47 protein-coding genes (1 of these 47 running past the window's edge) are annotated in these 57,671 nt (G+C 64.3%); 26 read left to right on the top strand and 21 right to left on the bottom strand.

Translation table 11 applies throughout. The features are described from left to right. The 3 genes in view from U1E20_RS07165 to U1E20_RS07155 are tightly spaced (at most 43 nt apart) and all read right to left on the bottom strand, a layout consistent with a single transcriptional unit that may run on beyond the window. A protein-coding gene (locus U1E20_RS07165; RefSeq protein ID WP_409979909.1) for an SDR family oxidoreductase crosses the window boundary here: on the bottom strand, positions 1–627 show its 5' portion. The gene continues 261 nt to the left of window position 1, outside the view; only the first 627 of its 888 coding nucleotides appear in the window; it begins with the start codon at positions 625–627; its stop codon lies off the left edge, out of view. A 43-nt stretch (positions 628–670) separates the two neighbouring features. Continuing rightward, positions 671–3,424: a heavy metal translocating P-type ATPase gene (locus U1E20_RS07160; RefSeq protein ID WP_409979908.1), complete on the bottom strand. Its 2,754-nt coding sequence runs from the start codon at positions 3,422–3,424 to the stop codon at positions 671–673. A gap of 37 nt (positions 3,425–3,461) precedes the next feature. After that, entirely contained in the window at positions 3,462–3,947 is a 486-nt protein-coding gene (locus U1E20_RS07155; protein WP_409979907.1) for a methyltransferase family protein, read from the bottom strand. A gap of 135 nt (positions 3,948–4,082) precedes the next feature. Between U1E20_RS07155 and U1E20_RS07150 the strand changes: the two genes are divergently transcribed. The 4 genes from U1E20_RS07150 to U1E20_RS07135 are packed head-to-tail and all read left to right on the top strand — an operon-like array spanning position 4,083 to position 7,484. Then, positions 4,083–4,427 carry a ClpX C4-type zinc finger protein gene (locus tag U1E20_RS07150; RefSeq protein WP_409979906.1) on the top strand — a complete coding sequence of 115 codons (345 nt, stop codon included), beginning with the start codon at positions 4,083–4,085 and terminating at the stop codon, positions 4,425–4,427. A 17-nt stretch (positions 4,428–4,444) separates the two neighbouring features. After that, positions 4,445–5,578: an 8-amino-7-oxononanoate synthase gene (locus tag U1E20_RS07145; RefSeq protein ID WP_409979905.1), complete on the top strand. Its 1,134-nt coding sequence runs from the start codon at positions 4,445–4,447 to the stop codon at positions 5,576–5,578. Continuing rightward, the gene (gene bioD / locus U1E20_RS07140) at positions 5,575–6,210 is read left to right on the top strand and encodes a dethiobiotin synthase (RefSeq protein WP_409979904.1); all 636 of its coding nucleotides are present in this window, start codon (positions 5,575–5,577) and stop codon (positions 6,208–6,210) included. The genes U1E20_RS07145 and bioD overlap by 4 nt, the downstream gene beginning before the upstream one ends. Further along, positions 6,207–7,484 (top strand): adenosylmethionine--8-amino-7-oxononanoate transaminase, encoded by a 1,278-nt coding sequence (locus U1E20_RS07135; protein ID WP_409979903.1) that lies wholly within the window; start codon positions 6,207–6,209, stop codon positions 7,482–7,484. Before bioD ends, U1E20_RS07135 begins: the two co-directional genes overlap by 4 nt. Positions 7,485–7,566: 82 nt before the next feature. Here the strand turns inward: U1E20_RS07135 and U1E20_RS07130 are convergent, their stop codons facing one another. The 3 genes from U1E20_RS07130 to U1E20_RS07120 all read right to left on the bottom strand — a co-directional run bounded on the left by U1E20_RS07130 (position 7,567) and on the right by U1E20_RS07120 (position 11,178). Next, on the bottom strand, positions 7,567–9,324 hold the full coding sequence (locus U1E20_RS07130) for an AMP-binding protein (protein WP_409979902.1): 1,758 nt from the start codon (positions 9,322–9,324) through the stop codon (positions 7,567–7,569). A 142-nt stretch (positions 9,325–9,466) separates the two neighbouring features. After that, positions 9,467–10,468 carry a nickel/cobalt transporter gene (locus U1E20_RS07125; RefSeq protein ID WP_409979901.1) on the bottom strand — a complete coding sequence of 334 codons (1,002 nt, stop codon included), beginning with the start codon at positions 10,466–10,468 and terminating at the stop codon, positions 9,467–9,469. Continuing rightward, positions 10,465–11,178 carry a DUF1007 family protein gene (locus tag U1E20_RS07120; RefSeq protein WP_409979900.1) on the bottom strand — a complete coding sequence of 238 codons (714 nt, stop codon included), beginning with the start codon at positions 11,176–11,178 and terminating at the stop codon, positions 10,465–10,467. Before U1E20_RS07120 ends, U1E20_RS07125 begins: the two co-directional genes overlap by 4 nt. 199 nt (positions 11,179–11,377) lie before the next feature. On the opposite strand from U1E20_RS07120, the gene U1E20_RS07115 reads away from it, so the two are divergent. The 6 genes from U1E20_RS07115 to U1E20_RS07090 all read left to right on the top strand — a co-directional run bounded on the left by U1E20_RS07115 (position 11,378) and on the right by U1E20_RS07090 (position 19,393). Beyond that, positions 11,378–14,893: an indolepyruvate ferredoxin oxidoreductase family protein gene (locus U1E20_RS07115; protein WP_409979899.1), complete on the top strand. Its 3,516-nt coding sequence runs from the start codon at positions 11,378–11,380 to the stop codon at positions 14,891–14,893. A 123-nt stretch (positions 14,894–15,016) separates the two neighbouring features. Then, positions 15,017–15,757: a cobalt-precorrin-6A reductase gene (locus tag U1E20_RS07110; protein WP_409979898.1), complete on the top strand. Its 741-nt coding sequence runs from the start codon at positions 15,017–15,019 to the stop codon at positions 15,755–15,757. Then, the gene (locus U1E20_RS07105) at positions 15,754–17,211 is read left to right on the top strand and encodes a cobyric acid synthase (protein ID WP_409979897.1); all 1,458 of its coding nucleotides are present in this window, start codon (positions 15,754–15,756) and stop codon (positions 17,209–17,211) included. The genes U1E20_RS07110 and U1E20_RS07105 overlap by 4 nt, the downstream gene beginning before the upstream one ends. Next, the gene (cobD, locus tag U1E20_RS07100; protein ID WP_409979896.1) at positions 17,193–18,236 is read left to right on the top strand and encodes a threonine-phosphate decarboxylase CobD; all 1,044 of its coding nucleotides are present in this window, start codon (positions 17,193–17,195) and stop codon (positions 18,234–18,236) included. Before U1E20_RS07105 ends, cobD begins: the two co-directional genes overlap by 19 nt. Next, positions 18,226–18,954 carry a 5,6-dimethylbenzimidazole synthase gene (gene bluB / locus U1E20_RS07095; RefSeq protein ID WP_409979895.1) on the top strand — a complete coding sequence of 243 codons (729 nt, stop codon included), beginning with the start codon at positions 18,226–18,228 and terminating at the stop codon, positions 18,952–18,954. Before cobD ends, bluB begins: the two co-directional genes overlap by 11 nt. A 151-nt stretch (positions 18,955–19,105) precedes the next feature. Next, the gene (locus U1E20_RS07090; protein WP_409979894.1) at positions 19,106–19,393 is read left to right on the top strand and encodes a hypothetical protein; all 288 of its coding nucleotides are present in this window, start codon (positions 19,106–19,108) and stop codon (positions 19,391–19,393) included. On the opposite strand, the gene U1E20_RS07085 is transcribed toward U1E20_RS07090, so the two are convergent. From U1E20_RS07085 to U1E20_RS07045, 9 genes are all read right to left on the bottom strand, one after another. Then, on the bottom strand, positions 19,390–22,506 hold the full coding sequence (locus U1E20_RS07085) for an efflux RND transporter permease subunit (protein WP_409979893.1): 3,117 nt from the start codon (positions 22,504–22,506) through the stop codon (positions 19,390–19,392). The genes U1E20_RS07090 and U1E20_RS07085 overlap by 4 nt on opposite strands. After that, positions 22,503–25,637 carry an efflux RND transporter permease subunit gene (locus U1E20_RS07080; RefSeq protein WP_409979892.1) on the bottom strand — a complete coding sequence of 1,045 codons (3,135 nt, stop codon included), beginning with the start codon at positions 25,635–25,637 and terminating at the stop codon, positions 22,503–22,505. The genes U1E20_RS07085 and U1E20_RS07080 overlap by 4 nt, the downstream gene beginning before the upstream one ends. Then, on the bottom strand, positions 25,634–26,899 hold the full coding sequence (locus U1E20_RS07075; RefSeq protein ID WP_409979891.1) for an efflux RND transporter periplasmic adaptor subunit: 1,266 nt from the start codon (positions 26,897–26,899) through the stop codon (positions 25,634–25,636). The genes U1E20_RS07080 and U1E20_RS07075 overlap by 4 nt, the downstream gene beginning before the upstream one ends. Then, positions 26,896–28,449, bottom strand: a complete 1,554-nt coding sequence (locus U1E20_RS07070) for an efflux transporter outer membrane subunit (protein ID WP_409979890.1) — start codon at positions 28,447–28,449, stop codon at positions 26,896–26,898. Before U1E20_RS07070 ends, U1E20_RS07075 begins: the two co-directional genes overlap by 4 nt. 284 nt (positions 28,450–28,733) lie before the next feature. Continuing rightward, the gene (locus U1E20_RS07065) at positions 28,734–29,300 is read right to left on the bottom strand and encodes a DUF2147 domain-containing protein (protein ID WP_409979889.1); all 567 of its coding nucleotides are present in this window, start codon (positions 29,298–29,300) and stop codon (positions 28,734–28,736) included. Positions 29,301–29,398: 98 nt separating this feature from the next. Then, positions 29,399–31,993, bottom strand: coding sequence for an MMPL family transporter (locus U1E20_RS07060; RefSeq protein WP_409979888.1), 2,595 nt, complete (start codon positions 31,991–31,993; stop codon positions 29,399–29,401). A 156-nt stretch (positions 31,994–32,149) separates the two neighbouring features. After that, entirely contained in the window at positions 32,150–33,367 is a 1,218-nt protein-coding gene (locus U1E20_RS07055; RefSeq protein WP_409979887.1) for a DUF1624 domain-containing protein, read from the bottom strand. Next, entirely contained in the window at positions 33,325–34,053 is a 729-nt protein-coding gene (locus U1E20_RS07050) for a cytochrome c biogenesis CcdA family protein (protein ID WP_409979886.1), read from the bottom strand. The genes U1E20_RS07055 and U1E20_RS07050 overlap by 43 nt, the downstream gene beginning before the upstream one ends. A gap of 116 nt (positions 34,054–34,169) precedes the next feature. Then, complete coding sequence (locus U1E20_RS07045; protein ID WP_409979885.1) at positions 34,170–34,937, bottom strand: Bax inhibitor-1/YccA family protein; 768 nt, start codon at positions 34,935–34,937, stop codon at positions 34,170–34,172. 467 nt (positions 34,938–35,404) lie between these two features. On the opposite strand from U1E20_RS07045, the gene U1E20_RS07040 reads away from it, so the two are divergent. Then, the gene (locus U1E20_RS07040; RefSeq protein WP_409979884.1) at positions 35,405–36,160 is read left to right on the top strand and encodes a hypothetical protein; all 756 of its coding nucleotides are present in this window, start codon (positions 35,405–35,407) and stop codon (positions 36,158–36,160) included. 80 nt (positions 36,161–36,240) lie between these two features. Here the strand turns inward: U1E20_RS07040 and U1E20_RS07035 are convergent, their stop codons facing one another. Then, positions 36,241–37,044 carry a lytic transglycosylase domain-containing protein gene (locus U1E20_RS07035; protein ID WP_409979883.1) on the bottom strand — a complete coding sequence of 268 codons (804 nt, stop codon included), beginning with the start codon at positions 37,042–37,044 and terminating at the stop codon, positions 36,241–36,243. 338 nt (positions 37,045–37,382) lie between these two features. On the opposite strand from U1E20_RS07035, the gene U1E20_RS07030 reads away from it, so the two are divergent. Together U1E20_RS07030 and U1E20_RS07025 are read left to right on the top strand one after the other, a co-directional pair. Then, a complete protein-coding gene (locus tag U1E20_RS07030) occupies positions 37,383–38,669 on the top strand; it encodes a hypothetical protein (RefSeq protein ID WP_409979882.1) in 1,287 nt (428 codons plus the stop codon). A 143-nt stretch (positions 38,670–38,812) separates the two neighbouring features. Further along, positions 38,813–40,189, top strand: a complete 1,377-nt coding sequence (locus U1E20_RS07025) for a tryptophanase (RefSeq protein WP_409979881.1) — start codon at positions 38,813–38,815, stop codon at positions 40,187–40,189. A 10-nt stretch (positions 40,190–40,199) separates the two neighbouring features. Here the strand turns inward: U1E20_RS07025 and U1E20_RS07020 are convergent, their stop codons facing one another. Beyond that, positions 40,200–40,469 (bottom strand): hypothetical protein, encoded by a 270-nt coding sequence (locus tag U1E20_RS07020; RefSeq protein ID WP_409979880.1) that lies wholly within the window; start codon positions 40,467–40,469, stop codon positions 40,200–40,202. A gap of 300 nt (positions 40,470–40,769) precedes the next feature. On the opposite strand from U1E20_RS07020, the gene murB reads away from it, so the two are divergent. The 7 genes from murB to U1E20_RS06985 all read left to right on the top strand — a co-directional run bounded on the left by murB (position 40,770) and on the right by U1E20_RS06985 (position 49,156). Then, positions 40,770–41,690 carry a UDP-N-acetylmuramate dehydrogenase gene (gene murB / locus U1E20_RS07015; protein WP_409979879.1) on the top strand — a complete coding sequence of 307 codons (921 nt, stop codon included), beginning with the start codon at positions 40,770–40,772 and terminating at the stop codon, positions 41,688–41,690. Positions 41,691–42,000: 310 nt separating this feature from the next. Next, the gene (locus tag U1E20_RS07010) at positions 42,001–42,924 is read left to right on the top strand and encodes a D-alanine--D-alanine ligase (protein ID WP_409979878.1); all 924 of its coding nucleotides are present in this window, start codon (positions 42,001–42,003) and stop codon (positions 42,922–42,924) included. Continuing rightward, positions 42,891–43,910 carry a cell division protein FtsQ/DivIB gene (locus U1E20_RS07005; RefSeq protein ID WP_409979877.1) on the top strand — a complete coding sequence of 340 codons (1,020 nt, stop codon included), beginning with the start codon at positions 42,891–42,893 and terminating at the stop codon, positions 43,908–43,910. Before U1E20_RS07010 ends, U1E20_RS07005 begins: the two co-directional genes overlap by 34 nt. A 4-nt stretch (positions 43,911–43,914) precedes the next feature. Next, positions 43,915–45,225, top strand: a complete 1,311-nt coding sequence (ftsA, locus tag U1E20_RS07000; protein WP_409979876.1) for a cell division protein FtsA — start codon at positions 43,915–43,917, stop codon at positions 45,223–45,225. Positions 45,226–45,376: 151 nt separating this feature from the next. Then, on the top strand, positions 45,377–47,008 hold the full coding sequence (gene ftsZ / locus U1E20_RS06995; RefSeq protein WP_409979875.1) for a cell division protein FtsZ: 1,632 nt from the start codon (positions 45,377–45,379) through the stop codon (positions 47,006–47,008). Between the two features lie 232 nt (positions 47,009–47,240). Then, positions 47,241–48,110, top strand: coding sequence for a UDP-3-O-acyl-N-acetylglucosamine deacetylase (lpxC, locus tag U1E20_RS06990; RefSeq protein WP_409980365.1), 870 nt, complete (start codon positions 47,241–47,243; stop codon positions 48,108–48,110). A gap of 161 nt (positions 48,111–48,271) precedes the next feature. Next, complete coding sequence (locus U1E20_RS06985; RefSeq protein WP_409979874.1) at positions 48,272–49,156, top strand: outer membrane protein assembly factor BamD; 885 nt, start codon at positions 48,272–48,274, stop codon at positions 49,154–49,156. On the opposite strand, the gene U1E20_RS06980 is transcribed toward U1E20_RS06985, so the two are convergent. Next, on the bottom strand, positions 49,153–50,064 hold the full coding sequence (locus tag U1E20_RS06980) for an alpha/beta hydrolase (RefSeq protein WP_409979873.1): 912 nt from the start codon (positions 50,062–50,064) through the stop codon (positions 49,153–49,155). The genes U1E20_RS06985 and U1E20_RS06980 overlap by 4 nt on opposite strands. A gap of 95 nt (positions 50,065–50,159) precedes the next feature. Here U1E20_RS06980 and recN point away from each other — a divergent pair, with 95 nt between their 5' ends. The 3 genes from recN (at position 50,160) to U1E20_RS06965 (ending at position 53,991) form a co-directional block, all read left to right on the top strand. After that, positions 50,160–51,839 (top strand): DNA repair protein RecN, encoded by a 1,680-nt coding sequence (gene recN, locus U1E20_RS06975; protein WP_409979872.1) that lies wholly within the window; start codon positions 50,160–50,162, stop codon positions 51,837–51,839. A gap of 570 nt (positions 51,840–52,409) precedes the next feature. Then, on the top strand, positions 52,410–53,177 hold the full coding sequence (locus U1E20_RS06970; protein WP_409979871.1) for an esterase/lipase family protein: 768 nt from the start codon (positions 52,410–52,412) through the stop codon (positions 53,175–53,177). Next, positions 53,161–53,991, top strand: coding sequence for a hypothetical protein (locus U1E20_RS06965; RefSeq protein ID WP_409979870.1), 831 nt, complete (start codon positions 53,161–53,163; stop codon positions 53,989–53,991). The genes U1E20_RS06970 and U1E20_RS06965 overlap by 17 nt, the downstream gene beginning before the upstream one ends. A 264-nt stretch (positions 53,992–54,255) precedes the next feature. Here the strand turns inward: U1E20_RS06965 and U1E20_RS06960 are convergent, their stop codons facing one another. Continuing rightward, positions 54,256–54,960 carry a L,D-transpeptidase gene (locus U1E20_RS06960; RefSeq protein WP_409979869.1) on the bottom strand — a complete coding sequence of 235 codons (705 nt, stop codon included), beginning with the start codon at positions 54,958–54,960 and terminating at the stop codon, positions 54,256–54,258. 257 nt (positions 54,961–55,217) lie between these two features. On the opposite strand from U1E20_RS06960, the gene U1E20_RS06955 reads away from it, so the two are divergent. Genes U1E20_RS06955 through U1E20_RS06945 form a run of 3 tightly spaced genes read left to right on the top strand, consistent with a single transcriptional unit; the run spans position 55,218 to position 56,723 of the window. Then, positions 55,218–55,472 (top strand): antitoxin MazE family protein, encoded by a 255-nt coding sequence (locus tag U1E20_RS06955; RefSeq protein WP_409979868.1) that lies wholly within the window; start codon positions 55,218–55,220, stop codon positions 55,470–55,472. After that, positions 55,457–55,798 carry a type II toxin-antitoxin system PemK/MazF family toxin gene (locus U1E20_RS06950; protein ID WP_409979867.1) on the top strand — a complete coding sequence of 114 codons (342 nt, stop codon included), beginning with the start codon at positions 55,457–55,459 and terminating at the stop codon, positions 55,796–55,798. The genes U1E20_RS06955 and U1E20_RS06950 overlap by 16 nt, the downstream gene beginning before the upstream one ends. A 52-nt stretch (positions 55,799–55,850) precedes the next feature. Further along, positions 55,851–56,723 carry a chorismate mutase gene (locus U1E20_RS06945; RefSeq protein ID WP_409979866.1) on the top strand — a complete coding sequence of 291 codons (873 nt, stop codon included), beginning with the start codon at positions 55,851–55,853 and terminating at the stop codon, positions 56,721–56,723. 4 nt (positions 56,724–56,727) lie between these two features. Here U1E20_RS06945 and U1E20_RS06940 read toward each other — a convergent pair whose 3' ends face one another. Continuing rightward, positions 56,728–57,153, bottom strand: coding sequence for a type II toxin-antitoxin system VapC family toxin (locus U1E20_RS06940; RefSeq protein WP_409979865.1), 426 nt, complete (start codon positions 57,151–57,153; stop codon positions 56,728–56,730). Continuing rightward, a complete protein-coding gene (locus U1E20_RS06935) occupies positions 57,150–57,659 on the bottom strand; it encodes a hypothetical protein (RefSeq protein WP_409979864.1) in 510 nt (169 codons plus the stop codon). The genes U1E20_RS06940 and U1E20_RS06935 overlap by 4 nt, the downstream gene beginning before the upstream one ends. Positions 57,660–57,671: the final 12 nt, after the last annotated feature.

The following is a 57,671-nucleotide window of genomic DNA, read 5'->3' as shown; positions in this document are numbered from 1 at the left end:
GCCGACCGCGGCGGTCGCGATCGCCGTTTCGGGCCACAGGGAATTGACGGCGACGCCGTCGCTTTCGACATCCCTCGCGAGCCCGAGCGTCACCAGGCTCATCCCATATTTCGACATTGTGTAGGCGAGATTGGGGGAGAACCATTTGGGGTTCAGATCGAGCGGCGGGGACAGGGTGAGAATATGGGGATTGGCGGATTTGCGCAGATGCGGCAGCGCCGCCTTGCAGCATAGATAGGTTCCGCGCGCATTGATCTGATGCATCAGATCGAAGCGCTTCATCTCGAGCGCGTCGATGCCGCGCAGATCGATGGCGCTCGCGTTGTTGACGAGGATGTCGATCCCGCCAAAGCAGGATGCGGCCTGACTGACCGCCGCCTCGACCTGATCTTCGAAGCGAATGTCGCAGGTCACGGCGAGCGCCTGTCCGCCCGCCGCTTCGATCTCCGCCGCGGCGGTATAGATCGTGCCCGGAATTCTCGGATTTTCCGTCACGCTCTTGGCCGCGACGACGACATTGGCGCCGCCGCGCGCGGCGCGCAGGGCGATGGCGAGGCCAATGCCTCGGCTGGCGCCGGTGATGAAGAGCGTCTTGCCGGCGAGCGAACGCGTGATCGAACTTGTCATCGCGCGCTCGCACGCTCGGCTATTGCGGAGAAAGCGCCGCGCCTCACGCGGCGACCCGCGCCGGATAGCCAGCTTCGGTGATGGCGTCGGCGAGCGCCTGCGCGTCCTTGGGCGCCGGGGTCACGTCAACCTTTCCGGTCGCGAGATCGACTTTGACGTCGGCGTTCGGCTCCACCGCCTGCACCGCCTTGGTGACATGTTTCACGCACATGTTGCAGGTCATGTCCTTGACGTTGAATGTCGTCATCGCTTCCTCCCTGATTGGTTCCTCAGCCGCCTGCCTCTCGATCGACGCCGGCGCCGCCGCGACTTCGGCGCTTGCGACCGGCGGCGGCTTGAATCGGCGCAGGCGCAGCGCATTGGTGAGCACGAAGACGCTGGACAGAGCCATCGCCGCCGCGCCGAACATCGGCGAGAGCAACATGCCGTTGATCGGATAGAGCGCGCCCGCCGCGACGGGGATCAGCAGCACATTATAACCGAAGGCCCAGAACAGATTCTGCTTGATGTTGCGCATCGTCGCGCGCGAGATCGCCAGCGCCGCCGGCACCTTGGCGAGATCGCCCGACATCAGCACGACATCGGCGGCTTCGATCGCAATGTCGGTCCCGGTGCCGATGGCGATGCCGGCGTCGGCGGCGGCAAGCGCCGGCGCGTCGTTCACGCCATCGCCGACGAAGGCGATTTTGTTTGTCTCGCGTAGACGTTCGAGCGTCGCGACCTTGCCATCTGGAAGAACGCCGGCGACGACTTCGTCGATGCCGAGCCTTCGGGCGATGGCGTTCGCCGTGCGCGCGTCATCGCCGGTGATCATCGCGGTGTTCACCCCGATCGAATGGATCGCGTCGATCGCCGCCCGGCTTGTCGGCTTCAGATCGTCGGCGACCGAGAGTATGGCGCCGAGCTTGCCCTCGACCGCGAGATATAGCGGCGTCTTGCCGTCTTCGGCGAGCCTCTGGGCGTCCTGCGCGAAGGGCGCGGCGTCGACGCCAAGCGACGCCATGAAGCGTTCGGCGCCGATGGCGACGGTCTTCCCGTCGATGTTTCCAGTAACGCCCATGCCGGCGACGGATTTGAAGTCGGCGCAGGGCGAAAGAGTGAGGTCCGCGGCCTTGGCGGCGGCGACCAGAGCGGCGCCGACGGGATGTTCCGACTGCGCCTCGACGCTGGCGGCAAGACGCAGAAGCTCCGTCTCCTTCTTGCCGCCCATGGCGACGAGATCGGTGAGGCGCGGCTTGCCATGGGTGAGCGTGCCGGTCTTGTCGAAGGCGATAACGGTCACGTCGCGCAGCGTCTGCAGCGCCTCGCCCTTGCGGAAGAGCACGCCGAGCTCCGCCGCGCGGCCGGTGCCGGTCATGATCGCCGCCGGCGTCGCCAGCCCCATGGCGCAGGGGCAGGCGATAATCAGCACGGCGACCGCATTGACCAGCGCATAAGTGAGGCGCGGCTCCGGCCCGATCAGCATCCAGATGACGAAGGTCAGCGCCGCGACGGCGAAGACAGCGGGGACGAACACGGCGGTGACGCGATCGACCATCGCCTGGATCGGCAGTTTGGCGCCCTGCGCCTGCTCGACCATGCGGATGATGCCGGCGAGCGTCGTATCCGCGCCGACGCGGGTCGCGCGAAACGAGAAGGCGCCGGAGCCGTTGACGGTCGCCCCGGTGACCGCGGCGCCAGGCCGTTTGGCGACGGGCGTCGGTTCGCCGGTCACCATCGACTCGTCGACATGCGACGCGCCTTGAGTGACCACGCCGTCGGTCGGAATGCGCTCGCCAGGCCGTACCAGAACAATATCGCCGACGCGCACGTCGTCGATATCGACGTCGACGCTCGTCCCGTCACGTTCAACGCGGGCGGTCTTTGGTTGAAGCTTCGCCAGCGCCCGGATCGCTTCCGACGTGCGGCCCTTGGCGCGCGCTTCGAGATAGCGGCCGAACAGGATCAGCGTGACGATGACGACCGCCGCTTCATAATAGACATGCGCCGAGCCCGCCGGCAGGACATCGGGCGCGAATGTCGCGACGACGGAATAGAGATAGGCGCTGAGCGTGCCCGTCGCGACGAGCGCATTCATGTCAGGCTGGCGCCGCAACAGGGACGGTATTCCCTTCAGGAAGAACACCAGGCCCGGTCCGAACAGCACCACGCTGGCGAGCAGGAAGGAAATCTCGCGAATCCGGGTCTCGCCGATCGTGGTCATGGCCCAATGGTGGAGGGCGGGGATGAGATGGCCGCCCATTTCGACGACGAAGATCGGCGCCGTGAGGATGGCGGCGACGGTCAGACGAAAACGCAGCGCGCGCATCTCCTCCTCGCGCCGCATCCGCTCGCGATCGGCGCCGCCGGAATCGGTCTCGATGGCGCGCGGTTCATAGCCGGCCTGCGAAATGGCGCGGCGCAAGCGATCGGCAAGGCCGGGGCCGGCGAGCGCGCGCACGGTCGCGCGTTCCGTCGCGAGATTGACTTTCGCCTCGATCACGCCCGGAACGGCGCTCAGCGCCTTTTCGACATGCGCGACGCAGGAGGCGCAGGTCATGCCGCCGACGCCGATCTCAATCGTCTCGACGACCGGCTCGTAGCCCGCGTCCGTGACCGACTTGACGAGCTGCGTGAGACTCGTCCCCGGCGCCAGCGAAACCTCGGCCCGTTCAGTGGCGAGATTGACGCTGGCGGCCTTGACGCCCGGCGTGCGCGCAAGCGCCTTTTCGACATGCGACACGCAAGAGGCGCAAGTCATGCCGCGCACGGTGAAGTCGACGCGTTCGCCGCCCGGCAAAGGAGTTTGAGCGTTCATATTTGCCGCCTCGTTTATAACGCCCTCGGGCGGTAGTTTAAAGCCACCGCCGCGTGCGCGCCATATAGGACCGATAGTCGTCGCCAAATTTCTCAAGAAGATGCCGTTCTTCAGGCTGGATCGCGAGCTTAGTCAGTCCGAAGGCGAGAACTGGCGTCAGCAGCAGCGTGAAGGGCGAGCCGAGGCACAGGCCCAGTCCAAAGATCAAAGCGACATGAGACACATAGATCGGATTGCGCGAAAAGCGAAACGGCCCCTCGGTGACGAGAAAAGACGCGGCGCGATGCGGCATGACAGTCGTTTCATGGCGCGAAAGAATGCGAAAGCACCAGACGTCATTCGCCAGCGCGAGAACGACAATGGCTGCGCCGGCGATTTGCGACACGGAAGAGGAAGCGCGATCGATGAGCGACGCCCGAGTCGCCGCGTCGAGCGCAAGCCCGGCGGCGAGAGTCATCGCCATCAGGATCGGCGGCCAGGGAGTGTGCGACGGCGGCGCTTCGGCGCGCATGGGCGCGTTCATTGCGGCTGCTCCGGATGAAACGACACTCTGTAGATCGCGTTTTAGCCTGTCATATTCAAGCGCCACGATGTCAAGGAAGGCTTGACAATGGTATTTTCTGCTGTCAAGTAATGCTTGACAATCGGAGGATTTGCGATGCTGGCGCCGCCAAAACGCAAACTGCGCTGTTCGTTCTGCCGAAAGCCGGAGACCCAGGTTGCCCGGCTCATCGGCGGCGCCGCCGGCGGCTACATCTGCGAAGATTGCGTCGGCGTGTGCAATAAGATCCTTGACGCCGCGCCGTCGCCGTTCAAAAGCTGGGAGGATCTTACCGAGGAGCAGTTGCTCACGTCGATCAAGGCGAGCGAGGCCAGCGTCGCGGCGCTGCATTCCCTCATCCACAAGCAGGTCGAGACGCTTCGCAAACGCGAAGTCAGCTGGACGGCGATCGGCAAGGCTCTCGGCGTTTCCCGACAAGCGGCCTGGGAGCGGTTCTCCTGATCCAGGATTGATCCTTGATGCTTGATCGCTATGCGCAGGATATCGCCGGTCTCGCCGCGCGTGGCAGATTGCGCGCGCTGGCGCCGCGCGCCGGACTGGATTTCGCGTCGAACGATTATCTGGCGCTCGCTGAATCGGCGGAACTCGCCGCGGCGGCGCGCGCCGCGTTGGCGCGCGGCGTTCCCGTCGGCGCCGGCGGCTCCAGGCTTCTGCGCGGCAATCATCCCGAGCATGAGGCGCTCGAGAAAGAGGCCGCGCGTTTCTTTGGGGCCGAAGGTGCGCTCTATTTCAGCGCCGGCTTCACCGCCAATGAGGCGCTGCTGTCCACCGCGCCGCAGCGCGAGGATTTCATTCTCTATGATGCGCTCGCCCATGCGAGCGCTCATGAGGGCATGCGGCTGGCGCGCGCGCCGAATGCGCGCTTTGCGCATAATGACGTCGGCGCCGTTGAGGATGCGATCCGCGCTTGGCGTGACAGCGGCGGACGCGGCCGGCTGTGGATCGTGGTCGAAAGCCTTTACAGCATGGATGGCGACAAGGCGCCGCTCGACGATTTCTACGCGCTCGCCGCGCGAAGCGACGCATTTCTCGTCATCGACGAGGCGCATGCGACCGGCGTCTATGGCCCGGGCGGCCGTGGCCTCGCCGCGCGTCTTGAGGGCAAGGACAATGTCATCACCCTGCATACCTGCGGCAAGGCATTGGGCGTGGCGGGCGGTCTCCTCTGTTTGCCGCGCGTCTTGCGCGACTTCATGATCAACCGCTGCCGGCCGTTCATTTTCGCGACGGCGCCTTCGCCGATCGTCGCCGCTTGCGTGCGCGCGGCGCTCAAGATCATCGAGGCGGCCGACGACCGGCGCGCCGAATTGGTGTCGCGCATCGATTTCGCCGGCGCCGAGCTGCGGCGGCTTTGCGCGATCGAACCTTCGGGAAGCCAAATCCAGCCCATCATCGTCGGCGCCGATGTTCGCGCCACCACTCTCGCGTCGCGCCTGCAAACGCGTGGCTATGATATTCGCGCCATTCGTCCGCCGACGGTGCCGGAGGGCGCCGCTCGGCTGCGCATCGCCCTGACGCTCAATACGCGTAAGGAAGACGTCGCCCGGATGATCGCGCATCTGGGCGAAGAGCTGGCGAGGCTCGAACCATGAATCGCCGCTTCGTCATCGTCGGAACCGATACGGGCGTCGGCAAGACAATCGTCTCCGCCGGGATCGTTCACGCGCTCAACGCTACTTATTGGAAGCCGGTGCAGGCGGGACTCGACGGCGAGACGGATTCGCAGACAGTCGCCCGACTTTCGGGCGCGCCGGCCGAACGGATTTTGCCCGAAGCATGGCGGTTGCGTCGGGCCGCATCGCCGCATCTCGCCGCCCGCGACGAAGGCGTCGAGATCGACGCCGCCGCGCTGCACCCGCCGCAATGCCCTGGGCCTCTTGTGATAGAGACAGCCGGCGGCGTGATGACGCCGCTCAGCGACCGCGCGTTGACGATCGATGTGCTGGAGCGCTGGCGTCTTCCGGTCATTCTCGTCGCGCGAACGAGTCTCGGCACGATCAATCACAGCCTGCTCACGCTCGAAGCCTTGCGCCGATGCGGCGTGTCGATCACTGGAATCATTTTCTCCGGCGACGCCGAATCCGATGCGCAGCGCTCGATCGAAACGATCGGCGGCGTGCGTATTCTCGGCCGTTTGCCGAAGCTCGATCCTTTGAACCAAAAGACGCTTGGCGCCGCGTTCAACGCCGCCATCGCCCGCGACGCTTTCGGGAGCGGCGCGTGAGCTTCATTACCGACTCGCCGATCTGGCGGCCATACACCCAGCATTCGCTGCAGCCCGGCGCCTTCAAGATCGCGCGCGCCGAAGGCGCCTGGCTCGAGACCGAAGACGGCAAGCGCTTTCTCGACGCCATCTCATCCTGGTGGGTGATCACCCACGGCCATCGCCATCCGGCGATCATGCGCGCCATTCGCGAAGAAACCGAACGGCTGGATCAGATCATCTTCGCCGGCTTCACCCATGAGCCGGCGGAGGCGCTTGCGCGGCGTCTCGTGGCGCTGACGCCGCCGGGGCTCGACTATGTGTTTTATTCCGACAGCGGCTCGACCTGCGTCGAAGCAGCGATCAAAATGGCGCTCGGCTTCTGGCGCAATCGCGGTGAACCGCGCGCGCGCATCGTTGCGCTCGAACATGGCTATCACGGCGACACGGTCGGAACCATGTCCGTTGGCGCCCGCTCGCCGTTCAACGAACCCTATGAGCCGTTGCTTTATGAGGTGACGCGCATTCCCTTCCCAGCGAGCGGGCGGGAACAGCAGACGCTCGACGCGCTGGAGCGCGCCTGTCGCGACAGACCCGCAGCCTTGCTCGCGGAGCCGCTCATTCTCGGCGCCGGCGGCATGCTGATCTACGGCGCCGATACGCTCAAGGAAATGAGGCGCATCTGCGCGCAATATGGCGTGCTGTTTATCGCCGACGAAGTGATGACCGGCTTCGGCCGCAGTGGAACGCTCTTCGCTTGCGAACAGGCGGACGTCGTTCCGGACATCGCCTGCTACGCCAAGGGCCTCACCGGCGGCGCATTGCCGCTCGCGGTCACCATGTGCCGGCGCGAAATTTTCGAGGCGCATCTGTCGCCCGAACGCGCGCGCGCGTTTTTTCACTCGAGTTCCTATACCGCCAATCCGATCGCCTGCGCCGCCGCGCTCGCCAATCTCGACCTATGGGCGACAGGCGAACCTTTGTCGCGCATCGCGGCGCTCCGCGACATGCAGGCGACGCGTATCGCGCGCTTTGCCGATGACGCGCGCTTCTCCAACGCCCGTCGGCTTGGAACGATCACGGCGCTCGATCTCAATGTCGCGCAGGGGGGCTATCTGGCGACGATCGCGCTCGATCTGATGCGCTTCTTCAATGCGCGCGGACTGCTGCTGCGACCGCTCGGCCCGACGATCTATGTCTTGCCGCCCTATTGCATCGAAGAGGCCGAACTCGATCTCGTTTACGACGCGATCGCCGAGGCGGCCGATCGCTTCGGCGGCGGTCAGGCGCCGTGAAATAAAAATCGGTCGCAGGCGCCTCCAGGCTCGCATGGTCGCGAACAAGCCGGCGTTGGCGCATTGAATTCGGCGCGCCGCGTTAGCGCTCCAGTTCGGGGCGCAGGCTCTGGCCGCCTCCCTCATCGGCGACGGATTTCCTGCGCGCGAGATATTCCTCCTTCAGCGCGCGGCGCAAGATTTTGCCGACATTGGTCTTGGGCAGGCTCTCGCGAAATTCGAAATGGCGCGGAATTTTGTAGCTGGTCAGCTGCTCATGCGCGAAGGCGCGCAATTCTTCGCGCGTGAGGCTCGGATCGCGCGCAACGATAAAGGCCATCGGCGCCTCGCCGGAATGTTCATGCGGCACGCCGATGACCGCCGCTTCCTTCACTTTGGGGTGTTGGACGAGCACGGATTCGACTTCATTGGGATAGACGTTGAACCCCGAGACGAGGATCATGTCCTTCAGCCGATCGACGATTTTGATTAGACCGTCCGCCGCCATCACGGCGATATCGCCGGTTTTGAGAAATCCGTCGGCGGTCATCGCCGTCGCGGTTTCATCCGGTCTGCGCCAATAGCCGCCCATCAATTGCGGCCCCTTGACGCAAAGTTCGCCGCGCTCGCCGATCGGAACCGGTTCGCCTTCGGGCGAGCGCAACGAGATTTCCGTCGACGGCACGGGATAGCCGATGCCGCCAGTGAATTCTGAAATCGTCGGCTTGTTGATGGTGACGATCGGCGAGGTCTCGGTCAGGCCGTAGCCTTCGACGATCGGCTTGCCGGTCAAAGCCTTCCATTTCTGCGCGACGACTTCCTGGGTCGACATGCCGCCCGAAATGGTGAGCAGAAGTTGGGAATAGTCGACCGTCTTGGCGGTCGAATGGTCGGCGATCGCCGCATAAAGCGTGTTGACGCCGGAGAACAGCGTGAACGGCGATTTGCGCAGCGTCGCGATGAGCCCTTTGATGTCACGCGGATTGGCGATGAGCAGGCAGCAGCCGCCGGTCTTGACCACGAGCAGCAGGCAGGCGGTCAGACCGAAAATATGATAGAGCGGCAGCGCCGTCACCATGATCAACGGCTTGTCAGCGAGATAGGGCTTTAACCAAACCCATGATTGTTCGACATTCGCGGCGACATTGCGATGCAGCAGCATCGCGCCTTTGGCGACGCCGGTGGTGCCGCCGGTATACTGCAGAAAGGCGATGTCGTCCGGTCCGATCGGCGGCGGTTTGAACGGCTCTTCGGCGCCAGCCTGCAGCACTTGCGCGAAGCCGACGCATCCCGTCAGGCGATAGGCGGGGACCATGCGCTTGACCCAGCGTGAAACGAAATTTACGAGCGCGCCGCGCAGACCCATCAGATCGCCGGGCTTCACGACGATCGCCCGCTCAAGCTTCATTTGCGGCCACGCGGCGGCGGCGGTATGCGCGAAATTTTCGAAGACGAACAGAAAGCGCGCGCCGGAGTCGTTCATCTGATGTTCGAGTTCATGCGGCGTATAGAGCGGATTGACGTTCACAACGACGCCGCCCGCGAGCAGGACGCCATAGAGGATCGCCGGATAGGCAAGCACGTTCGGCGACATGATCGCGACCCGGTCGCCTTTTCTCAGCCCTCGGGTCTGCAGCCATGCGGCGACCGCGACGGCGGCGCGGCCGAGTTCCTCGTAGCTCAGCGACGCGCCGAAGCTCTCCATCGCGGTTCGATCGGCGAATCTCGCAACGCTCGCATTGAATACGTCGACCAGAGTCGAATAGGACGATTCATCGAGCTCCGCCGGAACGCCAGCGGGATAGGACGACAGCCACGGTCGCTTCGCGTAGGGGTCCTCTTGGTGTTCCGCGTTCGTCATCGTCGTCCTGGACCTCCGCGCGCCGGCAATGGAGCGGATCGCGAATCGTCCGATCCGCCAATCTGCTTTCTTTCAAGATAGCGCATCCGGGGCCGGATGAGGCCATGCGCGCCGCAATGATTATGTTGCGTCGCGAGCGGCGTCAGGCCGCGCCCGCCGACGTCGACGCGAGGCCGAGAAGCAGCGTCACGCCGAGCGCCAGAACCAGGATCGCGGCGATCAACTCGCCGCCGCGCGCGATGATGATCGCTCGGCGCGAATCCTTCGCGCCGAGCCGCGCCGCCGCGCCCTTGGCGTAAACCGCCGTCGCGGCGAGCGCGCCCGTCGTCAACGCGGTTCCAGCCGACATCGCGATGACCGCCCCGGCGCCGGCGGCAAAGAGTCCTTGCGACAGGGTGAACGCCAGGATGAGAATCGCGCCCGAACAGGGACGCAGACCGGCGGCGACGACGGTCGCCGCGGCGTCCGCGACGCGGAACGTCGGACCCGCCAGAGTCGAAGGGTCCGGCGCATGGCGGCAGGTCTCGTCATGCACATGAGTCGGATCGTCGATCGCCTCGCAGACGAAGCCGCGCGTCGTGGACACGATTGCTGGCGCGCTGAGGGCCGCCGATAGCGCGCGGCCCTTGACCCAGGCGAGACGCGCGCCGACTGCGGCCACCGCGGCATAGCTCGCAATTTCGATCAGGCGCGTCGCATCGCTCATCTCGCTCGCCGTCGCGCGGAAAATCGCCGCGGCGACGCCGACGATCGCGATCGCGACCAGCCCTTGCAAAAGCGCGGCGAGCGCCGCGAGCAGCAGCCCGCGCCGCAGCGCGGTTTCATTGGCGATCATGTAAGACGCCAGCACCGCCTTGCCATGGCCGGGCCCGGCGGCGTGAAAAGCGCCATAGGCGAAGCTCGCCGCAGCGAGCGCGAAGAAAGCGGAAGAATCGGTCTTGAGCGCCCGAACGGCGGCCTGCAGCTCCGCCTGGAACTTGCTCTGCCAAGCGAGAATGAGTCCCGCAAAGCCCGTCGCCGACCCGACGGACTCCTGCGCGCCGACGGCGAAAGGATGACGCGGCGCCCCCCAGGCCGATGACGCCGCGATCGCTACTGCAGCAACCGTTACGCCGATCCAGAAGACCCTTCGTTCAATCGTCACGGACAGGCCACGATGGCGCGCGTCGCCAGTTTCACGCCGAAATCGGCGCCGGGCGACATGTTCTGAAAGAACGCCTCGCTCAATTTCTGGTTGTCGGTCGCCACGAGCGGCGCGGGCTCGACGAGGCTGAGCGAACAGCCCGCCGGCGCGCCGGCGAGCGTGACGGCGTTTTGCTTCTCGAGCCCGAAAGATACGAAATATGTCGGGTCATAGACCTGGAAGGAAAACGGCTTTTTCGCCGCGACAGGCGTTTCCAGCGGCAAGAAAAAACGCATCGTGACGATTTTCTTGTCATTGGCTTCAAGCTTGACATTTTCCGGCGGCTTGAACGCGAGCTTGGCGCCGTTTTGCTTGGCGAAAGTGAAAAAGTCGAATTCGGCCAGCGATTCGACATTGGTCTTGGCGAGCGGGGCGAGTTCTTCGCTGGTGGGCGGCTTGCCGTCCTTGCCGAGCCCTTGCACGGCATAGGCCGAATACATTTCATCAAATTCCCAGGCGTGCCGAACGCCGGTAATCCTGCCGTCCGGCGCGAACACCACCTCGCTGCGCACCGCGACCCATACATGAGGGTGCGCCAAGGCCGTCCCAATTCCCATCACTGTCGTGATAAGGATAAGAATCGAGTTGATTTTCAGCTTCATGCGAGTCTCGCGCTTAGGCGGCGAAGGCGGCAAAAACGCGGCGCGGACTCCCGCATCGAGCCTGTGCATGCCGGGAGATACGTCCTTGAAAAGGCGCTTTCCTGTGGCATAAGGTGGCGGGTGCAGAGTCGGCGCCGGCGGGGCGCTGTGCGTCGGGATGCGGCTGGGTCGTTAAACCGGATTCGTTCACGGGTTGATCCTTGTTATTTAGCGTGTGAGCGCAAGAGTCCCAAGCGCGCTTCGCAGAATACGCGCAGGAGAGCAGTAGATGGCGGAAATTGCCGCCGGCGACGCACTGACCGGCTCCGCCTTCGCCGAGGCGTCGCTCTCGGACCGATTTGACCTCCATAAATCGCGCGTGCTGATCACCGGCACTCAGGCGATCGTGCGTCTGCTGCTCATGCAGAAGGAGGCGGATCGCCGCGCCGGGTTGAACACCGCCGGCTTCGTGACCGGCTATCGCGGCTCGCCGCTCGGCGGCGTCGACGCGCAAATGCATAAGTCCAAGGCGCTGTTCGACGCCAATGATATTCTATACATGCCCGGACTCAACGAGGATCTCGCCGCGACCGCGATCTGGGGCGCGCAGCAGGCCGAGATGCGCGGCGAAGGCAAATATGACGGCGTCTTCTCGCTTTGGTACGGCAAAGGTCCCGGCGTCGACCGCAGCGGCGACGCCTTCAGGCACGTCAACCTCGCCGGCACGTCGCGCTATGGCGGCGCGCTGGCGCTCATGGGCGACGATCACACGGCGGAATCTTCGACCACCGCGCATCAGTCGGACTATCATTTCGTCGATGTGATGATTCCGATCCTGTCGCCGGCCGGCGTGCAGGAAATTCTCGACTACGGGCTTTATGGTTTCGCGCTGTCGCGCTACGCGGGCGTCTGGGTCGGCCTGAAGCTGCTCAAGGATACGGTCGAGTCGACGGCGTCGATCGACAGTTCGCCCGATCGCGTGCGCCCGATCGCGCCGATCGATTTCATCATGCCGCCCGGCGGGCTCAACATCCGCGCCGGCGATCCGGTTCTTGCTCAAGAAGAGCGGCTGCAGGAGAGCAAGCGCGATGCGATGCTCGCCTTCATTCGCGCCAACCGGTTGAATCGATTCATCACCTCCGGCGGCGCCAATCCGAAAATCGGCGTCATCACTGTCGGCAAATCCTATCTCGATGTGCGTCAGGCGATGGACGATCTCGGCCTCGACGAAGTCAAGGCGAACGATCTCGGTCTGCGCCTCTATAAGATCGCGGCGCCCTGGCCGATCGAGCCGCAAGGTCTGCGCGAATTCGCGCGCGGCCTCGATCTCATCATCGTCGTCGAAGAGAAGCGCTCGCTCATCGAAGTGCAGCTGCGCGAGGAATTATACGCTGCCCCGCATCAGCCGCTCTGCATCGGCAAGAAGGACGAGCGCGGCGACTGGCTGTTTCCGGTCAAGGGCGCGCTCGACGCCAATGACGTCGCCATCGCCATCGGCCGTCGTCTGTTGAAATATCATCCGCTCGAAGATCTCGAGGCGCGCGTGCGCCGACTGGAGCGCCTGCAGGACCGCCGCCGGACGATGACCGACGTCACCGTTCGCGTGCCGCATTTCTGCGCCGGCTGTCCGCATTCGACCTCTACCCATGTGCCCGAAGGTTCGCGCGCCTATACGGGCATCGGCTGCCATTACATGGCGCAATGGATGGGCCGCTCGACCGAAGGCTACACCCATATGGGCGGCGAGGGCGCGAACTGGATCGGCGAGGCGCCGTTCTCGACGCGCCAGCACATGTTCCAAAATCTCGGCGACGGCACCTATAATCATTCAGGTTCGCTCGCCATCCGCTTCGCGGTCGCGACCAACACCAACATCACCTTCAAAATTCTCTTCAACGGCGTCGTCGCCATGACCGGCGGCCAGAAGCACGAAGGCGAGTTAACGGTCGAAGCGGTCGCGCGGCAGGTCGCGGCCGAAGGCGTGAAAAAAATCGCGCTCGTCTCCGACGAGCCCGGCCGATATGCGCCGACGATCGGCTGGCCGCCGGGCCTGACCATTCATCATCGCAACGTCCTGAACGAAGTGCAGCGCGAATTGGCGCAGACGGAAGGCGTCACGGTGCTGATCTACGATCAGACCTGCGCCACCGAAAAGCGCCGCCTGCGCAAGCGCGGGCTGATGCCCGATCCCGACTCGCGCGTCATCATCAACGAACTCGTCTGCGAAGGCTGCGGCGACTGCGGCACCGCGTCGAACTGCGTCGCGGTGCAGCCGGTCGAAACCGAGTTCGGCCGCAAGCGGCGCATCGATCAGTCCGCCTGTAACAAGGATTTTTCCTGCCTCGAAGGCTTCTGCCCGAGCTTCGTCACCGTCCATGGCGGACGCATGAAAAAGGCGCCGCTGCCCTCGAAGGCAGACGCCAGCGGACAGCCCGCGCTGCCGGAGCCGCGTATCGCCGAGATCGGGGCCTTGCCATATGGCGTTCTGGTTGCGGGACTTGGCGGGACCGGCGTCGTGACCGTTTCCGCGATTCTCGGCATGGCCGCGCATCTCGAGGGCAAGGGCGTCGGCGTCATCGACATGGCCGGCCTCGCACAGAAGGGCGGGGCGGTCTATTGCCATGTGAAGATTGGCCGCACGCCGGCGGACGTGCATGCCATCCGCATCGCCGCGGGCGAAGCGGATCTGATGCTGGGCTGCGACCTCGTCGTCGCCGGCGCCAAGCAAGTGCTCGCCGCCGTCGAGCAGGGCAAGACGGCGGTGCTGGTCAATTGCGCCGAAGTGTTTCCCGGCGACATCGAGCGCAATCCCGACTTCGTCCTGCCGTCGGAGGAGATCAAGCAGGCGATCCGACGCGCCGGCGGCCCGGAGTCGACCTTCATCGATACGACGGCGCTCGCCCAGGCGTTGCTCGGCGATTCGATCGCCGCGAATATTTTCATCCTCGGCTACGCCTGGCAGAAGGGCTATCTGCCGCTGTCGGACGCCGCGATCCTGCGCGCCATCGAATTGAACGGCGAATCGGTGCCGATGAATCACTCGGCCTTTCTGTGGGGACGACGCGCCGCGCATGATCTCAACAGCGTGCTCGCTGTCGTCAAATCGCTGCGCCAGCCCAATGGCATTCGCGAGAAATCGAAGACGCTCGAAGACATCATCGAGCAGCGTGCGGCGTTCCTTGCCGATTACCAGGATAAGGCCTACGCCGCCCGCTATCGCGCCCGCGTCGAGGACATCGCCAAGCTCGAAGCGCAGCGCGCGCCGGGTTCGCATGAATTGACCGAAGCGGTGGCGCGCTATCTCTTCAAGCTGATGGCGGCGAAAGACTATTACGAAGTCGCGCGGCTATACACCGACGGGGCCTTCCAGCGCCAGCTCGACGAAACCTTTGACGGCGACCTGCGCCTCGAACTGCATCTTGCGCCCAATTTCCCGTCGCTTCAGCGCAAGACCGACTTCGGCGGTTCGCGCAAATTCACTTTTGGACCATGGATGTTCAAACTGCTGCGCGTGCTGGCCAAGATGAAAGGCTTGCGCAATACATGGCTCGATGTCTTCCGCTTCGACCACGACCGTGTGGTCGAGCGAAATTTGCTCGCGGATTATGAAGCGCTGCTCGACGAGTTTTCGATTTCGCTGGCGCGGGAAAATCATGCTGGCGCCGTCGCGCTGGCGCGTCTTCCGGAGCACATTCGCGGTTTCGGCCATGTCAAGGCGCGCCACATCGCTGCCGTCGACGCCGAGCGCGAGCGGCTGATCGCCGAATACCGTCACCCCGCGGCTGTAAAACTCGCCGCAGAGTGAACCGTTCAAGAGTTGCGTGTCGTCATGGGACCGTCGTCATTGCGAGGAGGCAAAGCCGACGAAGCAATCCAGAGTTCGAGCCGTGAATCTGGATTGCTTCGCTCCGCTCGCAGTGACGAGACCATGCTCCTGCGCCGTGCGCTCGTGCTCGGCGGCTCCACCGAGGCGCGTCTTCTTGCGACGCGCATCGCCGCGGATCGGCGGCTGTGGGGCGTCATTTCGCTCGCCGGGCGCACCAGCGCGCCGCTCGCGCATGATTTGCCGACGCGCGTCGGCGGCTTCGGCGGTGTTGAAGGATTGACGCGCTATCTCATTGAAGAGCGCATCTCCCATGTCGTCGACGCGACGCATCCCTTCGCGGCGCGCATTACCGCCAATGCGCGCGCCGCCTGCGCCGCCGCCGGCGCGCCGCTGCTCGTTCTGACACGCCCGCCATGGGTCGCGGCGCCGGGCGATCGCTGGATCGAGGTCGCGGGCAACGCCGCCGCGGCGCGCGCGCTCGGCGACAGTCCCCGCCGCGTCTTTCTTGCGATCGGCCGTCAGGGCGTCGCCGATTTTCGCGTCGCGCCGCAGCATCAATATTTTTTGCGGGTGATCGAAGCGCCGAACGCCGGCGATCTGCCGCCCTCCTGCGAAGTGATTTTCGGCCGTGGTCCCTTCGCGCTTGAAGACGAGATCGCGTTGATGCGCGACAGGCGCATCGAGATCATCGTGACGAAGAATAGCGGCGGCGCGCTCGCCTACGCCAAGATCGAGGCGGCGCGCGCGCTCGGGCTTGACGTCGTCATGATTGCGCGTCCGGCGCGCGGCGACGCCGCGATGACGCATGACATCGACGCGGCGATGGCATTCCTTTTTTCATGAGCCGCACGCTGATGATCCAGGGCACGGGCTCCGATGTCGGCAAATCGCTCCTCGTCGCGGGCCTCGCGCGCGCCTTCGTCAATCGCGGCGTCAAGGTCGCGCCCTTCAAGCCGCAGAACATGTCGAATAACGCCGCGGTGACCGTCGACGGCGGCGAGATCGGCCGTGCCCAGGCCTTGCAGGCGCGAGCCGCGCGGCTTACGCCTCGCATCGATATGAATCCGGTGCTGCTCAAACCGCAAGGCGCCTCGGGCGCGCAGATCATCGTGCAGGGACGCGTGGTCGGCCAGGCGAAGGCGCGCGACTATCAGGAATTGAAGCCGCGCCTGATGCGGAATGTGCTCGACAGCTATGCGCGGCTGCAGGCGGAAGCCGACATGGTCATCGTCGAAGGCGCCGGCAGCGCCGCCGAGGTCAATCTGCGCCGAAACGACATCGCCAATATGGGCTTCGCCCGCGAAGTCGACGCCCCGGTCGCGCTTGTCGGCGACATCGACCGCGGCGGAATCATCGCGCAGCTTCTCGGCTGCAAGGCGGCGCTCGACGAAGACGATGCGGCGATGATCGAAGGCTTCATCGTCAACAAGTTTCGCGGCGACGCCACGCTCTTCGACGACGGCTCGCGTTTTGTCGAACAGCGCACCGGCTGGCGGTCGCTCGGCCTCGTGCCGTTCTTCGACGCCGCCGCGCGGCTGCCGGCCGAAGACGCGTTTGGATTGCGCGCAAGAACGCATGATGAGGGCGACGGCGTCGTGATCGCGGTTCCGCTTCTGCCGCATATCGCCAATTTCGACGACCTCGATCCGCTGAAGGCGGAACCGGGCGCGCGCGTCATCTTCCTCAAGGACGGAGAGCCGCTGCCGCCTAAGACGCAACTCGTCATCCTGCCGGGATCGAAGGCGACCATCGCCGATCTTGCGGCGCTGCGCGCTTATGGCTGGGACATCGACATTCTCGCCCATGCGCGCCGCGGCGGCCGCGTGTTCGGCGTCTGCGGCGGCTATCAGATGCTCGGCCGATTCATTCGCGATCCGCTCGGCGTCGAGGGGCCCGCGGGCGAAGCGCCGGGACTGGGTCTCCTCGACGTCGAGACGACGTTGACCGGCGAAAAGACGCTGACGCCCGTCAGCGGCCATGCGCCGATGTTCGATGCTACTTTTAGCGGCTATGAAATGCATGTCGGCGAAACTGCCGGTCCTGATTGCGAGCGGCCTGCGCTGCGGCTCGCGGATGGACGCATCGACGGCGCGGTCTCGCGCGACGGCCTTGTCGCGGGCGCCTATGCGCATGGGCTGTTCGCTGACGATTCCCTGCGTGCGTCGCTGCTGCGCGTGCTCGGCGCGCCGCCGTCGCCGCTGCGCTATGAGGAGTCGATCGAAGAAACGCTCGATGCGCTTGCTGCGCATTGCGCGCGCCATATCGATCTCGACGCGCTATGGGAGATGGCGCGGTGACGGCGCATTCAACAATCGGCGCGCCGCCGACCGTCGCGCATGGCGGGCGGCTGGACGCGGCGCGGCGGCTATATCCCGACGCGCCGCAGCCCTGGATAGATCTGTCGACAGGCGTCAATCCGCGCGCCTATCCATTGCCGCCGGTTGCCGACGAGGTTTTTACCAGGCTTCCCGACGATGACGCATTCGCGGCGCTCGAGCGCGCGGCGCGCCGCTCCTATGGCGCTCCGGCCGGCGCCGACATCGTCGCGGGCGGCGGGACGCAAGCATTCATTCAATTGTTGCCGCGCGTCTTTCCGGCGAAGCGGGTCGCGGTGCTCGGCTTCACCTATGCGGAGCACGCCGCCTGTTGGGCGACCTCGGGCGCCGAAGTCGATGTCGTTGAGACGATGGATGCGCTGGCCGAAGCCGAAGCGGCGGTGATCGTCAACCCCAATAATCCCGACGGACGCTTCCTCGAACCACAGGAAATCTTGTCCGCGGCAAGTCGGATGTCGCAACGCGGCGGTCTGCTGATCGTCGATGAATCATTCATGGACTTCACGCCGGAGCGCAGCGTGGCGCGTTTCGCCAATGACGCAGCCCTTATCGTGCTGCGATCGTTCGGAAAGACCTATGGCCTCCCGGGCGCGCGGCTGGGCTTCGCGCTCGCTTCGCGTTCGCGCGCGGCGACGCTTCGCGCCGCGCTTGGGCCATGGGCCGTATCCGGTCCGGCGCTCGCCATCGGCGCAAGCGCGCTTGCCGATGACGCTTGGCGCGCGGGCGCCGCGCAGCTTGCCGCGCGAGACGCGGCGCGCCTCGACGCGCTTCTGGCGCAGGCAGGCTTTCACATCGCGGGCGGCACGACGCTGTTTCGTCTGGCGGCGCATCCGAACGCCGCACGCTGGTTCGCCCGTCTTGCCGCGCGTGGCGTGCTGACGCGCGCCTTCGTCGAAAAGCCGGACTGGCTGCGGTTTGGTCTGCCGGGAAATGACGACGCCTGGTCGCGGCTCGCGGAAGCGCTGGAGAGCGTCGATGGCGGCTGACGCGCCTGAAACGAGGGACGAGCCGCAAGCGGCGCAACTCGCGCCGGCCGAGGCGTTCAGCGAGGCCGAGCGCGCTGCGATCTATCGCGTCATCCATTCGCGCCGCGACGTGCGCGATGAATTCCTTCCCGACGACGTGCCGCGCGAAGTGCTGCTCCGAATCCTCGACGCCGCGCATCACGCGCCGTCGGTCGGCTTCATGCAGCCTTGGAACTTCATTATCGTCAAAGACGTCGAGAAGCGCCATGCCGTCTACGAGGCCTTTTTGCGCGCCTGCGAGGCCGAGGAACAGACCTTGGCGCCGGAGCAGCGTTCGCTCTACCGCAGCCTCAAACTGCAAGGCATCATGAAGGCGCCGCTCAATATTTGCGTCACCTGCGACCGCGCCCGCTTTGGCGCGACGGGGCTCGGGCGCAGTCAGCAGCCCGACACGGACATTCTCAGTACCGCCTGCGCGGTACAAAATCTATGGCTCGCGGCGCGCGCCGAAGGCGTCGGGGTCGGCTGGGTAAGCATCCTGAAGGACGCCGACCTGCGAGAGATATTCTATATTCCCAACGAGATAGCGATTGTCGCCTATCTCTGCGTCGGCTATGTCGCGCGGGCCTATACGTCGCCGGAACTCGAAGTGAAGCGTTGGGCGTCGCGCCTTCCTTTGGAGAATCTGATTTTCGAGGACAGCTGGGGACGGCTGGCCGCTTCCACAAACCCGCCTTAAATAGCTGAAAGGTTAACGCCAGCTTTCCTGTGGACGACTGGAATCAACCTGTTAGCGATGCTGGCTTTTTCAGCGTGACGCGTGAATGGTTGGAGCATCGGAATCCGCCGGATAGTCGAAGCTCCAATTCGGGGGCGTCGGAGACGCGAACATGGCGCCGATTAACTTGGAACAGCTGTTCGAAAAGACCTTCCCCCTCGCCAACAATACAATCCTCACCGTCACGGAAGTGCCTGACTGCGAGGAGAAGCTTCTGAAATTATTTGAACGCGCCATGCTGCGCGGCTTCGATACTCACGCGCCGCTGACGCAGATTCAATTGCCGATGGAGCGCTTCCCAGATCTCGGGTCGAAGTTCTGGCATGTGCCGATCGAGGATTGCGGCGCCGCCCAGGTGCTGCGCTTCTTCTTCGAGCCCCCGCAAACGCCGGCGCATTAACCTCCAGCGCCATGCGCTTTGAGCGGCGTCATCCGCTCATGCGCCTGTCCAGCCGGCTTCTTGCGTCTCAGCTTGCTCATCAAGAGATAGATCACCGGCGTGGTGTAGAGCGTCAGCGCCTGGCTGAGCAGCAAGCCGCCGACGATGGTGATGCCGAGCGGACGCCGAAGTTCGGCTCCGATCCCGGTCGCGAAGGCGAGCGGCAGCGCGCCGAACGTCGCGGCAAGCGTCGTCATCAGAATCGGACGGAATCTTTCGCGCGCCGCTTCGAGCGCGGCGTCATGCACGGACATGCCGCCGTCGCGCTCCGCCTGCAAGGCGAAGTCGACCAGCATGATGCCGTTCTTCTTGACGATGCCGATGAGCAGCAAAATGCCGATGAAGGCGATGATGGTGAATTCGACGCCGAACAATTCGAGCGACAGCAGCGCGCCGAGGCCGGCCGACGGCAGCGTCGAGATGATCGTGATCGGATGGATGAGGCTTTCGTAGAGAATGCCGAGAATGATGTAGACCGAGAGCAGCGCGGCGAGGATCAGTCCCGCCATGCCGGCCGCCACCTTGCGAAAATCCGCGACATCGCCGGCGAATTCGGCGCGAAGCGCGCCCGGCGGATTGAGCTCGGCGATCGCCTTTTCGATCGCTGCAACGGTCGCGTCGAGACTGTAGCCGGGCGCGACATTGTAGGAAATTGTCGTCGCCGGCACGACGCCCTGATGATTGACGACGAGCGGCGACGAGCTGCGCTCGATATGGGCGAGCGCGGTCAACGGAATCTGGTCGCCGGTCGCTGAAGAGACGTAAATTCCCGCGAGATCGCGAATATCGCGTTGCCGTTCGAGCGGCGTTTCATAGATCACGCGATATTGGTTGCGCTGCGTATAGATGATGGCGTCCTGGCGCTGGCCGAAGGCGCTGTTCAGCGCCGCATCGATAGCGGATATCGGCACATTCATGCGCGAGGCGGCCCTGCGATCGATGACGACCTTGGCGCGCAGCCCGCCGCGCTCCTGGTCGCTGGTCACATCGACGAGTTCCGGCGCCTGCTTGAGACGCTCCAGCACCTTGTCGCGCCATGCTTCGAGCATCTCGACCGACGGACTCGACAGCGTGAACTGATATTGCGCCTTGCTGAGCCGCCCGCCCGATCGCAAATCCTGAGAGGGCACCATATACACGTTAAGGCCGGCGATTTTCGCGAATTCTCGCCGCAGGCGCGCGATCACCTCCTTGCTTGACGCCTGCCGCTCATCGGCCGGCTTCAAGGCGACGAACAGCCGGCCCTGGTTCATGGAGGCGGTCAAGTTCGCGGCGCCGATAAACGAGCCGACATTGACCACATCCGGATCAGCGAGCAGCGTTTCAGACGCGAGTCGCTGCAGTCGCGCCATCTCGGTGAACGATACGTCCCCCGACGCCTCGGTCGTTCCATTGATCAGCCCGATATCGTCCTGGGGCAGCGTGCCCTTGGGGATCGTCTCATAGAGCCGCACCGTCCAGGCGATCGAGACGACCACCACGATCAGCGTGGCCCAAGGATGATCGATCACCGGCCGCAGGCTGCGCGCGTAAAAATCCACGACCCTGTCGAGACCGCCTTCGACAATCCGATCGAAGCGGGATGGCGGCTTCGCTCGGGGCGCGGGCAGACGCGCGCAGATCATCGGCGTCACCGTCAGCGAGATGACCGTCGAGATCGCGATGGCGAAGGTCAGCGTCCAGGCGAATTCGCGCAGCAGCCGGCCCATCACGCCTTCCATGAAGAGCAGCGGAATAAAAACGGCGACAAGCGACAGGCTGATCGACAGAACGGTGAAGCCGATCTGCTTCGCGCCGACCAGCGCCGCCTCCATCCGATCCAATCCACGCTCGGTGTTGCTTTGAATATTCTCGATCATCACGATCGCGTCGTCGACGACGAAGCCGACCGAGACCGTCAGGGCCATCAGCGAGAGATTATCGAGTGAGAATCCGGCGGCCCACATCGCCGCGCAAGTGCCGACGAGCGAGAGGGGGACGGTGATCCCCGCCGCGATGACCGGCGTGGCGCGGCGCAGGAACACATAGACGACGATCATCACCAGCACGATGGAGATCGCCAGCGTGCGCTGAATGTCGTGAATGCTGGCGCGGATCGTCTGGGTGCGGTCGGCGAGCACATGGATCTTGACGCCGCTTGGAATCCATTCCTGCAGCCGCGGCAGCAGCGCCTTAATCTGATCGACCGTTTCGATCACATTGGCGTCCGGCTGTTTGGCGACAATGAGGAGCACGGCGGGCTTGCCGTTGAACCATCCGGCGGCGTTGCGGTTTCTTACGCCGAGTTCGACCTTGGCGACGTCGCCGAGCTTGACCACTGCGCCATTGCGCGAGGCGACAACAATGTTGCGATAATCGTCGGGCGTCGACAGCTGATCGGTGGTCGCGAGCGTGATCTCGCGCGAACCGCCGCCGAGCGCGCCAACGGCGGAATGGGCGTTGGCGGCGTTGAGCGCATTGGCGACCACATCGACGCCAAGTCCCATGGCGGCGAGCCGCGCGCTGTCGACCTGGACGCGGATCGCTGGCTGTTCGGCGCCGGCGATCCGCGCCTCGGCGACGCCAGGAACCTGCGAAACGCGCTGCGCGATGACCGAGTCGACAGCGTCAAAAATCGCGCTGGTCGGCAAGGTGTCGGAAGTCATCGCCAGCACGATCACCGGCATGCCCGACTGGCTCGCTTTGCGATAGTGTGGCAGCATCGGCAGATCGGCGGGCAGGTCGGTCAGCGCCGCGTTCAGCGCCGCCTGCACGTCGCGCGCCGCGGCGTCAATGTCCCGCGTAATGTCGAACTGGGCGATGATCTGCGTCGAACCGAGCGAATTCGTCGAGGTCAGTTCGTTCAGGCCGGAGATGGTGGAGAGGCGACGTTCGAGCGGCGCTGCGACCGACGCCGCCATCGTCTGAGGATCGGCGCCGGGCCGCGAAGCGGAAATGCCAATAACCGGAAAATCGACGGCGGGGAGGCTCGCCACCGGCAGGAAAAAATAAGCGACGGCCCCTACGAGGAACAGCGCGCTCGCCAATAGCGTCGTTGCGACCGGCCGCTTGATAAACGGCGCGGAGATGTTCATTCGGCAGCCTCGCGCCTTGGCGGCTTGGGCAGCTCGACCACCCCGTCTTCGCCGGCGAAGCGCGGCGCGGCCGGCGGCGACAGCCGAACGCGCAGACGCTCCACGGCGAGATAGATGACAGGCGTCGTGTAGAGCGTCAGCGCCTGCGACAGCAGCAGGCCGCCGATGATCGCGACGCCGAGCGGGATGCGCAGCTCGCTGCCCGGCCCATGCGAGAGCGCGAGCGGCAGAGCGCCGAAAAGCGCCGCAAGCGTCGTCATCATGATCGGGCGGAATCGCAGATGGCAGGCGCGCACGATCGCGTCGCGCGCCGAGAGCCCGTCGTCGCGCTCGGCGTCCAACGCGAAGTCGATCATCATGATCGCGTTCTTCTTGACGATGCCCATCAGCAGAACGACGCCGATCAGCGCGACGATCGACATTTCAATGTGCAAGGCGAGCAGCGCCAGCAGCGCGCCGACGCCCGCCGACGGCAGAGTCGTCAGGACGGTAAAGGGATGGGCGAAGCTCTCGTAGAGAACGCCGAGCACGACATAGATCGACACGATCGCCGCGAGAATGAGCCAGGGTTCGCTCGCCAGCGACTTGTTGAATTCGGCGGCGTCGGCGCTGAAAACGCCGAGGATTGACGACGGCATGCCGATCGCGGCTTCGGCGTCGGCGATCATTTTCACCGCGTCGCCCAGCGAATAGCCTTGCGCAAGATCGAAACTGATGGTCGAGGCGGGAAACTGATCCTGATGCGCGACGGAGAGCGGCGCGGAAAGATCCTCCATATGCACGAAAGTTGCGAGCGGCGTCTGCGGTCCGCCGCCAGGCGGCGCGACATAAAGCTTCTGCAAGGCCGAAGGATCGCGCAGATATTGGGGCGCGGCTTCGAGAATGACGCGATATTGGTTCGATTGCGTGTAGATCGTCGAAATCTGCCGCTGCCCAAAAGCGTCGTTGAGCACGTCGTCGACATTTTGCGCGGTTATGCCAAGCCGACCCATTTTCTCGCGGTCGATCCGCATGAGCGTGCGCAGGCCGCCCTCCTGCGTTTCGGCGGCGACGTTGCGTAAGCCGGGCGTCTTGCGCAGACGGTCGAGCAGTCGGTTGGACCAGGTCAGCAATTCGCCGCCGTCGGCGGAGGTCAGCGTATATTGATATTGCGACCGGCTCGGCCGTGTTGTGATCTGGATGTCTTGCACCGGCTGAACGTAAAGCGTGACGCCGGGGATTTTTTCGCCCGCCGCCTTCAGACGGTCGGCGATTTTGTCGGCGCTCGCCCAGCGTTCGTCGTGCGGACGCAGCATCACCGTGAGCCGCGCGACATTGGTCGTCGCATTGAGGGTTCCGACGCCCAGCACCGATGTCACGCCGCTGACGTCGGGGTCGCGGCGAAAGGCTTCGGCGACCTTGGCCTGCAGCGCCGTCATCTTGTCGAAGGAGGCGTCCGGCGCCGCCTCCATCACCGCCGACAGCACGCCGGTGTCCTGCCGCGGCAGGAAACCCTTGGGAATGATTGCGTAGAGCACGATGGTGAGCGCCAGCGTCGCGACGGTCAGCCCGAGCATGAATGTCTCGCGCTTGAGCGCCCAGTCGAGCGATTTTTCATAAGCGCGGTCAAGCGCCAGCGAAATCGTTTCCCATCGCGATCGACCAGGCGGCGGCGCAAAGCGCAGCAGCGCCGCGCACAGCATTGGCGTCAGCGTCAGCGAGATCGCCGCCGAGACGACGACCGCCATTGTCAGCGTCAGGGCGAATTCGCGGAACATCCGTCCGACGATGCCGGTCATGAACAGGAGCGGTATGAACACCGCGATGAGCGAGACGGTAAGCGATACGACCGTGAAGCCGATCTGGCGCGCGCCGTCGAGCGCCGCCTGACGCGGCGCTTTGCCTTCTTCGATGTTGCGGACGATGTTTTCGATCATCACGATCGCATCGTCGACGATAAAGCCCGTGCCGATCGTCAGCGCCATCAACGACAGATTGTCGAGCGAGAATCCCGCGGCCCACATGGTGGAGAATGTCGCGATGATCGAGAGCGGCAGGCTGACGCCGGCGATGACGGTCGCGCGCCAGCTTCGCAAAAACATCAGCACGACAAGAACGACGAGAGCCGCGGCGATGACAAGCGTCAGCTGCACTTCGAAAATCGAGGCGCGGATCGTGACGGTTCGGTCATTGACGATTTCGAGCGACATGCCGGCGGGAAGCGCCCGCTGAATCTGCGGCAGCTCGTGCTTCACCAATTCGACGGTGTTGATGATATTGGCGCCGGGCTGGCGCAGCACGTCGAGAACCACCGTCTGCACGCCATTGTGCCAGCCGCCGACGCGGGCGTTCTCCAGCCCGTCGAGGACCTGCGCCACGTCGCGCAGCATCACCGGCGCATTGTTGCGCCAGGCGACGATGATGTCGTTATATTGACGGGCCTGCAGAATCTGGTCGTTGGCGTCCAGCACATAGGACTGCCGCCTGCCGTCGAGCGAGCCCTTGGCGCCGGCGACATTCGCTGAAGCGATGGCGAGGCGCAGATCCTCCATGCTGATGCGATTGGCCGCGAGGCGCGCGAGATCGGCCTGAATGCGCACGGCCGGCCGGACGCCGCCCTGCACCGAGACGCGGCCGACGCCCGAGACCTGCGAGAGCTGCGGCGCGATCAGCGTGTCGGCGCGATCGCTTAGATCGCGCAGCGTGGCGGTCTTCGAGTGCAGCGTCAGCGTCAGGATCGGCGTGTCGGCGGGGTTTACCTTGGCGTAGACCGGCGGATAGGGGAGGTTGCGCGGCAGCGTCGAGGCGGCGGCGTTGATCGCCGCCTGAATGTCTTGCGCCGCCGCGTCGATGTTGCGGTCGAGATCGAATTGCAGCGTGATCTGCGACAGCCCGAACGAGCTTTGCGACGACATGCTGGTCAGCGACGGAATCTGTCCGAACTGGCGTTCGAGCGACGCCGTCACCAGCGACGCGATCGTATCGGGATTGGCGCCGGGAAGCTGCGTCGTTACCTGGATGGTCGGAAAATCGACCTGCGGCAACGGCGAGACCGGAAGCCGCAAATAGCCCATCACGCCAAACAGCAGCACGGCGAACGCCAAGAGCGACGTCGCCACCGGCCGGCGGATGAAGGGCGCAGATACGTTCATTTCTTCATTCGACCGCCTGGCGCGCGCGGCGCCGCTCCACGCCCCGGCTTTGCGCGCTCTTCTTCGCCGCTGGCGTCGGCGCTGTCGGCGTCCGCAGCCGAAGGCGCGCTCACGACCTGAATTTTTGCGCCGTCCGACAGTTTGGAGAAGCCGCTCGTCAGAACGACATCGCCGGGCTGTATCCCAGAAGCGATGACCGCGATTTTCTCATCCTGTCGGCCCGTCGTCACCTCGCGCATGGTCGCGACGTCATTGGCGCCGAGCACATAGACGAAGGCGCCGCTCGGCCCGCGCTGCACCGCGTGGCTCGGGGCCACGAGCACGTTCTTCAGCGTGTCGAGCATCAGACGAACATTGACGAATTGGCCGGGCCAGAGCGACAGCGTTTGATTCGCAAAGGTCGCTTTGAGGCGCACCGTTCCGGTCATCTGGTCGATCTGATTATCGATGACGCTCAGTTCTCCCGTTTCGATCGGCGTCGCGTTGTCCGGACCAAGCGCCACGACTTTGGCCGCTCCTTTGGCCTGCGCCTTCTGCACCGCGGGCAGCGCCTGCTGAGGCAGAGTGAACACAACATAAATCGGCTTCAGTTGCGTGATGACGACAATGCCGGTCGAATCCGAGGCGTGCAGAATATTGCCGACGTCGACGAGACGGATGCCGGCGCGCCCGTCGATCGGCGAGCGGATCGTCGCATAGTCGAGCGTTGTCTTGGCGTTGTCGATCGCCGCCTTGTCGGCCCGCACCAGCGCTTCAAGCTGAGCCACCGTCGCCTTCTGGGTGGCGTGTTTCTGCTTCGAGGCGAAATTGCCGACGACGAGCCTCTCGTAGCGGGCGAGATCGACGCGAGCGTTGGCGAGATTGGCTTCGTCCTGCGCCTTCTTGGCGACCGCCTGATCATATTGCGCTTGATAAAGCGCCGGATCGATTTCGGCCAATATGTCGCCCTTGTGGACGTCCTGACCTTCGGTGAAGGCGAGACGCAGCAAACGTCCGTCGACCTGGGTGCGGATCGTCACCGTATTGAGCGCCTGCACGGTGCCGACCGCGTCGATGGTCACCGGCACGTCTTCGAGACGGGTCTTCGAAACAGTCACCGTAACGATACGCTCGCCCCGCGCGCCGCCGGAAGGCCCTGCGCCGGCGCCCTGGTCCCCCGAGCGGAAGCCAGGAAGCTTTCCAGCCTGATACGCTAAGGCCAAGGCGACAGCGAGCGTTAGCGCGCCGATCGCGAGCAGGACCCTTCGGCTGACGCGGGTCATGGCCATGGTCCCCTGTCAGCTTCATAGGCCGCGTTGGAGCGGGCGATCTCGATTTCGCGGGTCGTCGGCCCCCAGCCGCCGCCAAGCGCCTGATAGAGGCTCGTCGCCGCCTGGAAATGGGAGAGACGCGCGACGGCAAGCTGGTCCTGCGTCTGGAAATAGCTTGTTTGCGTCTGCGCCAGCGTCACTATGTCGATTGTTCCTTCCCGCAGAGTCATCTCCGCAGCGCCCAAGGCGGTTCGAGCGGCGGACACCGCGACGCTCAGGAACTTCATCTGGCGGTCCGTCTCGCGTATTGCAATCAGCGCATTCTCAGTATCCGACAGCGCGGTTAGAATTTGTTTGCGGTAAAGCGCCGCCAGTTCCGAATAGCGGCCTTTTTGCTGGTCATATTGGCCCTGCAGATTCCATCCATCGAACACCGGCTGGGTCAGCGTGCCGGCGAGCTGTATGGCGATGGCGTCCGGCCGCAGCAGCAGCGTCGAGAGCAGCGCGCTCTGGAAGCCATAGAGGCTCGTCAGGCTTATCGACGGGAAAAACGCGGCCCGCGCCTGCAACACTGAAAACTCCTGCGAGGCGAGCCGCGCTTCCGCCTCGGCCACGTCGGGTCGGCGCAAGAGCACTTCCGACGGCAGTCCCGGCGCAATGCGCGGAAAGTTCAGCTTGATCAGCGAGCCGCCCTTGATGGTCATGCTCTCGGGCGTCTGTCCCAGCAGCACCGCAAGATTGTTCCGGGTCTGGCGCAGGGTCTGTTCGAGCGGCGGAATGGACGCCTGCTGCTGCGCAAGGATGGTTTGCTGTTGTGACGTGTCGAGCACTGTCGCCACGCCGACTTCGAGCCTAGCGTTGATCGCGTCCATCACCTGCTGCGCGATCGCGACGTTCTGGCGGGCGATGACCAGACGGTCCTGGGCGGTGAGCACCTGGAAATAGGCGTTCAGCACTGCGGCGACGGTCGAGATTTCGACGACGTTGCGATCGAAGCGCGACACATTGGCGAGGATGCGCGCGGCCATCGACGCGTCCTCGTTCTTGCCCCAGAAATCCAGTTCATAGCTCGCGGTCAGGCCGAGCTGGAAAAAGCCGAAGTTGCGCGCGCGGAACCCGGAGCTGGTCAGGCTGGAGGTCGAACTCGACGACGTAGCCGGATTAAATCCGGAGCTCGCTGAGCCGACATTGATCGTCGTGCCGGGAGTCCGCGTCGTGCGGGCGATATCCGTCAACGAGACCGCAGGCCATTGCGCGGCGCTTGAAACGCGCGCCTGCGCGTCGGCCTGGGTGATGCGGGCGATCGCCGCGGCGAGGTCGAGATTGTCGTCGAGCGCGCGCTCGACGAGCTGAGTCAATTCCTTGGAGCCGAATTTGACGGCGAAATCCCGTCCCCCGGAGATCGGCGGCGCCGGATGCGGCTTCGCTTCCACGAAACGCGCCGGCGGCGGCGCCGACAGACTGGGCTTGTCCCACTCCAGATCGCAGCCGGAGAGCGCCGCCGCGACCATCGCAGCCGCCAGCGCCGGGCGAGTAGAGTGAGACAGAGCGGGCGCGGTCAAGGAGCAGACGTCTCCGGAAGGGACGGCGGGAACGGCCTGAGCGTCCCCTTCCTTAAGCGCCAGTGGAGGCTTGGGGAAGGCCCGCGCCCTCGGGCCCTGCGGCTCCGTTTCGCTCGCCCCAAGCGGGCGAGCGGCGGATCGCAAGCCATCCCAAGCGGCGGCGAGGAGGCGCGCGCTGGCCGTCAACGCGCGAAAAGCTGTGAATCACAAGCTCGCGCGCGGCGGCGCTATGGTCAAGTTACGTATCGGTAAGGACGGCGCGGCTTCGGGGCCGGGCGCCGTCGCTATTCCGAGTCGGGCGCGGGCGCAGCGGGCTTGGCCTTCGCCGGCTTTGCCGGTTTCGCCGCCGGCTTTGCAGTCTCCTTGGCGGCCGGCTTTGGCGTTTCCTTCGCAGACGGCTCATGCGCGACTGGCTCTTTCGCCGCCGGCTCCTTGGCCTCGGGCGCAGCTGCTTTCGGGGCAGGCTCCTGGGCGGCGGGCTTGGCGTCTGCCGCCGGCTTGGTGGGGCCGGAAACCTTGGTCCAGGTCTCGCTCTGGCACAGGAAGGCGACGAGGCAGCCCGTCATCGTCAGCGCGGTCGGCGAATCGAGCGCGATCTTGCCGATATAGGTCTTGCCGCTTTCGGGATCATTGATATCGCCCTCCCAATGGTTGGGCGTCGTCTTCGCGGCGTTCTTCAAAACGACCGGCGGCGGCGAGCCGTCGGGCATCGGCTCGATGCCCTTGGCGCAAAGCTTGCCCGAGCAGTCGTAGAATTCCAGCTTGTCGTTGGGGTGCCCTTCGCGAACCCAAACTCCGTAAATGGCGTCGACGGCGTTCGCCGCTGATGGGGCGCAGAGGGCTGCCGCCATAGCGACGCGTAGAATCATTTTTTTCATGACGCCGGACCTCTGTTGGTTGCGGTGAAGGCGATTCGCTCAATCTAGCGAACGCCGGAACGCCGACTCGGTCAAGCCGCGTCGGCCGTGTCCCTTTTCGGTTCGCGCGGCGGACCAAGAAACGCGGGCACGATTATAAACGCGGCGAGCAATGTGAAGAACAATGAGATGGCAAGAAGTTGACCCATGCTCGCCGTTCCGGGATGGCTCGATAAAATCAGGCTGCCGAAAGCGGTGCCGGTCGTTAGCGAACTGAAGAAAATGGCGCGGGTGAGGCTTGAGGCCAACATGTCGACGACGCCCTTTCGCCAGGCGATGACGTAATAGATGTGAAAGGCGACGCCCACTCCGAACATCAGCGGCAGCGCGATGATGTTGGCGAAATTTAGCGACATGCCGAGCAAATCGGCGGCCTGAAGACTCATGATTCCCGCGAGCACCAGCGGGCCGAGCGTCAAGGCGACGTCGATCGGATTGCGCAGCGCCACCGCCAGGATGATAAAGATGGCGATGAAGGCGTAGAGTCCGGCTTCAAGAAAAGCGCGGGTGATGGTCTTTTGCGCTTCCGACACGATCACCGGCGGGCCGCTCGCGTCCGGCACGATCGCCTGGATCGCCTCGGCGAATTTGGTCATCACGACGCGGTCATTGCTGTCGCCTTTCGGCGTCGCTTCGACTCGCACGACGCCAGCGTCGGAAATCCACTCGTGACGCAAATCGGCGGGCATGGTGTCGATCGTCACGCGTTGCGCCTGCAGCGCCTGACGAATTTCGCCTAGCATCTTTTCGAAGCCGACAAATACCGCATCTCGCGCCGTGGCGCGCGTCGCCGGGCTTGCTTTCGCAAGAGCGTCGAGGTCGTCGGCAAAGCGCGTCACGGCGGGCAGGGGCTTCTTCGCGGTCGCCTTGCGCAACGCCTTGGCGGCGCTGATCAACGTCTTGACAGTCTCGGCGTCGCTGGCCGGCGACTTCATTTTGGGATTCAGCGCGCCGCGCAGTTGCGACACCGCCATGTCGACGAGCGCCAGCTTGTCGTCCTGTTCCTTGGGGATCAGGGAATCGATCGTATCGACGTGATCGACTTCGGGCAGCGCCGCGATTTTCTTTTCCAATTCGCGCGCGACTTCAAGCGACGGCGCCAGCACCTCGATCTTGTTGGGCGCGGTTTTCGGGTCCTTCGAAAGATCGAGGAAGGTCGCGACCGATTCGACCCTTTGATCGCGCAGATTCATTGGATTGGAGTCGAACACCAGATTCATCAGAGCGGGCATGCCAGCCAGCACGACGATCGCCGTGGCGATCAGCACGAAGAGGCGGTGGTGCGCGATCCAATGGTCGACGGCGGCGAGCGATGTCGTCGCGATCGGCACATGTTCCGCCCGCGGACGCAGCAGTTTGATCGCCGCCGGTAGAAATGTGAGCGTCGCGATATAGGCGACGATCATACCGACGCCGGCGATCAGCCCGAGTTCGGACACGCCGCTGAACGAGGTCGGCAGAAAGCAGAAGAATCCGGCAAGCAGCGACACGGCGGCGAGGGTGAGCGAGCCGCCGATGCCGCGGGTCGCCGAGAGCAGCGCGCGTTCGAGATCGTTGTCATTATGCCGTTCTTCGCGATAGCGCGTCGCAAACTGGATGCCGAAGTCGACGCCCAACCCGATGAATAGCGCTGCGAAGGCCACCGAGATGAGATTGAAGCGGCCGATCATCAAAATGCCGAGCCCCGAGGTCATCGCGAGACCGGCGATCAGGGTGATGAGCACCGCGAGGATGAGCTTTGGCGAGCGCAGCGCCGCGAAGAGAATGAGCGTCACCACGGCGAGCGTGCCGGTGGTGTTCAAGGCCATGTTTTCCGAAATGGTGGAGAATTCGTCGTCGGCGAGCGGGATTTGGCCTGTCAGGCGAAGCCTGATTCCGTGCTCTTCATCGAGATGCAGATCGTCGGCCGTCTTGCGCACGAATTTGATCGCGTCGCCTCCCGGCTCCAGGTCGGTATAGTCGACGATCGGCTTGGCGATGACGATGCGGCGCTTTTCCAATTCAGGCGGAGCCGGCGCGGTTCCGCCGGAGGCGAACAGCTTGCCCCAGTCGACCTCCGCCGGTTTTCCCGCGAGCGCCGCTTCAATGGCGGCGGAAAATTCTTCGACGCCGCCGACATACATTTTCAAGGCGCGTTCGCTGCCGGAAGCTGACTTGAAATTGCCGACCAGCACGTCAGACAGGCCGCGCAGACTCGGGTCCTCGGCAAGCGGCTGTAGAACGTCGCGCTGGCCGATCATCACGCCGACATGCTTTTCGATGTCGGAGACCGGCAGAAACAGCAGGCCGTTCTTGCGGAAATATTCATGCTCATCGGGACGCCACACCCGAGAGAAGAGCGAATTTCCCTGCAGGGCGTCATTGAGGCGCTTTGCGGCGTCGTCAGCCTCTTCGCCGGTCTTGGCGTCGATGACGACGACGATTAAGTCGAGAAGATCAGGAAAGGCTTTGTAGAGCGCCGCTTCGTTCTTGCGCCAGGCGACGTCGGGAGAAAAAAGATTGGCGGTCTCGGTGTCGATCGCGAATCGTTCGACGGTGACGTAAACGCCGCCCGCCGTCAGACCGAGAGTAAGCAGAACCACTGTCCACGGCCAGCGGAGGCAAAAGGCGACCAGCTTTTCGAGCATTCCGTATTTCCCGCCTTTTTGGCGCAAGACCTCATAGGCGCGGGGAGTCGGCGCTCTTGGGTCGGGTTTCTCTATACAAGCGCCCGGTGCGACCACCAAGGCGACTTGCGTCGAATCCTTAATCGCAACTCCATGCGGCAATATGACGCGATCATGTCACAGATAGGTCAGCCACCAGAGATCGCGGCGTCGGCGCTTCACCTCGGCAAACCAGCGACAGAACGGGTAGAGCGCCAAAATCACGAGTATCCAGGCGAGGTAAGCGCCCGCGAGGCCCGCGCCAGCTTCCAGCGGCGGGGCTCCGGCTTTCGCCCAGCCGGCGATATCCGACAGCGAATAGCCTTGCGCAAGCACGAAGGCCAGGGCCGCGCCCACGCCGACGTAAAGATGCAACACGTAAAAGAAGAGCGGCGTGCGGCCGAAGACGGTCAGCGCCGCGCCGATTGGTCCGCCAGCGCGCGCCAGCGCGGGCAGCGCCAGCGCCGCGCCGCCAAGCGTCGCCAGAAGATAGAGAAGCGAGGGTGGATATTTCGTTACCTTGAGAAACGAGAGCAGGGTGAACAGAGAGTCGCGCTGCGCGCTCCAGGGATGCGGATCGCCGTAGAGATTCGAAAAGCGCAGCACGACGAACAGCGCCAGCGCTGCGCCGCCCGCGAGATAGAGTGCGCGGTCCCGCAGATCTGCCGGCTTGAGGAACAGCGGACCGATTCCATATCCGAGCGCGGCGACGCCGATCCAGGGCAGCGCGGGATAGACAACGTCGCCGGGCATATCGAACGGCAACTTGCCAGTTTCGTGCAGCAGGCTCCACCACGGTCCGAAAGCGCCGAGGTCGGCTGCGTGAATGCCGTCGAGCAAATTATGGCCGAAGATGATCGAGACGCCCGTGAGAAGCACGGTGCGCGGCGACAGTCGCGACAGCGCGGCGAGCGCCACGAGGCCGCAACCGATCGCCCAGAGCGTCCCGAGTTCGATGCGTCCGGAACCCATGCTCCAGATCGGACTGATGACGGCGGCGTCAAGAAAAATCAGCCACAGGCCGCGCGCCGCGAGAAATCTCGACAGCGCCTCGGAGTCCTTGACCTTCGCGCCATAAAGATAAGCGCTGACGCCGGCGAGCGCGGTGAAGGTCGGCGCGCAGAAATGGGTGATGAAGCGGGTGAAGAATAGAAAGGCGTTGGTGCGATCCAAATCCGTCGGCGAGAAACGGATCGCGTCGGCGTCGAAGAAATCGCGCATATGGTCGAGCGCCATCAGCACCATGACGAGGCCGCGCAGCCGGTCGATCTCCGGCAGCCGATGCTCGTCGTAAAGCGGGTCTTGCGCTTCGCTTATCCGAGCTTGGCGAGGCCCGGAAACAGCTCCAGTAGCCAATAGGACATCTCCTGCACGCCGCCCGTAAGAAAGGCGACGCCGGTGAAGACGAGCAGGGCGCCGACGACTTTCTCGACCTTGCCGAAATGGCGTCGGAAACGCGCGACGAATGCCAGGAAGCGGCCGAGCGCCAGGCCGGCGCCGATGAAGGGCAGGCCCAGTCCAAGCGAATAGGTCGCCAGCAGAGCGGCGCCGAGCGCCACCGTCTCCTGGGTTCCGGCGACCGCGAGGATGGCGGCGAGGATCGGACCGATGCAGGGCGTCCAGCCGAAGGCGAAGGCGAGGCCCATGACATAGGAGCCGAACAGTCCCATCGGCTTGGTGATCTCGGCGCGCTTCTCGCGATAGAGCAGGCTGACTTTGAGCAGGCCGATGAAGTGCAGGCCCATCAGGATGATGATCGCGCCCGCCAGCCATGACAGGATATGCAGATTGGCGCGCAGCAGGCCGCCAAAGGCGCTCGCCGTCGCGCCGAGCGCGACAAACACCGTGCTGAAGCCGAGCACGAACAGGATCGAGGAGAAAAGAATGTCGCGCCGCGCCGCGGAGCGCGTTTCGATTTCGAGGTCCTCCATGCTGACGCCGGCGAGATAGGTCAGATAGGGCGGCACGAGCGGCAGCACGCAGGGGGAGAGGAAAGACAATAGTCCCGCCGCCGCAGCCGCCGGGAATGTGACATTCGCCATTCAGTGTCCTCAGCTCGATCGCCCATAGACTTCTGCCACAGGCGCGCCGGCGCGCAAAGGTTCGCCGACAAGAAAAAACCCCGCCGAAGCGGGGCTTTTATCCGAAGTTTCGGCAATTAGTCGTTGCGCTGGCCGAACAGGAACAGCAGCGACTGGAACATGTTGATGAAGTCGAGATAGAGCGAGAGCGCGCCAAAAACGCTCTTCTTCTGGGCGACTTCATAGCTGTCGCTCTCGTAATACATGTCCTTGATGTTCTGCGTGTCCCAGGCGGTCAGCCCGGCGAACACCAGAACCGCGATGATCGACAGGGCGAACTGCAGGCCGGTCGATTGCAGGAACAGGTTGACGAGGCCGGCGATCACGAGGCCCCAGACGCCCATCACCAGGAAGGAGCCGAAGGCGGAAAGATCGCGCTGGGTCATGTAGCCATAGAGGCTCAGACCGCCGAACGCCGCCGCGGTGATAAAGAAGATGCGCGCGACCGACGCTCCGGTGAAGATCAGCAGAAGCGACGACATCGACAATCCCATCACCGCCGCGAAGGCGAGGAAGAGATTGCGGGCGGTCGCGGCGGAAATGCTGTTCGCGCGTGCGCCGATGAAAAAGACGAAGGCGAGCGGCGCCAGAATCACCACCCAGCGCAGCGGCGTCGTGTAGAGCATCTGGCCGAAGGGCGTCAGCGCGAGGGCGCCCGGCGCCGACTTGGCCACTGCCAGCATGTAGGTGCCGAGCGCGACAAGCCCCGTCACGCCCAGGCCGAGCGTCATATAGTTGTAGACGCCGAGCATATAGGCGCGCAGGCCCTGGTCGATCTCAGCCGTGGTCGGCCGCGCGACCCCGCGCCCATAGCCGAAGCTGGTGTTGCGGTCGAAGTTGGACATGTGATCCTCTTGAGTCTGTTTGGCCAGTCGGCGCCTCACGAGAGCGCCTCCCGCCTCGCGCTGAATATGGCTCCGCCTTAATTATGTGGCAAGCTGGCGACGAATGAACTCTTGTTAAGGTGGTTGCGAATTAAGGCGCCTTCACGAAAGTTGGCGCCGGCATGGAGCTTTTTCGGGTTACCGTCAATTAATGTTGCGCCGCACCCGTTGTTGCGCCGCGGAGCGCTCCTTCTGGCGTCTGGCGGTTCGAGGACAGGCTTGCGCCCGAAAGGGCAAGCGCATTGCGCAGCGCAGGATGGCGGCCGATCGTCGCACACTTGCTGATAGCCGGGAATCCGCTAACATCAAGCCTCAGGCGTCCTTGAGACGTTTTCTCGAGCGTAAGCTTGACGGAACTGCTTTGTGCGGCGCAAAGCAGTATTTCTGAGTGTCGCGTGTTCTTGCACACGAAGACCCAGGAGGTCATCATGCGTGAAGGTGGAAATCCGGACGCGCATCCCGCGCCGCAGGGGAGCGACAATCGCCCCGCTCGCCTGGGCGTTTGCCGTTTCGCCAGGGGCGTTCGCCTCGCACTTCTCCCGGTCGCCGCCGTCCTGGCGGTCGCCGTCGCGGGGGCGCCCGATCCGGCCGAAGCGCATGGCCGCCTGGGCGCGGCCGAAGGCCGATGCCGATTGTTCATCGGTCCCGACATCATGAATTTCACCGGCTATCTGCCGGAGGCGTCGAAGAACGAGTTCTGCGAGGACATTCCCGCGACCGGCCCGATGATCATGGTGCTGGACGCCGAGCAGGACGAATTGCGCGACATGAAAGTCGAGTTGCGCATCGTCAAGGACGTCGGCGGCGAGGACAAGGAGAATGAAAATCTCCCGGCTGTCACAGTCGCCTACCGGGAGCCGAAAACTTATCCGACCGGCACGATCAATTTTGAGCATAATTTCGACGAGCCGGGCTATTTCGTCGGAATTGTCACGGTCACCGGCGATCACGGCGAGCGTTGGGTGTCGCGCTTCCCCTTCTCGGTCGGGAAGACCTTCATGCGCACGCTTCCCGTCTATCTGACCCTCGGGATTGGCACGCTCGCCGCGTTCTTCATCTATCTCATCCATCGCCGTCGCGAGACCGCCGCAACCAAGGCCCACAAGCCGCCGCCGGCGCCGCCCGCGCCGCCGCCCACGACGCCGGATGAGAATCACGGCCCCGAGGCCACTCCAGCCGAGTGACGGGGCCTTCGGTTCGGCGTTCGATGCTTCGCCGGCGCGGGTGCGCGCCGGCGCTTCTCGGCTTTGCGCGCGACGCGATATTACTGTTCGGGCGACGCTCCGCCGCCATCGATCTGGCGGCCGATCTGCGCGATCGCGCGCTGATAGACGGTGGCGGCGTTCCACGCCTGAATCGCCCCGAAATTGCTTTCGCCCGGCTGATAGCCGCCGCCGGCGCGCCAGCCGTGGGCGTGAAGGAAGTTCGCCGTGGCGTTCAGCGCCGCCGCGGCGTTGTCGAGATTGCCGCCGCCGCCATAGTTCAGAATGTTTTTCGGCAGGAATTGCGTATGTCCGATCTCGCCATGCATCGAGCCGCGCGCATTCGGCGACAGCGCGCCGCGATCGACCAGGGTCAGCGCGGCGTAAAGCTGATCGGTGAAATAGTCTGAGCGGCGACAGTCATAGGCGAGCGTCGCCACCGCCGAGAGCGCATGCTGATTGCCGTGCACTGCGCCAAACCCAGTCTCCATTCCCCAAATGGCGAGCAGAGGCCCCGGCGGCACGCCATAGCTTTGCTCGATTTGCGAGAAGAGCCCGCCGTAGGACCGCTTGAGCGCGCGTCCGCGCGCCACAATGGCCGGGCCGCCGCGTTTGGCGAGGAACTGGTCGAGCGACAGGCGGAAGCTTTTCTGGCCGCGATCGGCCGAAATCGTCGCCGTATTGTAATGCGTCCCCATCAGAGCGCTGATGCCGGCCTGGCCGATGCCCTGAGCGCGCGCCTCCTGGGCGAATTCCTGCTTCCAGTTCTCGAAGCCCGCCGCCGAATGTCCGCATTGGGCCGCCATCGCCGGATGAATCATCGCACTAAACGCGAGCGCGGTCGCAATTGTGAGGGCAGTCCGCATAGCTGTTCTTCCCCTTTGTCCCATACTTTTGAACGAGCTTTTCTCTGGCTTCAACGTCGGGCGTTCGCGTCCGCTCCGTTCGGCCCAGCCTATCCACTTCTCCAAATTGTTTCATCCCGCTTTCAGCCGGAGCTTACCCTGAATCAACAATTTCGCGCCACCGTCACGTGAGCGATCGTAAGCTTGACGCTGCTGCGCGCCGCCGCTTGGCGGGACAAGCATCATTGACGAACCGCGTCAGTCGGCTAGCATCTTCCCAAATGTATGCCTCATGCGTTCCCGGATGACGTTGCTGCAGCCATGCGCGCAGGACGGGAGCCGGCAAGTGGGGATGAGTTTTGCAAGACATTCTCGAAAGCGAATGGACGCTCAGCGCGGTCAAACGTCGTGAAGAGGAGCGCCGAAAGAGCGAGCGCGCCGCGCGTGGAGGCGAGCCCGAAACCAACCAAACGCCTCACGCTCCCTATGTGTCAGGCGATAATTGGGTCGCCGAGGCCTTCAGGCGCCGGCAAGAGCAAGAGCGTGCAAGAGCGGAAAGCCATCAACGCTCGGGCGACGATCGTGCGGCGGTCGCAAGCGCTGAAGTTCCTGTCGACAATTGGCTGATTGAAGGGTTCAAGCGTCATCAGGAGGAAGAGCGACGCGTCGAATTCATCTCCAGATCGGATGACGCCGGCGCCCCGGCCATCGGAAACGACGATGCGAATTCCTCGCCCAAGCAGGCCCTTGTTGTCGTGGAGGAACTCAGCCCATTGGCGCCGGCGGAACCCGCGGGCCGCGAGACGCGCGCCGATGATCAAGCTTCGTCGGGAGCCGTCGGCGCTCTCGTAGCGGTCGGCGGCGAAAGGGCTCTCGTCAGGCGACGGCCGAGCGGCGTTGGTCGACTGATCGCCATCGCCGGCGTCGTCGTCATTGGTCTGGTTTCCCTCTTCGGCCTCAAGACGGCGCTCTGGAATTCCGGCGATTCGCCGCGCGGCTTCAATCGAGGAGCGCCAGGCGCTGCTCCGCCGCCCGCCAAAAAAGCAAAAACGCGCCCGGCTCCCGCACGTCCGTCGCATGGCGAAGGAACGCCGAACGTCCAGCCGACTCGCCCCGCGGGCAATGGCGGCGCGCCAAAGGGCGATTCAACCGCTCGTCCGGCCGACGCCGCGCCGGCAAAGCCCGGCGAGGCCGCCACAATTCCTGCGCCGGCCGTCGAAGCGCCGAAAACTCCGACGCAGAATCCTGCGGCGCCGGGTCCTCAGCCGGAATCCAAAGCGGCGTCTCCCCCTGCGGCGCAGGGCGACAAATCCCCCCAAGTCAAGGAGGCTGCGCCGGCCCCGACTCCGGCCGCTCCCAAGGAAGCGGCGACGCCCGCGCAGCCCGACAAGGGTTCAGCGCCGAAGCCCGAGTCCGTCGGCGCTGAAAAATCGCACGAGGGCGGCGGATCAGAGCAGGATCAAAATGCTTCTGAGCCCAAGCGCGAGACGCCAAACGCCAATGCCGACTCGAAACCGAAACAGCAGGCGCAGCAAAAAAGCGGCGCCCGTCGCTCTTCCCGGAAGAGCGACGGCTTTTCCGCCTTTCTGAAACGCACCGCGAATTCGGTTCGTCGATTTTTCGGGCGGCTCGGCGCACAGCAGTAATTTCGCCTCTCAACGGCGCGGCGCGAGCCGCGTGAACGGGTTTATTGGACCCGGCGCGCGATGATGCCCATTTGAAGATCACGCGACACGCTGATCGAAGCAACCGTGTCGGTCTCTCATTTCCATGAGACGCGAGCATTGCCGTGAGAACGATTATCGAGCCGTTTCGCATCAAGATGACCGAAGCGCTGCCGATCACGACGCGCGGCGCGCGTGAAGACTGTCTGGCCGCGGCCTTCAACAATGTCTTCCTCCTCGACGCCGACTGCGTCACCATCGACCTGCTGACCGACAGCGGCACGGGCGCGATGTCCGACCGGCAATGGTCGGCGCTGATGCTCGGCGACGAAAGCTATGCGGGCAGCCGCTCCTGGCGGCGGTTCGAGCAAACCGTGCGGGAGATCACCGGCTTCAGACATATCTTCCCGACGCATCAGGGACGCGCAGCGGAGCGCATTCTCGCCGCGACTCGTCTGAAAAAAGGGAACGTCGTTCCCAACAACGGCCATTTCGACACGACGCGGGCGAATATCGAATATGTCGGCGCCGTCGCGACAGATGCGCCAACGACCGAAGCGCGCGATCTCTATTCCGAGAAACAGTTCAAGGGGAATATGGACCTCGACGCGCTGGCGCGATTGATCGAGATCGAAGGCGCCGCCAACATTCCCTTTTGCATGATCACCGTGACCAACAACACCGGCGGCGGCCAGCCGGTGTCGATGGAAAATATCCGGCGCGTCAAGGAACTGCTGGAGAGGCGCAACATCCCGCTGATCATCGACGCCTGCCGCTTCGCTGAAAATGCATTCTTCATCAAGCAGCGCGAGCAAGGCTTCGCCGATCGAAGCCTGCTCGACATTGCAAGGGAGATGTTTTCATTCGCCGACGGCGCGACGATGAGCGCTAAGAAGGACGGGCTCGCGAATATCGGCGGGTTTCTCGCCTGCAACAATGATGATTGGGCAAACGACTTCCGCAACCTGCTGATCCTGACCGAAGGATTTCCGACTTATGGCGGACTCGCCGGCCGCGATCTCGAGGCGATTTCCGTCGGCCTGATGGAAGCGCTGGAATATGACTATCAGCGCTATCGTCATGCGACCGTCGACTATGTCGCGTCGGCGCTGATCGCGCGCGGCGTGCCGATCGTCCGTCCGGCCGGCGGCCACGCCATCTTCATCGACGCCGCCGCCTTCTGCCCGCACTTGGCGCCGAGCGACTATCCCGGCATCGGACTGGTCAATGCGCTTTATCTCGAAGGCGGGATTCGCGCCGTCGAGCTCGGCAGCGTGATGTTTGGAAAGCCCGCGCCGGACGGCGGGGAAATCGCCGCGCCGCATGAATTGGTGCGGCTGGCGTTCCCTCGCCGGGTCTACACCCAAAGCCACTTCGATTATCTCATCGAAACGCTCGACGCCGTTTGGCGCCGGCGCGCTTCGATCAAGCCCTACCGGATCACGCAACAAGCGCCGTTTCTCAGACATTTCACCGCGCATTACGAGCCGGCAGAGCGTTGAGGCGCGCCAATCAAGCGGTTGACGACGGACCTCCCTGGGCGGCTTGAAACTGAACGAGTTCGGTCGCCGAATAGTCGCCGCTCGCATCGCAGTTCGGGCAGGTCGCGCTGAATGACGCCGTCCCCGATATGTCGAGCGCGCCCGTGCCGGTCGGTTCGTTGAGAATGGCGAAGTGCTGGCGGCACTTTTTGCAGGCGAAGCCGATATACCAGTTCCCCGGGATAAGCGCCGGCAAAGCGGAAACGTCATAAGCGCCGGTGAATCGAATGCCTTGGGACATGAAGCGTCTCCCGACCTCTGCCTTTAACATTCATGTAGCGCCCGGCGCCTGCGTGACGATCCTTGTCGTGTTGCGCGCGCATTTCGGATCGCGCCTGACGAGGCTATGGCGTCTTTGACGGCGCAGAGCGATTGATCGTAAGGGCGCGAGTCGCGATGGCGCGCAAATTCTTAAGGCTTTCAGGTCTAAGCAACGCGTCGGCGACATTTCCATTCTCCCCCGCTTATGGGAGAAGGGCACGCGCGAGGAGACGCCAAACGGCGGACGCCGCGCGCAACTTCAACCTGTTTCTGGACGCTTATGACCTTCCCCGATATTTCCGCCGATATCGCCGCCGCCATGCCGCAATTGCGCGGACGCGTCGCCGCCAACGAGCCGCTCGCGCCTCTCACCTGGTTTCGCGTCGGCGGGCCGGCGCAGATTCTCTTCATGCCGGCCGACGAAGCTGATCTCGCCTATTTTCTTGCCCATCTGCCGAGTAAGATTCCAGCGACCGTCGTCGGGCTCGGCTCCAATCTCATCGTGCGCGACGGCGGCGTCGAAGGCGTCGTCATCCGGCTTTCGGCCAAAGGTTTTGGCGAGATCGTCGTTGAGGACGGCTGCCGACTGCGGGTCGGCGCCGCGGTTCCCGACGTGAAGGCGGCGCGCGCCGCCGCCGAAGCGGGGATCGACGGCCTCGCCTTCTATCGTGGCATCCCCGGCGCGATCGGCGGCGCGTTGCGGATGAACGCCGGCGCGCATGGCGGCGAAACCAGGGATGCGCTGATCGAAGCGCGCGGCGTCTACCGCAGCGGCGACATCAACGTTTTTTCCAACGCGGATCTCGGCTATTCCTATCGCCACTGCTCGGCGCCGGACGATGTGATTTTCACTCAGGCGCTCTATCAGGGCCGTCCCGGCGATCCGGCGACGATTCTCGCCGAGATGGAGCGCATCACCGCCGCGCGCGAAGCCTCGCAGCCAATCAGGGAAAAAACCGGTGGCTCGACCTTCAAGAATCCTGAAGGCCACAAGGCGTGGCAGTTGATCGACGCCGCCGGCTGCCGCGGCCTCGTCGTCGGCGACGCACAGGTCAGCGAAATGCACTGCAATTTCCTCATTAACCGCGGGCGCGCGACCGCCGCCGACATCGAGGCGCTCGGAGAGGAAGTGCGCCGGCGCGTGCTTCAGGCGAGCGGCGTCGAACTGCATTGGGAGATCAAGCGGATCGGCGTCGCTTGAGAAGAAGGAAACGGCGAAATTGCATGGTCGGCGCCGAGACCTTAGCCTGGACGCTTAGGGAGACCGAAGTCATGAAGCGTCGCCAAAAATCGCCGACCGGGCTGGACGCCCAAGAAATGGCGGCGAGATCGAAGCGCGGCGACGATCAACGAGTCAAGGAACGTCCTTCGACCAAAGATCGAGGCCTCGCGAAGACCGACGCTCAAAGCGATGACGCCTGCCCTTTCGCCACATTCACCGAATGGGCTTTTGACGCTGACGAAGCCGCCTACCGCGATCTTTAGCTCTTTCTTCTCAATCCGAGACCAACATGACCAAACATGTCGCCGTTCTGATGGGCGGGCTCTCCGCCGAGCGTGAAATCTCTCTGCGCTCGGGCGAAGCCTGCGCGAAGGCCCTCGAAGACCAAGGGTTCAAGGTGACGCGTGTCGACGCCGGACATGACGTGGCGAATGTCCTCGCGGCGCTTAAGCCCGACGTCGCCTTCAATGCGCTTCACGGCAGGTTCGGCGAGGACGGCTGCATTCAGGGCGTATTGGAGCTGCTGCGCATCCCCTATACGCATTCCGGCGTGCTCGCGTCTTCGGTGGCGATGAAAAAGGACGTGGCCAAGACGGTCATGGCGGCCGCGGGCGTTCCGGTTCCGAAAGGGCGCGTCCTGCACCGGCTGGAGGCCGCCAAGGCGCATGCGCTGCCGCTTCCCTATGTGCTCAAGCCCATATCAGAAGGCTCATCCTTCGGCGTGTTCATCGTCAATGAGGGGCAGGAGCATCCGCCGCAGGAATTGTGGCGCGAGGATTGGACGCATGGCGACATGATGCTGGCCGAGCAGTTCATCGCCGGCCGCGAACTCACCTGCGCCGTCATGAACGACAGGGCGCTGGACGTGATCGAAATTCTCGCCGCCGACGGCGGCTGGTACGACTATCACGCCAAATACGCTAAAGGCGGTTCGAAACACGTTCTTCCGGCGAATCTTAAACAGAATATTTACCAAGAGGTCCAACATTTGGCCCTTGAGGCTCATCGAGCTCTCGGCTGTCGCGGCGTGAGCCGCGCGGACTTCCGATACGACGACCGCCCCGGAGGTACGGGCGAGCTCGTCGTATTGGAGGTGAACACCCAGCCGGGAATGACGGAGACCTCGCTCGTGCCAGAAATGGCGGCATACGCAGGTTTTTCGTTCGGCGAGCTGGTCAAATGGATGGTGGAAGACGCTTCCTGCGATCGATAAAGGAGTCGTTTACGGCTCGGGATTCGCTCGTCCCGATCGTTTCCGCGGGAGCTCCTTACGCCTTCGCGACTGCGGCCGCCGTCGCGCCCGCCCCGCCGGCGACCGCCGCCGCTCCCGCTGCGGCGGTCCCGCCGCGCGCGCCGGCGCGCAAGGGTCGCGGCAAGAGCCTTGCCTCGCGCTTCGCCTTCCTCGGCCGTCCCGGCGTCGGCACGCTGGCGGTGCTGGCGCTGTTCGGCCTTGTCGGCGCGGCCGGCTTCGTCGAGAACGGCGGCTATGCCGCGCTCGTCGCGAGCGACGGCGAACTCTATGACATCGCGGCCCGCGCCGCCGGCTTTCCGATTTCCGCCGTCACCATCACCGGCCAGTCGCGTTTGCGCGAGCGCGAACTGCTCGACGCGGCGGGCGTCGGTCCGCGAAACTCCTTGCCCTTCCTCGATGCGACGGCGGTGCGCGAGCGGCTGATGCAGGTTCCGCTCGTCAAATCCGTGCGGGTCATGAAGCTCTACCCGGATCGTCTGGTGATCGCGATCGAAGAGCGGCAGCCGAGCGCGCTCTGGCAGCGCGACGGACGCGTCGCGGTCATTTCCGAAGACGGCGTGCCGATCGATGAATTGCGCGACGAGCGCTATCTCGGCCTGCCCTTTGTCGTCGGCGAGGGCGCGCAGAAGCGCTTGCTCGAATTTCACATGCTGCTGGGGAGGGCGGGCGATCTCGCGCATCGGATCAAGGCCGGCGTGCTCGTCGCCGGCCGCCGCTGGAACCTCGATATGACCAATGGCGTCACTGTGAAGCTGCCGGAGCTGGATCCGTTCGGCGCGCTGGACACGCTTGCGCGCCTGCAGCGAGAGGCGCGGATTCTCGACAAGGACGTGATGTCGATCGACTTGCGCCTTCCCGATCGGATCGGCGTCCGGCTCACGGAAGAAGCGGCCGCGGCGCGCGAAGCGCAGCTCGCGCCGCACAAGTCGTCAAAGAGTGGTGGTTAGCAGCATGATCTCGCCCATCGTCCCGCCGCGCATGAAGCCGCTGTCGCCGCGTCGCTCGGCGACTTTCGTCGCGCTCGACGTCGGCACATCGAAGATCGCCTGCCTCATCGCGCGGCTGACGCCGCTTGGCGCGGTCGCGCCTGGCGACTGGCGCACCCATCGCATTCGCGTCGTCGGCATCGGCCACCAGCGCTCGCTCGGCGTGAAGAACGGCCTTGTCGTCGACATGGACGCCGCCGACGCCGCCATTCGACAGACTGTCGACGCCGCCGAGCGCATGGCCGGCATTCAGGCGGATCGCGTGATCGTCACCGCCGCCGGCGGACGATTGTCGTCGCAGCATTTTCAGGCGAAACGCGTCATCGGCGGCCGCGAGGTCGCCGAACACGACATCCATCGCGTTCTCGAAGCCTCGGCGGCGCATCACCTCAATCGGGGCCGCATCGCCGTGCACTCGCTGCCGATGGGCTTCTCGCTCGATGGCGTTTCGGGGATCCGCGAACCCAAGAACATGATCGGCGAGGAACTGGGAGTCGATCTGCATGTCGCGACCTGCGATCAGGCGGCGGCGCGCAATCTGATCCTCGCGGTGGAGCGCACGCATCTCGGCGTCGAGGCGATGGCCGCCGCGCCCTATGTCGCCGGCCTCTCGACGCTCGAACCCGACGAGGCCGAGATGGGCGTCGTCGTCATCGACATGGGCGCCGGCTCCACGTCCGTCGCCGTCTTCGAAAGAGGCGAGATGATTCATCTCGACGCTGTCGCTCTTGGCGGCGGCCACGTCACGATGGACATCGCGCGCGGCCTCGACGCGCGCCTTTCCGACGCCGAGCGGCTGAAGACCTTTCACGGCTCTGCGATCGCTTCCACCTCCGACGAGCGCGAAACCATCTCCTTCGATCACGTCGGCGAGAACGATCACAAGGCGCATGCGCCAAAATCCCATCTCGTGCGCATCATCCGCCCGCGGGTCGAGGAAACGCTCGAATTCCTGCGCGACCGCCTGGCGAAAGCCGGCCATCCAAGCGGCCCAGGCCGGCGCATCGTGCTGACCGGCGGCGCGAGCCAGCTTACCGGCGTCGCCGAGGCGGCGCGCCGCATTCTCGGCGGACAGGTTCGGGTCGGTCGTCCGATCGGCGTCGAAGGGCTGCCGGAGTCGGCCAGGAGCCCCGCCTTCGCGGCCGCCGCCGGACTGCTCATCTATCCGCAGGTCGCCGGCCATGAATATTTCGAGCCGCGGCGGATCGAGCGCGCGGCGACGGGAACCGACGGATACATCTCGCGCGTAGGGAGATGGTTAAGAGAAAGCTTCTAGTATCGCGTGTGAGTGATTCTTTCGATCCGGCGCCGTTCGACAGCGACGCGCCGAGAATGATTGCCGAGGACGACGCGTTCGGCGACCGGGCGTCCAATGGCTAAGGACAACGGTCGCCGAGTCGCGAATGCAATGGTGAGAGGCCTGGCAGATGACGATCAACCTTAAAGCCCCCGAACTTCGGGAATTGAAGCCCCGCATCATGGTTTGCGGCGTCGGCGGCGGCGGCTGCAACGCCGTCAACAACATGATCTCTTCCGGCCTCTCTGGCGTCGATTTTCTTGTCGCCAACACCGACGCCCAGGCGCTTGCCTCGTCGGCGGCAGAGCGAATCATTCAGATGGGCCTGCAGGTGACCGAAGGGCTCGGCGCCGGCGCTCAGCCCGAGGTCGGCCGCGCCGCCGCCGAAGAAGCGCGCGAGGAAATCCGCGAGCATCTGACCGGCGCGCATATGTGCTTCGTCACCGCCGGCATGGGCGGCGGCACCGGCACCGGCGCCGCGCCGGTGATCGCGCAGATCGCGCGCGAGATGGGCATTCTCACCGTCGGCGTCGTGACCAAGCCGTTTCATTTCGAAGGCCAGCGCCGTCTGCGCATCGCGGAATCGGGCATTTCCGAACTGCAGAAATGCGTCGATACGCTGATTGTCATCCCCAATCAGAATCTTTTCCGCATCGCGACGGAAAAGACGACCTTCGCCGACGCCTTCGCCATGGCCGATCAGGTTCTCTATTCGGGCGTGGCGTCGGTCACCGATCTGATGGTCAAGGAAGGCCTCATCAACCTCGACTTCGCCGATGTGCGCTCGATCATGCGCGGCATGGGCAAGGCGATGATGGGCACCGGCGAGGCGACGGGCGAGAATCGCGCCAATCTCGCGGCCGAGGCGGCGATCGCCAATCCGCTGCTTGACGAAGTGTCGATGAAGGGCGCCCGCGGCCTGCTGATCTCGATCACCGGCGGCCATGATCTGACGCTTTACGAGGTCGATGAAGCGGCGAGCCGCATTCGCCAGGAGGTCGATGAGGACGCCAACATCATTCTCGGCGCGACATTCGACTCGACGCTCGAGGGCGTGGTCCGCGTCTCGGTCGTCGCGACGGGCATCGATCTCGCCGCGATCACGGTCGACGATCCGATGAGCGAATCGCGTCTCGCCGAGGCCGCCGAGCGTTTGCGCGCGCAATTGCAGCAGGCGCGCGCCCAGCAGGCCGCGCCGGCGGTCCAGCCGGCGCCGCTCGTGCGGCATTCCGAGGAGCCGACGGCCGCGGCCGGCTATTACGCCGAGCAGGCGCCCGCTCATGGCGTCTATCTCGAGCCGGCGCCGCCTCGCCTCGCCTATGGCGAGCCGCAATACGACGCCGTCGGCCACGACGCGCCGGTCGGCGCCTATGTGCCGCCGGCGCCGGAGCAGCCGCGCGCGCCTCGCATGCCGCAGATCGAGGATTTTCCCCAGCCGATCCAGGACCAGCTGCGCCAGCAGATGGGCGGCGGCGACCATCGTCGCAAGTCGCTCTTCGAGCGTCTCGCTTCTTTCGGCGCCAGCCGTCAGGAAGATTCGCTCTATGGCGCCCCTGCGGCGCCTGCGCCGCGCCAGCACATGGCGCCGGGCGGCCAGCCGTCGTCGACGCACGCCGAATATGGCAAGCGTCCGGCCGCCCCGGCGCCGCAAGGCGGACATGCGGCGCTGGATCCGCACGGCCGTCGCGCCCTGCAGCAGCGTTCGGCCGAGGAGGATCATTTGGAAATCCCGGCCTTCCTGCGCCGGCAGGCCAATCACTGAGCCGCGCAACGCTATGAAAAGGCCCGCCTCGCGGGGGCCTTTTCTTTTGGGCGTCCTGCTTTGTAACAAACTGTAGGAAACCGTGACTGGAGCGTCGGCGCTCGGATTTGCTATCTTTTGTCCGGGCTTTAGGGAGGGTTGCGCCATTCGCTCCGATTTACGCCGACATGCGCCGCGCGCGAGGCGCGACGCGTTTGCTTTCAGCGCCGCCGCGCCAGCGAATCAGCAAACCATCGGCCGCAGCGTGACGCTTGTCGGCGAGGGCGCGCACGGCGGTCGCCGCGCCAGCCTGACGATCGCCCCCGCCGGCGCCGGCGCCGGCGTCGTGTTCAATGTCGGCGGCGCCGAAATCGAGGCGCATTGGTCGCGCGTCGACGCATCGAAACTGCGCACCCGACTGGCGGGTAGCGGCGTCAGCGTCTCGACGGTGGAACATCTCATGGCGGCGCTGGCGGCGCTTGGCGTCGACAATGCGCTCGTGCTGCTCGACGGCGACGAAGTTCCGGCGATGGACGGCTCGGCCCGGGACTTCGTCTCGGCGATCGACGAGGCGGGATTCGCCCCGCTCGCCGCGCCGCGCCGACGCTGGCGCGTGGCGAAATCCGTACGGGTCTCGGACGGCGCCGGCTGGGCGGAGCTGCGTCCCGCGCCGGCCGGCCTTCGGCTCGATGTCGAAATCGCTTTTGCGAGCCCAGTCGGCCGGCAGCGGCTGTCGCTCGATCTCACGCCGGAAAATTTCCGGCGCGAACTGGCCGGCGCCCGCAGTTTCGGCTTTCTCCATGATGCGGAGCGGCTATGGCGCGAAGGTCTCGCGCTCGGCGCCAATCTCGACAATACGCTGGTCTTCGACGCGCGCGGCGCCGTCAATCAGCAGGGATTGCGATTCGCCGATGAATGCGTCCGCCACAAGATGCTCGACGTGATCGGCGATCTGGCGCTGGCGGGGGCGCCGATCATTGGCGCCTTCCGCTCCTATCGCGGCGGACATGCGCTTAACATCGCGCTGCTCGAAGCCGCGGCGCGCGCGGGCGCCCTGACGCCGGAATTCGAGCGCGCGCGCGGCGAAATCCCGGTGGAAGCGGCCCATCGCCCGTCGCCATAATCTCGCCAGATGAAGGTTCTTTTTTCAGGCGACCGCGAAGGCGTCGCGCGCCGCCGCGCTTTTGGCGCAGGGCAGGGGCGTCCTGCGGCGCGATTTAGTTGATCGGGCTTGGAAGGCGTCGGGACGCGCGGGCGTCCGACGGCGTCGCAACGGGGCAACAAATGGCGATTTTCGCTCGTTCATTCAGTGTGTTGGCTTTGGCGTCGGCCTTGTCGATCGGCGCCGCGCCGGCGCGCGCCGATCTCATGGATTCGATTACCAGCGGCTTCGGCCTCTTCGGCGGCGGCGGGTCCAAATATACCACGGAGATCACGCCCGACATTCCCCCCGACGATCTCTATAACGCCGGCCTGGCGCGGCTGAAGGCGAGGGATTACGAAGGCGCGGCCAAGAAATTCGGCGAGCTGGAGAAGCAGCATCCGTCATCGGATTGGGCCCGCAAGGGTCTGCTAATGATCACCTTCGCTCAGTTCGAACAGCCCAAATATGACGACGCGGTGCAGTCGGCGCAGCGCTATATCGGCCTTTATCCGAATTCGCCCGACACGCCCTATGTCTATTATCTCGCCGGCATGTCCTTTTATAATCAGGTGCCGGACGTGATGCGCGACCAGCAGTCGGCCGAGAAGGCGCTGGACGTTTTCAATCAGCTTATCCAGAAATTCCCGAAATCCGAATATGTGAACGACGCCCGATACAAGATTCAGGTGACGCGCGACCAGCTCGCCGCCAAGGAGATGAATGTCGGGCGCTTCTATCTCATCCGCAAGAATTACCCTGCGGCGATCAATCGCTTCCACGACGTTCTCGGCAAATATCAGACGACGCGCCACACCGAGGAGGCGCTCTACCGCCTCACCGAGGCCTATCTCGCGATGGGCGTCACCAATGAGGCGCAGACCGCCGCCGCGATCCTCGGGCATAATTACCCCGACTCGCAATGGTATAAGGACGCCCACGCCCTGCTAAAGAGCGACGGCCTGGAGCCGCATGAACACACCGATTCCTGGCTCTCCAAGGTCGGCAAGACGCTGCACGCGATTTAGCCGTCACGCGCCGAATAACATGCATGAATAAAGGCGCCGGCATGCGCCAGTGCGCGCCGGCCTTCTTCAAGACGCGCGTTCCATAGAGGCCACGCGTGAATCATGCGCGGCCAGATCTCCAATGTGACGGAGACGTCGGCCGCGCCGGCCGCCGCGGCGAGACGCGTCGAATCGGCGAGCAGCGTTTCGTTGGAGCCGACCTGGATCAGGAGCGGCGGCAGGCCGGAAAGATCGCCAAAGAGCGGCGAAACGCGCGGGTCGCGGCGATCAGTCCCCGCCGGGACATAGGCCTGCGCCAGCTCTTCGAGATAGGGCCTGTGCAGCAGGGGGTCGACGCCATCCTTGTTCGTCAGCGTTTCGCCGGAGAGCGTAAGGTCGGCCCAGGGCGACGCGAGCCAGGCGCAGGCGGGAAGCGCCTCCTTAAGATCGCGCAGGCGCATCAGCAGGGCGAGCGTCAGCCCGCCGCCGGCGCTGTCGCCGCCAACTGCGATCTGATGCGCAGCAAATCCCTGTTGGCGCAGAAACCGCCACGCCTTTAGCGCATCGTCATAGGCGGCGGGAAACGGATGTTCCGGCGCGAGCCTGAAGTCGATCGCAAGCGCGCTTGCGCGCGCGGCGCGTCCGGCCTCGCTCGCCATCCGGCGGTGGCTGACGATAGAGCCTGAGCAATAGCCGCCGCCGTGAAAGAAGAGCAGCGCGCGCGAGGCGTCACTCGTCGGCGCGCGGGACCATTCGGCGGCCATGCCGTCGATCGAAACCTCTTCAAACGAAATATCCGGCGCCGCTGGCCAGGCCTCGCCCACCTCCTCGATGCGGGCGCGCCGCGCCGCCCAGCCGACCGGCCTCGGCTTTTCGCCGAGCAAGGCGCGGATGTCGTTTATGCCGAGATCGGCCAAGAAATTCTCCATTTGGAAAAACCCGCCCGCGACTATAATCCCGGCGCGTTCCTGCGTCGCGGCGATGGATTCGCCGCGTCTCGCGCCGGGACCCTAAGCAGGGCCTCATGCTGGTTCGTCTCTCTATCCGCGACATCGTGCTGATCGACGCGCTCGACCTCGACTTCGCGCCGGGTCTGACGACGCTCACCGGCGAGACCGGCGCGGGAAAATCGATCCTGCTCGACGCTTTCGTTCTGGCGCTCGGCGGTCGCGGCGACGCGTCGCTGGTGCGCGCCGGCTGCGAACAGGGACAGGTGACGGCGGTCTTCGATCTTACGCCGGACCATCCCGCCCATCTCGCGGCGCGCGAATTCGGCCTCGCCAGCGAAGACGAATTGGTGCTGCGCCGCGTGCAGTCGGCGGACGGGCGCACCCGCGCCTTCGTCAATGATCAGCCGGCGACGGCGCAGGCGCTGCGCGCCATCGGGCGCGAACTCGTCGAGATTCACTGCCAGCATGACGAGCGCGCGCTGGTCGACCCGAGCGCCCATCGCGCGCTGGTCGACGCGCATGGCGGGCTCATGGCGCAGGCGAGCGACGTGCGCGCGCGTTACGGCGCCTGGCAGGCGGCGCGGCGCGCGCTGGCCGAGGAAGAGGCGCGCATCGCCAAGGCGCGCGCCGACGCCTATTTTCTCCGCCACGCCCATGCCGAACTGTCGGAACTCGCGCCGCAGCCGGGCGAGGAAGAGACGCTCGCCGAGCGGCGCCTTTTCATGCAGCGCGCCGAGAAGGTCGCCGCCGATATTTCCGACGCGCTCTCGGCTTTCGCCAATGACGGATCGCCGGCGCGCGACATCGCCCAGGCGGCGCGGCGCTTGGAGCGGCGTCTGACCCAGGCGCCGCAGTTGCTGGACGCGCCGGCCCGCGCGTTGACGCAGGCGGTCGACGCGCTGGGTCTTGCCGAAGAGGCGCTGGAGCGGGCGCTCACTGAGACAAAATTCGACCCGGCGGAATTGGAGCGGGTCGAGGAGCGGCTCTTCGCGCTGCGCGGCGTCGCCCGCAAGCATCAGGTCGCGGTCGCGGACCTTACGAAGCTTGCCGAGAAATTCGCCGACGATCTCGCGGCGCTCGACGCGAGTGAAGCGCGGCTCGTCGCGCTTGCAGGCGCGCTTGCCGAAGCCAAGCGCGCTTTCGACGCCGCCGCCCTGGCGCTCTCGCTCGCGCGCCAGAAGGCGGCGCAAAGGCTCGATGCGCTGGTCGACGCCGAATTGAAGCCGCTGCGCCTCGAGGGCGCGCATTTTTCGACGCAGGTGACGAGCGATCCGGACTCCGCCGGGCCGGAGGGGATCGACCGCGTCGAATTCTGGGTGCAGACCAATCCGGGCTCGCGCCCCGGTCCGCTGACCAAAGTCGCCTCGGGCGGCGAGCTCGCGCGCTTCATGCTGGCGCTAAAAGTCGTGCTCGCCGATCGCGGCTCGGCGCCGACGCTGGTTTTCGACGAAATCGACACCGGCGTCGGCGGCGCGGTCGCCGACGCCATCGGCCAGAGATTGGGGCGCCTCGCCAAACGCGCCCAGGTGCTCGCCGTCACCCACGCGCCCCAGGTCGCCGCCCGCGCCGGCCAGCATCTGCGGATCAGCAAGGGCGCTTTGCCCAAGGCGGGCAAGGAGAAGCGCGTCGCGACCAGCGTCGCCGTGCTGGCCGAAGGCGAGCGCCGCGAGGAAATCGCCCGCATGCTGTCGGGCGCCGCGATCACCGAGGAGGCGCGCGCGGCGGCGGCGAGGTTATTGGAGGGTGCGGGGTAGTTGCCGCCTTTTCGGCGGCGTCTCCGTTTGCGTTCCGCCATTGTCGAGAAGCGGAAAGTTTTGGGTGGCTCGCGACATGGCTGTTATGCGCCCCCGCGCCGACATTTGGTGGGAATTGCTAATGAGAGGCTTGCCGATCGCTATGGTCGGGAGCTGCGCGTGGCTGCAGTCATGCCATTCGTGGAGGACAACATAGGCCCGGCCCTGTCCCTAGACCTTCGGAGTGGTATGCCGAGCCTAGGTAACTAGGTGTTTGCTCCTTGGGATGGCGCTGGCGACATGCAAATTCGTAACAGCGTTAACCTCATGAAATGCCTCCGCTTGCGGTTACGGGAGAGCGCCCCGCTTCAATATCCCTCAAGACGGTCAAGGCCCTCCACGACGAGGACGTGGCCTGACGGGCACTCTGGGCGTATAAGTCCATTGCTGGACGCCTGATTCCATGAAACTGATCATATGATCCGCTACCGCGGCGAATTCTACCACCTATTGCGATGCTCACCATATGCTTCGATCCATAGAAGCAGTTGATTGGCAGCGTTCCAGGAAAGCGCAGAGAGCCTATCGCCCGTGCCTGATCTGACGTTCATTTCGCAGACACAACATGCACTGTTCGACGTCGTCTTCGTCCACGGGCTTGGCGGTGATTCCCGCGCCACGTGGTCTTCGAACTCCGGCTACTGGCCGGAATGGGTTGCTGAAGCCAATCGTTCCGCACGCGTCAGTGTGGTCAGCTACTCGTACAACCTTTCTATTTTTCGGCGCAAATCCATGACGATTGGAGACCATGCCATCGCGTTGCTCGAGCTACTGACGGTACACGAGGTCGGTACGCGTCCGTTGGTTTTCATCGCGCACGGAATGGGCGGCGTCATAGTCAAGGAGCTTCTTCAGAAGGCGACGATGAGGGCGCCCGCTTACAGGTCTATTTGGGGGCAAACCGTAGCAGTTGTTTTTCTAGCCACACCTGTTTCATTGCCGTCTTTCTTACAGCATCCGCTCTGGAGTTCCTTTGGTGGTGGATTAGTGACCGGAGCTGAACTTCATACGCTTGAAAATGCAAATAGGTTCTATCGAGACGAAGCGCCACGTAAGGGGATCACGACTCTCGCCTTCGCTGCCGCCAAAAGCCTATTGATTGCTCCAGATAGATCGGACCCAGGCGTTGCGGATGCAGTGGTTGTCCCACTTGACGCCTCCGACGTCGAAGTCGCTAAGCCAGAATCGCGAAGCTCTCTGGTAGTCGTAAGTGTTCAGCGGCTGCTCACGAATATTGAAGAGTTAATTCTCGAACATCGACTCCCTACGGGCTCAATTGGTGATGGCTCAATTGCCTAATGATGCCGAACTGTCTGGCGAGATCAGGACCAAGCAGGGGAACAATTCCTGGTTTTGGCAGGACGGAAAGGCTACCGTCCTCGTCTTTCTTCACGGCGTGCTGTCGGATTCATCGAAGTGCTGGCTCAATAGCCGAACGGGCACATACTGGCCGGACTTGGTGAGATTGGACGCGCGCACTGCCAACCTCGACATATTCTTAGCAGGTTTCTACACCGCGCTAGACAGCGGTGCTTACGAGATAGGTGACGCTGCAGAGGAAGTGATGAGAGCACTCCGCCGGAGAGACTCGCTTTTGCGAAAGCCGGTAATGGAATATGCCAATATTGTATTTGTCGCTCACAGCCTGGGCGGTGTTGTCACGCGGTACTTGCTCGAGAAGCATCGGGAGGAGTTTAAGGAGAAGAAGGTCGGTCTGATGCTCTACGCGTCGCCATCGTATGGATCGAAATGGGGCGACAAATTAGCGTTTGTGGGCACGTACTTCGCCCACGCGATGGGACATCAACTCAGATGGGGAAGCTGGTCGTTGGAGGATCTCGATGGTCGCTTCAGGGACCTAGTCAAGGAACAGAAAATTCCCGGACTATCGGGAATCGAAGCGGTAGAAAACCACTTCATTCTTCATTGGAAGTACTTGCCATTCTTCAAGAGAACACTTGTCGTAACGAAGGAATCCGCAGGTATGTATTTTGGAAGGGCTCAACGGATTCCTGGTTCAGACCACTTCAGTATTGTGAAGCCTGATAGCCACCATCACGACTCACACCTACTGCTCGTAGATTTCCTGGCCGAGAACAGGTTTATGTTGTAAGGCGTTGAGTGAGGGCGCTGACGCCCCGTTACAAGGGGCGCGATTCTCTGGGTGGTCTGCCGCTGAAGAACCGGAACGCCAAGCCGCATTGAAGCGGATGACTATTATCGCGTCTATGAGCTTGCCCTCACAGCGCAAGCGCGCCCTCGGCTAGCTTCCGGTGCAAATCTGGGTGCAGGAGTGAGGCACGTTGGGCTTCATTGAAATTGCCGACGACAGGCCCGCGCGATCGGGCGGTGCCCGCACCAGGGTCGCCGCCCCCGCCTACGCCTTCAGCATCACCACCTTCGTCTTCACCGGCGTTCGCGAATAAAGATCGAGCATGTCCTGGCTGAGGAGGCCGGTGCAGCCGCTGGTGATGCCCTGGCCGATCGTGTCGGGGTCGCTGGTGCTGTAGATCGTATAGACCGTATAGGCGCCGTTCTTGTAAAGATAGAGAACGCGGGCGCCGAGAGGGTTTTCCAGGCCTCCCGGCATGCCGCCGGCATATTTGCGCGCCTCCGGCTGGCGCGCCATCATCTCTTTCGGCGGCGTCCAGGTGGGCCATTCGGCCTTGCGCCCGACATAGACTTCGCCGCTCCACAGGAAGCCGGGGCGGCTGACATTGGCGCCGTAGCGGGTGGCGTTTCCGTCGCCCTCGATGCGGTAGACATAATAGTTCGCGGGATCGACGATGATCGTGCCCGGCGCTTCCTTGCTCTCGTAGCGCACGATCTTGCGAAAATATTTCGGATGGAGCCTGCCGATGTCGACCGCCGGGATCGGATATTTCTCATTGGGCACGGCGGCGTAGAACTTCGCCGCCTCGGCGCGGCCCATGTCGTCCGACACGCAGCCGGCGAGCCCGGCCGCGCCGAGACCGGCGGCGGAGCCGACCAGAAACGAGCGCCGGTTGAGCCGCGTCGATCGAAGCCCGAGCGAAGATTCCTCATGTTCGCCGGAACCGGCGACCCCATCGTCCATGATCATGATCTAGCCCCCATGACCCGTCGCCTGACCTGAAGAATCGTCCGGCGTAAATCCGCTGAACTTCAGTGCATAGCTTGGATCGCCGCCGTTTGTTTTCGGAATGAGAAGAGCCTCGCCTATGACTGGAAATTCCGGTCATTCTGTGGCGGCGAGGGCGAAATTCAAACCCACGAACGAGCGCCCTTTCGTTTTCGTTTTGCAATCCTCGACAATGCTTCCAGCGTAACGTAACATGTTACGATAAGTCGGACCTCGCCATGCCTCGCAAGCCCAAGCGCGCCAAGCCCTCCAAGCCCTCCAAGCCCGCCTCTCCGCGCAGTCGGATGGCGAGCTATCGGCAGAGGATGCGCGCCGCCGGCCTGCGCCCTGTGCAAATCTGGGTAGCTGACAGAAGCGCGCCGGATTTCGTCGACAAATGCCATCGGCAGGCGCGCGCCGTCGCCGCGCATGATCCCGCCGGCGACGAGATCATGCGTTTCGTGGCGAGCGTCTATGAATGGCCGGAGGCGTGACGCGGCGCGGCGCCTTCATCGTCGTCGCGACCGCCGGCGATTACGGCAAGCCGCAACCCGCTCTGGTGGTTCAAAGCGATCTCTTCGTCGAACTGCCCTCGGTCGTGGTCTGTCCCTTGACCACGACGCTGCGCGACGATGCGGATTTGTTTCGCCTCGACGTGCAGCCTTCCGCGCGCAACGGGCTTCGAGAATCGTCGCAGATCGCGATCGACAAGCTCACGGTCCTGCCGACGGCGAAAATCGGCGGCGTGATCGGCGAGGCTGACGAAGCGCTGCTGACGCGCGTCAGCCGGGCGCTCGCGCTTTTCCTTTGCATTGTGTGAGGCCGTCGCCTTTCGTTGCCTCCCGCCCGCCGCTGGCCTAAGAGAGGGCGCCATGCAGAATGCGCCTTTGCTCAAACCTGCCGCTGACACGCTCGCCGAATTGCGCGGCGAGATCGACCGCATCGATCGCGACATGCATCGGCTGCTGATCCAGCGCGGCGAGATCATCGACCGGCTGATCGCCGCCAAGCGCGCGCAGGGCGGCGGCTGCGCCTTTCGGCCCGATCGCGAGGCGCAGATGATGCGGGCGCTGGTCGAGCGCCATGAGGGGACCCTGCCGCTCGACGCCGTCGAGGGCGTCTGGCGGGTCATCGTCTCGACCTTCACCTATGTGCAGGCGAATTATTCGGTGCATGCGGATGATTCCGGCGGCGACGCGCAAATCCGCGACTCGGCGCGTTTCCATTTCGGCTTCACCGTGCCCTATGTCGCGCATCACGGCGCCGGCGCGGTGATCGAGGCGGTCGCCGCCTCGCCCGGCGATCTGGGGATATTGCGCGCGACGGGCGGCCTCGCCGACGGCGCCTGGTGGATGCGACTCGTCGGCGAGGATACGCCGAAAATCATCGCGCGCCTGCCTTTCGTCGAGCGGCCCAACCATCCCGCCGGCCTGCCCGTGTTCGTCGTCGCGCGGCTGGCGCCCGAGGCGATGGCGCAGGGCGTGACGCTTTACGCGGTCGGCCTCGCCCGCTGGACCCACGCGCTGCCGGCGGCCTTTCAGACGGTGAAGGGCGAAATTCTGGCGAGCGCGCCGCATCCCGAAGGTCTGGCGCTGCTCGTCGCTGCGGCAGGCGACGCCGGCGCCCAGTCCTTCGCCAAAGCGATGGCCGGCGCCGGGGTCGAAGGCGCGCGCGTCGACGTGATCGGCAGCCACGCCATGCGCTTTCAACTCGACGACGCCCGCAGCGGCGTCTTCGCGCCCTGATTGGCTACTGAGCGTCCGAACTCTCGAAAGGGTCCAGCAGCTCAGCGCCGGTAAAAGAAACGTCGCGCGTATTGCGCGTCACGAGCACGAGTCCGCGCGCGAGCGCCGTCGCCGCCATCAGTCCTTCGACGAAGGGCAAGGGATTGGGAACGCTCAATCGCGCCCATCGATCGGCGATGGCTTCGTCGACAGGGATGACGCGGTCCTCCAACTTGTCCCGCATCCGTGCGAACCAGGCGTCGAGCTTGTCGGCCTGGTCGGCATCTTTCAGCCGCTTCAGCTCGATGCCCCGCCGAATTTCCGCAAGCACGAGGACGCTTGTCGCAAGTTCGTGCGGGTCGACGGATCGCGCCCAGGCGGCGACATTGGAATCGGCGCGCGTTCCCTTGCGCAACTCCGAGATGACGTTGGTGTCGATGAGAAATTTCACAGATCGATCTCGCGCCAGCCTTTTTCGCGTCTTGGCGGAAAGACGCCTTCGAAAGCGTCGCCCGGCAAGTCGGACGCAAAAATATCGAGAACGGATTCGGCTTTTGGGGTCGAGAGAGCATCCATAATCGCGCGTCGAAGCCTCTGCGCTTGAACTTCGTCATCGCCGCGCAGAGCCGCGACGACGCGCTGGATGAGCGTGAGATCGTCGGGCGGTTGCGGCGCGGGCGCGGCGGGCGGCGTTTCGGGGTCGGGCGGGCCGACGCGTTCGAAGGTCAGGCGCTCATTCTCCATATCGACGTCGCGCGTGCGGAAGCCGGCGCTCAGCCACGCCTTGGTCATCACATTGTTGGAGCCGTTGTTCGACCACCAGGCCCGGTGCTGGCGCGCCGAAGATGGCAGTTCGAACCCGAGAATTTTCTCGAGTTCGCCGAAACGGCATGGGATTTCCCGATAAGGCTGTTTGCGCAGATGCGCGGTCAAGGGCTCGTATTTGGATATTTCCATTCTCCTAAAAGT

Source organism: Methylocystis sp. (genome assembly GCF_046349115.1).
Lineage (GTDB): Bacteria > Pseudomonadota > Alphaproteobacteria > Rhizobiales > Beijerinckiaceae > Methylocystis.
This window is presented reverse-complemented; position numbering and strand designations above follow the sequence as displayed.

Coding starts and splice junctions, on each gene's coding strand:
- U1E20_RS07160 (WP_409979908.1), bottom strand. CDS start 3,424: ATGAACGCTCAAACTCCTTTGCCGGGCGGCGAACGCGTCGACTTCACC.
- U1E20_RS07155 (WP_409979907.1), bottom strand. CDS start 3,947: ATGAACGCGCCCATGCGCGCCGAAGCGCCGCCGTCGCACACTCCCTGG.
- U1E20_RS07150 (WP_409979906.1), top strand. CDS start 4,083: ATGCTGGCGCCGCCAAAACGCAAACTGCGCTGTTCGTTCTGCCGAAAG.
- U1E20_RS07145 (WP_409979905.1), top strand. CDS start 4,445: ATGCTTGATCGCTATGCGCAGGATATCGCCGGTCTCGCCGCGCGTGGC.
- bioD (WP_409979904.1), top strand. CDS start 5,575: ATGAATCGCCGCTTCGTCATCGTCGGAACCGATACGGGCGTCGGCAAG.
- U1E20_RS07130 (WP_409979902.1), bottom strand. CDS start 9,324: ATGACGAACGCGGAACACCAAGAGGACCCCTACGCGAAGCGACCGTGG.
- U1E20_RS07120 (WP_409979900.1), bottom strand. CDS start 11,178: ATGCACAGGCTCGATGCGGGAGTCCGCGCCGCGTTTTTGCCGCCTTCG.
- U1E20_RS07115 (WP_409979899.1), top strand. CDS start 11,378: ATGGCGGAAATTGCCGCCGGCGACGCACTGACCGGCTCCGCCTTCGCC.
- U1E20_RS07110 (WP_409979898.1), top strand. CDS start 15,017: ATGCTCCTGCGCCGTGCGCTCGTGCTCGGCGGCTCCACCGAGGCGCGT.
- U1E20_RS07105 (WP_409979897.1), top strand. CDS start 15,754: ATGAGCCGCACGCTGATGATCCAGGGCACGGGCTCCGATGTCGGCAAA.
- cobD (WP_409979896.1), top strand. CDS start 17,193: ATGGGAGATGGCGCGGTGACGGCGCATTCAACAATCGGCGCGCCGCCG.
- bluB (WP_409979895.1), top strand. CDS start 18,226: ATGGCGGCTGACGCGCCTGAAACGAGGGACGAGCCGCAAGCGGCGCAA.
- U1E20_RS07090 (WP_409979894.1), top strand. CDS start 19,106: ATGGCGCCGATTAACTTGGAACAGCTGTTCGAAAAGACCTTCCCCCTC.
- U1E20_RS07085 (WP_409979893.1), bottom strand. CDS start 22,506: ATGAACATCTCCGCGCCGTTTATCAAGCGGCCGGTCGCAACGACGCTA.
- U1E20_RS07080 (WP_409979892.1), bottom strand. CDS start 25,637: ATGAACGTATCTGCGCCCTTCATCCGCCGGCCGGTGGCGACGTCGCTC.
- U1E20_RS07075 (WP_409979891.1), bottom strand. CDS start 26,899: ATGACCCGCGTCAGCCGAAGGGTCCTGCTCGCGATCGGCGCGCTAACG.
- U1E20_RS07065 (WP_409979889.1), bottom strand. CDS start 29,300: ATGGCGGCAGCCCTCTGCGCCCCATCAGCGGCGAACGCCGTCGACGCC.
- U1E20_RS07060 (WP_409979888.1), bottom strand. CDS start 31,993: ATGCTCGAAAAGCTGGTCGCCTTTTGCCTCCGCTGGCCGTGGACAGTG.
- U1E20_RS07050 (WP_409979886.1), bottom strand. CDS start 34,053: ATGGCGAATGTCACATTCCCGGCGGCTGCGGCGGCGGGACTATTGTCT.
- U1E20_RS07045 (WP_409979885.1), bottom strand. CDS start 34,937: ATGTCCAACTTCGACCGCAACACCAGCTTCGGCTATGGGCGCGGGGTC.
- U1E20_RS07040 (WP_409979884.1), top strand. CDS start 35,405: ATGCGTGAAGGTGGAAATCCGGACGCGCATCCCGCGCCGCAGGGGAGC.
- U1E20_RS07035 (WP_409979883.1), bottom strand. CDS start 37,044: ATGCGGACTGCCCTCACAATTGCGACCGCGCTCGCGTTTAGTGCGATG.
- U1E20_RS07020 (WP_409979880.1), bottom strand. CDS start 40,469: ATGTCCCAAGGCATTCGATTCACCGGCGCTTATGACGTTTCCGCTTTG.
- murB (WP_409979879.1), top strand. CDS start 40,770: ATGACCTTCCCCGATATTTCCGCCGATATCGCCGCCGCCATGCCGCAA.
- U1E20_RS07010 (WP_409979878.1), top strand. CDS start 42,001: ATGACCAAACATGTCGCCGTTCTGATGGGCGGGCTCTCCGCCGAGCGT.
- U1E20_RS07005 (WP_409979877.1), top strand. CDS start 42,891: ATGGATGGTGGAAGACGCTTCCTGCGATCGATAAAGGAGTCGTTTACG.
- ftsA (WP_409979876.1), top strand. CDS start 43,915: ATGATCTCGCCCATCGTCCCGCCGCGCATGAAGCCGCTGTCGCCGCGT.
- ftsZ (WP_409979875.1), top strand. CDS start 45,377: ATGACGATCAACCTTAAAGCCCCCGAACTTCGGGAATTGAAGCCCCGC.
- U1E20_RS06985 (WP_409979874.1), top strand. CDS start 48,272: ATGGCGATTTTCGCTCGTTCATTCAGTGTGTTGGCTTTGGCGTCGGCC.
- U1E20_RS06980 (WP_409979873.1), bottom strand. CDS start 50,064: ATGGAGAATTTCTTGGCCGATCTCGGCATAAACGACATCCGCGCCTTG.
- recN (WP_409979872.1), top strand. CDS start 50,160: ATGCTGGTTCGTCTCTCTATCCGCGACATCGTGCTGATCGACGCGCTC.
- U1E20_RS06965 (WP_409979870.1), top strand. CDS start 53,161: ATGGCTCAATTGCCTAATGATGCCGAACTGTCTGGCGAGATCAGGACC.
- U1E20_RS06960 (WP_409979869.1), bottom strand. CDS start 54,960: ATGATCATGGACGATGGGGTCGCCGGTTCCGGCGAACATGAGGAATCT.
- U1E20_RS06955 (WP_409979868.1), top strand. CDS start 55,218: ATGCCTCGCAAGCCCAAGCGCGCCAAGCCCTCCAAGCCCTCCAAGCCC.
- U1E20_RS06950 (WP_409979867.1), top strand. CDS start 55,457: ATGGCCGGAGGCGTGACGCGGCGCGGCGCCTTCATCGTCGTCGCGACC.
- U1E20_RS06945 (WP_409979866.1), top strand. CDS start 55,851: ATGCAGAATGCGCCTTTGCTCAAACCTGCCGCTGACACGCTCGCCGAA.
- U1E20_RS06935 (WP_409979864.1), bottom strand. CDS start 57,659: ATGGAAATATCCAAATACGAGCCCTTGACCGCGCATCTGCGCAAACAG.